The sequence below is a fragment of the Christiangramia sediminis genome, assembly GCF_020552705.1.
Taxonomy (GTDB): Bacteria; Bacteroidota; Bacteroidia; order Flavobacteriales; family Flavobacteriaceae; genus Christiangramia; species Christiangramia sediminis.
Map to the genome: position 1 here is coordinate 461096 of NZ_JAJBZG010000001.1, position 57671 is coordinate 518766.

The 57671-nt window shown below is 36.5% G+C and carries 54 protein-coding genes (1 of these 54 cut by a window edge); 28 read left to right on the top strand and 26 right to left on the bottom strand.

From position 1 onward, the window contains the following. Positions 1-228: 228 nt before the first annotated feature. Positions 229-2760: a DNA gyrase subunit A gene (gyrA, locus tag LGQ90_RS02230; RefSeq protein ID WP_229337681.1), complete on the top strand. Its 2532-nt coding sequence runs from the start codon at positions 229-231 to the stop codon at positions 2758-2760. Between the two features lie 18 nt (positions 2761-2778). Beyond that, positions 2779-4011: a tetratricopeptide repeat protein gene (locus LGQ90_RS02235; protein ID WP_229337683.1), complete on the top strand. Its 1233-nt coding sequence runs from the start codon at positions 2779-2781 to the stop codon at positions 4009-4011. 65 nt (positions 4012-4076) lie between these two features. On the opposite strand, the gene LGQ90_RS02240 is transcribed toward LGQ90_RS02235, so the two are convergent. Together LGQ90_RS02240 and LGQ90_RS02245 are read right to left on the bottom strand one after the other, a co-directional pair. Beyond that, positions 4077-4829 (bottom strand): C40 family peptidase, encoded by a 753-nt coding sequence (locus LGQ90_RS02240; protein ID WP_229337685.1) that lies wholly within the window; start codon positions 4827-4829, stop codon positions 4077-4079. Between the two features lie 20 nt (positions 4830-4849). Next, positions 4850-6031, bottom strand: coding sequence for an acetyl-CoA C-acyltransferase (locus LGQ90_RS02245; protein WP_229337687.1), 1182 nt, complete (start codon positions 6029-6031; stop codon positions 4850-4852). A gap of 113 nt (positions 6032-6144) precedes the next feature. On the opposite strand from LGQ90_RS02245, the gene LGQ90_RS02250 reads away from it, so the two are divergent. Beyond that, a complete protein-coding gene (locus tag LGQ90_RS02250) occupies positions 6145-8190 on the top strand; it encodes an HD family phosphohydrolase (protein WP_229337688.1) in 2046 nt (681 codons plus the stop codon). A gap of 2 nt (positions 8191-8192) precedes the next feature. Here LGQ90_RS02250 and LGQ90_RS02255 read toward each other — a convergent pair whose 3' ends face one another. Next, positions 8193-8645, bottom strand: coding sequence for a transcription elongation factor (locus LGQ90_RS02255; RefSeq protein ID WP_229337690.1), 453 nt, complete (start codon positions 8643-8645; stop codon positions 8193-8195). Positions 8646-8827: 182 nt separating this feature from the next. On the opposite strand from LGQ90_RS02255, the gene LGQ90_RS02260 reads away from it, so the two are divergent. Beyond that, a complete protein-coding gene (locus LGQ90_RS02260; RefSeq protein WP_229337692.1) occupies positions 8828-9499 on the top strand; it encodes a SatD family protein in 672 nt (223 codons plus the stop codon). Then, the gene (locus tag LGQ90_RS02265) at positions 9489-10220 is read left to right on the top strand and encodes a DUF3307 domain-containing protein (RefSeq protein WP_229337694.1); all 732 of its coding nucleotides are present in this window, start codon (positions 9489-9491) and stop codon (positions 10218-10220) included. Before LGQ90_RS02260 ends, LGQ90_RS02265 begins: the two co-directional genes overlap by 11 nt. Here the strand turns inward: LGQ90_RS02265 and LGQ90_RS02270 are convergent. Further along, positions 10197-10604 (bottom strand): glyoxalase, encoded by a 408-nt coding sequence (locus tag LGQ90_RS02270; RefSeq protein WP_229337696.1) that lies wholly within the window; start codon positions 10602-10604, stop codon positions 10197-10199. The genes LGQ90_RS02265 and LGQ90_RS02270 overlap by 24 nt on opposite strands. 167 nt (positions 10605-10771) lie before the next feature. On the opposite strand from LGQ90_RS02270, the gene LGQ90_RS02275 reads away from it, so the two are divergent. From LGQ90_RS02275 to LGQ90_RS02290, 4 genes are all read left to right on the top strand, one after another. Next, a complete protein-coding gene (locus tag LGQ90_RS02275) occupies positions 10772-12124 on the top strand; it encodes an NAD-dependent succinate-semialdehyde dehydrogenase (protein WP_229337698.1) in 1353 nt (450 codons plus the stop codon). Between the two features lie 6 nt (positions 12125-12130). After that, positions 12131-13003, top strand: coding sequence for a DUF72 domain-containing protein (locus LGQ90_RS02280; RefSeq protein ID WP_229337700.1), 873 nt, complete (start codon positions 12131-12133; stop codon positions 13001-13003). A gap of 1 nt (position 13004) precedes the next feature. Next, complete coding sequence (locus tag LGQ90_RS02285; RefSeq protein ID WP_229337702.1) at positions 13005-13421, top strand: NUDIX domain-containing protein; 417 nt, start codon at positions 13005-13007, stop codon at positions 13419-13421. Positions 13422-13536: 115 nt separating this feature from the next. Further along, positions 13537-13923, top strand: a complete 387-nt coding sequence (locus LGQ90_RS02290) for an acyl-CoA thioesterase (RefSeq protein WP_229337704.1) — start codon at positions 13537-13539, stop codon at positions 13921-13923. 2 nt (positions 13924-13925) lie between these two features. Here LGQ90_RS02290 and LGQ90_RS02295 read toward each other — a convergent pair whose 3' ends face one another. The 4 genes from LGQ90_RS02295 to LGQ90_RS02310 all read right to left on the bottom strand — a co-directional run bounded on the left by LGQ90_RS02295 (position 13926) and on the right by LGQ90_RS02310 (position 17601). Further along, positions 13926-14846: a mechanosensitive ion channel family protein gene (locus LGQ90_RS02295; protein WP_229337706.1), complete on the bottom strand. Its 921-nt coding sequence runs from the start codon at positions 14844-14846 to the stop codon at positions 13926-13928. A 62-nt stretch (positions 14847-14908) separates the two neighbouring features. Further along, entirely contained in the window at positions 14909-16012 is a 1104-nt protein-coding gene (locus LGQ90_RS02300; RefSeq protein WP_229337708.1) for an endonuclease/exonuclease/phosphatase family protein, read from the bottom strand. Positions 16013-16026: 14 nt separating this feature from the next. Continuing rightward, the gene (locus LGQ90_RS02305) at positions 16027-17313 is read right to left on the bottom strand and encodes a mechanosensitive ion channel family protein (protein ID WP_229337710.1); all 1287 of its coding nucleotides are present in this window, start codon (positions 17311-17313) and stop codon (positions 16027-16029) included. A 3-nt stretch (positions 17314-17316) separates the two neighbouring features. Further along, positions 17317-17601 (bottom strand): DUF3817 domain-containing protein, encoded by a 285-nt coding sequence (locus tag LGQ90_RS02310; protein WP_229337712.1) that lies wholly within the window; start codon positions 17599-17601, stop codon positions 17317-17319. Positions 17602-17743: 142 nt separating this feature from the next. Between LGQ90_RS02310 and galE the strand changes: the two genes are divergently transcribed. Continuing rightward, positions 17744-18787, top strand: coding sequence for a UDP-glucose 4-epimerase GalE (galE, locus tag LGQ90_RS02315; RefSeq protein WP_229337714.1), 1044 nt, complete (start codon positions 17744-17746; stop codon positions 18785-18787). Between the two features lie 64 nt (positions 18788-18851). Here the strand turns inward: galE and LGQ90_RS02320 are convergent, their stop codons facing one another. The 3 genes from LGQ90_RS02320 to LGQ90_RS02330 form a co-directional block, all read right to left on the bottom strand. After that, positions 18852-19010, bottom strand: coding sequence for a YqaE/Pmp3 family membrane protein (locus LGQ90_RS02320; protein WP_011709407.1), 159 nt, complete (start codon positions 19008-19010; stop codon positions 18852-18854). A gap of 130 nt (positions 19011-19140) precedes the next feature. Next, positions 19141-19758: a YqaA family protein gene (locus tag LGQ90_RS02325; RefSeq protein WP_229337716.1), complete on the bottom strand. Its 618-nt coding sequence runs from the start codon at positions 19756-19758 to the stop codon at positions 19141-19143. 59 nt (positions 19759-19817) lie between these two features. Further along, positions 19818-20210 (bottom strand): hypothetical protein, encoded by a 393-nt coding sequence (locus tag LGQ90_RS02330; protein ID WP_229337719.1) that lies wholly within the window; start codon positions 20208-20210, stop codon positions 19818-19820. A gap of 217 nt (positions 20211-20427) precedes the next feature. Between LGQ90_RS02330 and LGQ90_RS02335 the strand changes: the two genes are divergently transcribed. Together LGQ90_RS02335 and LGQ90_RS02340 are read left to right on the top strand one after the other, a co-directional pair. Further along, entirely contained in the window at positions 20428-21138 is a 711-nt protein-coding gene (locus LGQ90_RS02335; protein ID WP_229337721.1) for an SDR family oxidoreductase, read from the top strand. 158 nt (positions 21139-21296) lie between these two features. Further along, complete coding sequence (locus tag LGQ90_RS02340; protein WP_229337722.1) at positions 21297-22046, top strand: SDR family oxidoreductase; 750 nt, start codon at positions 21297-21299, stop codon at positions 22044-22046. A gap of 52 nt (positions 22047-22098) precedes the next feature. Here LGQ90_RS02340 and LGQ90_RS02345 read toward each other — a convergent pair whose 3' ends face one another. Next, entirely contained in the window at positions 22099-23088 is a 990-nt protein-coding gene (locus LGQ90_RS02345; RefSeq protein ID WP_229337724.1) for an NADP-dependent oxidoreductase, read from the bottom strand. A 193-nt stretch (positions 23089-23281) separates the two neighbouring features. Here LGQ90_RS02345 and LGQ90_RS02350 point away from each other — a divergent pair, with 193 nt between their 5' ends. The 5 genes from LGQ90_RS02350 to cysM all read left to right on the top strand — a co-directional run bounded on the left by LGQ90_RS02350 (position 23282) and on the right by cysM (position 29879). After that, the gene (locus tag LGQ90_RS02350) at positions 23282-25489 is read left to right on the top strand and encodes an FUSC family protein (RefSeq protein ID WP_229337726.1); all 2208 of its coding nucleotides are present in this window, start codon (positions 23282-23284) and stop codon (positions 25487-25489) included. Then, positions 25482-25994, top strand: a complete 513-nt coding sequence (locus tag LGQ90_RS02355; RefSeq protein WP_229337728.1) for a DUF6155 family protein — start codon at positions 25482-25484, stop codon at positions 25992-25994. The genes LGQ90_RS02350 and LGQ90_RS02355 overlap by 8 nt, the downstream gene beginning before the upstream one ends. Then, complete coding sequence (locus tag LGQ90_RS02360; RefSeq protein WP_229337730.1) at positions 25994-27874, top strand: T9SS type B sorting domain-containing protein; 1881 nt, start codon at positions 25994-25996, stop codon at positions 27872-27874. The genes LGQ90_RS02355 and LGQ90_RS02360 overlap by 1 nt, the downstream gene beginning before the upstream one ends. Positions 27875-28203: 329 nt before the next feature. Then, entirely contained in the window at positions 28204-28995 is a 792-nt protein-coding gene (gene epsC, locus LGQ90_RS02365; RefSeq protein WP_229337732.1) for a serine O-acetyltransferase EpsC, read from the top strand. After that, complete coding sequence (gene cysM, locus LGQ90_RS02370; protein ID WP_229337734.1) at positions 28992-29879, top strand: cysteine synthase CysM; 888 nt, start codon at positions 28992-28994, stop codon at positions 29877-29879. Before epsC ends, cysM begins: the two co-directional genes overlap by 4 nt. 126 nt (positions 29880-30005) lie before the next feature. On the opposite strand, the gene LGQ90_RS02375 is transcribed toward cysM, so the two are convergent. Both LGQ90_RS02375 and LGQ90_RS02380 read right to left on the bottom strand, forming a co-directional pair. Continuing rightward, a complete protein-coding gene (locus LGQ90_RS02375; protein ID WP_229337736.1) occupies positions 30006-30560 on the bottom strand; it encodes a hypothetical protein in 555 nt (184 codons plus the stop codon). A 96-nt stretch (positions 30561-30656) separates the two neighbouring features. Then, positions 30657-31373: a Crp/Fnr family transcriptional regulator gene (locus tag LGQ90_RS02380; protein ID WP_229337738.1), complete on the bottom strand. Its 717-nt coding sequence runs from the start codon at positions 31371-31373 to the stop codon at positions 30657-30659. Positions 31374-31583: 210 nt separating this feature from the next. On the opposite strand from LGQ90_RS02380, the gene LGQ90_RS02385 reads away from it, so the two are divergent. Continuing rightward, on the top strand, positions 31584-33098 hold the full coding sequence (locus LGQ90_RS02385; protein WP_229337740.1) for a DEAD/DEAH box helicase: 1515 nt from the start codon (positions 31584-31586) through the stop codon (positions 33096-33098). Here the strand turns inward: LGQ90_RS02385 and LGQ90_RS02390 are convergent. Further along, the gene (locus LGQ90_RS02390) at positions 33095-35395 is read right to left on the bottom strand and encodes a penicillin-binding protein 1A (protein WP_229337742.1); all 2301 of its coding nucleotides are present in this window, start codon (positions 35393-35395) and stop codon (positions 33095-33097) included. The genes LGQ90_RS02385 and LGQ90_RS02390 overlap by 4 nt on opposite strands. Positions 35396-35710: 315 nt before the next feature. Continuing rightward, positions 35711-35845 carry a hypothetical protein gene (locus tag LGQ90_RS15025; RefSeq protein WP_262904321.1) on the bottom strand — a complete coding sequence of 45 codons (135 nt, stop codon included), beginning with the start codon at positions 35843-35845 and terminating at the stop codon, positions 35711-35713. A 648-nt stretch (positions 35846-36493) separates the two neighbouring features. Here LGQ90_RS15025 and LGQ90_RS02395 point away from each other — a divergent pair. Continuing rightward, positions 36494-37342 carry an SdiA-regulated domain-containing protein gene (locus LGQ90_RS02395; protein WP_229337744.1) on the top strand — a complete coding sequence of 283 codons (849 nt, stop codon included), beginning with the start codon at positions 36494-36496 and terminating at the stop codon, positions 37340-37342. On the opposite strand, the gene LGQ90_RS02400 is transcribed toward LGQ90_RS02395, so the two are convergent. Next, a complete protein-coding gene (locus LGQ90_RS02400) occupies positions 37343-38629 on the bottom strand; it encodes a dipeptidase (RefSeq protein ID WP_229337746.1) in 1287 nt (428 codons plus the stop codon). Between the two features lie 116 nt (positions 38630-38745). On the opposite strand from LGQ90_RS02400, the gene LGQ90_RS02405 reads away from it, so the two are divergent. From LGQ90_RS02405 to LGQ90_RS02415, 3 genes are read left to right on the top strand one after another with little or no spacing between them, the layout of a single operon-like run. Beyond that, on the top strand, positions 38746-40200 hold the full coding sequence (locus LGQ90_RS02405; RefSeq protein WP_229337748.1) for a RimK family protein: 1455 nt from the start codon (positions 38746-38748) through the stop codon (positions 40198-40200). Then, positions 40200-41420, top strand: a complete 1221-nt coding sequence (locus LGQ90_RS02410) for a glutamate-cysteine ligase family protein (RefSeq protein ID WP_229337750.1) — start codon at positions 40200-40202, stop codon at positions 41418-41420. The genes LGQ90_RS02405 and LGQ90_RS02410 overlap by 1 nt, the downstream gene beginning before the upstream one ends. Beyond that, positions 41417-42115 (top strand): N-formylglutamate amidohydrolase, encoded by a 699-nt coding sequence (locus LGQ90_RS02415; protein WP_229337752.1) that lies wholly within the window; start codon positions 41417-41419, stop codon positions 42113-42115. Before LGQ90_RS02410 ends, LGQ90_RS02415 begins: the two co-directional genes overlap by 4 nt. Positions 42116-42145: 30 nt before the next feature. On the opposite strand, the gene LGQ90_RS02420 is transcribed toward LGQ90_RS02415, so the two are convergent. Beyond that, entirely contained in the window at positions 42146-42556 is a 411-nt protein-coding gene (locus LGQ90_RS02420; protein WP_229337754.1) for an OsmC family protein, read from the bottom strand. Between the two features lie 152 nt (positions 42557-42708). Continuing rightward, entirely contained in the window at positions 42709-43140 is a 432-nt protein-coding gene (locus LGQ90_RS02425) for an FKBP-type peptidyl-prolyl cis-trans isomerase (protein ID WP_229337756.1), read from the bottom strand. A 197-nt stretch (positions 43141-43337) separates the two neighbouring features. Between LGQ90_RS02425 and LGQ90_RS02430 the strand changes: the two genes are divergently transcribed. Genes LGQ90_RS02430 through LGQ90_RS02440 form a run of 3 tightly spaced genes read left to right on the top strand, consistent with a single transcriptional unit; the run spans position 43338 to position 46380 of the window. Then, positions 43338-44801: a Gfo/Idh/MocA family protein gene (locus LGQ90_RS02430; protein WP_229337758.1), complete on the top strand. Its 1464-nt coding sequence runs from the start codon at positions 43338-43340 to the stop codon at positions 44799-44801. A 6-nt stretch (positions 44802-44807) separates the two neighbouring features. Further along, positions 44808-45260 carry a 3D domain-containing protein gene (locus tag LGQ90_RS02435; protein ID WP_229337760.1) on the top strand — a complete coding sequence of 151 codons (453 nt, stop codon included), beginning with the start codon at positions 44808-44810 and terminating at the stop codon, positions 45258-45260. Between the two features lie 46 nt (positions 45261-45306). Continuing rightward, the gene (locus LGQ90_RS02440) at positions 45307-46380 is read left to right on the top strand and encodes a transporter substrate-binding domain-containing protein (RefSeq protein ID WP_229337762.1); all 1074 of its coding nucleotides are present in this window, start codon (positions 45307-45309) and stop codon (positions 46378-46380) included. Here the strand turns inward: LGQ90_RS02440 and LGQ90_RS15030 are convergent. After that, positions 46377-46511 (bottom strand): hypothetical protein, encoded by a 135-nt coding sequence (locus LGQ90_RS15030; protein ID WP_262904322.1) that lies wholly within the window; start codon positions 46509-46511, stop codon positions 46377-46379. The genes LGQ90_RS02440 and LGQ90_RS15030 overlap by 4 nt on opposite strands. A gap of 139 nt (positions 46512-46650) precedes the next feature. On the opposite strand from LGQ90_RS15030, the gene LGQ90_RS02445 reads away from it, so the two are divergent. After that, positions 46651-46803: a hypothetical protein gene (locus LGQ90_RS02445; RefSeq protein ID WP_229337765.1), complete on the top strand. Its 153-nt coding sequence runs from the start codon at positions 46651-46653 to the stop codon at positions 46801-46803. Position 46804: 1 nt separating this feature from the next. Here the strand turns inward: LGQ90_RS02445 and LGQ90_RS02450 are convergent, their stop codons facing one another. Further along, complete coding sequence (locus tag LGQ90_RS02450; protein ID WP_229337767.1) at positions 46805-47449, bottom strand: hypothetical protein; 645 nt, start codon at positions 47447-47449, stop codon at positions 46805-46807. A 100-nt stretch (positions 47450-47549) separates the two neighbouring features. Between LGQ90_RS02450 and LGQ90_RS02455 the strand changes: the two genes are divergently transcribed. Continuing rightward, positions 47550-48881 carry an aspartate kinase gene (locus tag LGQ90_RS02455; protein WP_229337769.1) on the top strand — a complete coding sequence of 444 codons (1332 nt, stop codon included), beginning with the start codon at positions 47550-47552 and terminating at the stop codon, positions 48879-48881. Between the two features lie 76 nt (positions 48882-48957). Here the strand turns inward: LGQ90_RS02455 and LGQ90_RS02460 are convergent, their stop codons facing one another. Continuing rightward, a complete protein-coding gene (locus LGQ90_RS02460) occupies positions 48958-50190 on the bottom strand; it encodes a glycosyltransferase (RefSeq protein ID WP_229337771.1) in 1233 nt (410 codons plus the stop codon). A gap of 24 nt (positions 50191-50214) precedes the next feature. Beyond that, a complete protein-coding gene (locus tag LGQ90_RS02465) occupies positions 50215-52026 on the bottom strand; it encodes a sodium:proton antiporter (protein ID WP_229337773.1) in 1812 nt (603 codons plus the stop codon). Positions 52027-52159: 133 nt separating this feature from the next. On the opposite strand from LGQ90_RS02465, the gene LGQ90_RS02470 reads away from it, so the two are divergent. Then, positions 52160-52660, top strand: a complete 501-nt coding sequence (locus LGQ90_RS02470) for a GreA/GreB family elongation factor (RefSeq protein ID WP_229337775.1) — start codon at positions 52160-52162, stop codon at positions 52658-52660. Here the strand turns inward: LGQ90_RS02470 and LGQ90_RS02475 are convergent. The 3 genes in view from LGQ90_RS02475 to LGQ90_RS02485 are tightly spaced (at most 17 nt apart) and all read right to left on the bottom strand, a layout consistent with a single transcriptional unit that may run on beyond the window. Then, a complete protein-coding gene (locus tag LGQ90_RS02475; protein WP_229337777.1) occupies positions 52654-55224 on the bottom strand; it encodes a hypothetical protein in 2571 nt (856 codons plus the stop codon). The two genes, LGQ90_RS02470 and LGQ90_RS02475, sit on opposite strands and share 7 nt — an antisense overlap. A 17-nt stretch (positions 55225-55241) precedes the next feature. Further along, complete coding sequence (locus tag LGQ90_RS02480; RefSeq protein ID WP_229337779.1) at positions 55242-55757, bottom strand: DUF4402 domain-containing protein; 516 nt, start codon at positions 55755-55757, stop codon at positions 55242-55244. Positions 55758-55766: 9 nt separating this feature from the next. After that, on the bottom strand, positions 55767-57671 hold the 3' portion of the coding sequence (locus LGQ90_RS02485) for a T9SS type A sorting domain-containing protein (RefSeq protein ID WP_229337781.1). It continues 900 nt past the right edge of the window; 1905 of the gene's 2805 nt are visible here — the last part of the coding sequence; its start codon lies beyond the right edge, outside the window; its stop codon occupies positions 55767-55769.

The window sequence follows — 57671 nt, forward strand, 5'->3', positions numbered from 1 at the left end:
AATTTATTTCACTCGAATTTGGTCAAAAACTGTACCTAATAGGGAGTTAGTAGCTAATTGACAAAATTACTTTCAATTATCAAAGGGTAAAATACTGAACTTATTAACTAAATCACAATAAAAATTTGTTAATAAAAAGAAGGCTATCTTAGGGTTCAATGCCCATTAAAATTGATAAAATATGTAAATTGCCCCTTAGATTTTTTGAGATAAATTAAATTTTAAAATATGGCTGAAGGAGAAAAGCTTATTCCTATCAACATTGAAGATGAAATGAAATCGGCCTACATTGATTATTCGATGTCGGTCATTGTGTCACGTGCCTTACCAGATGTGCGTGATGGATTAAAACCAGTACACAGAAGAGTATTGTACGGTATGTACGAGCTTGGAGTTCTTTCAAACAGAGCCTATAAAAAATCAGCAAGAATTGTAGGTGAGGTATTAGGTAAGTATCACCCTCACGGGGATTCATCTGTTTATGACACTATGGTTAGGATGGCACAGCACTGGAGCATGAGATACATGCTGGTTGATGGCCAGGGTAACTTTGGTTCTGTAGATGGGGATAGTCCTGCAGCAATGCGTTATACTGAAGCACGTATGCGTAAGATCAGTGAGGATATGCTTGCTGATATTGATAAAGAAACTGTAGATACCCAATTAAATTTTGATGACTCTTTAAGTGAGCCTGTGGTAATGCCTACCAGAGTTCCCAATCTTTTAGTAAATGGGGCGAGCGGTATTGCAGTAGGAATGGCTACCAATATGCCTCCTCATAATCTTTCTGAAGTCATCGACGGAACTATTGCTTATATAGATAACCACGATATAGAGATAGATGAGCTTATTCAGCATATCAAAGCGCCTGATTTTCCTACAGGCGGTATCATCTATGGTTATGATGGTGTAAAAGAAGCCTTTAAAACCGGTAGGGGACGAGTCGTGATGAGAGCGAAATCTCATATGGAAGAAATTGGCGGAAGAGAATATCTCGTGGTGACTGAAATTCCATATCAGGTAAATAAGGCTGATATGATCAAGAAAACAGCCGATCTTGTTAATGACCGTAAAATAGAAGGCATTAGTCTTATTAGAGATGAATCTGACCGTAATGGAATGCGGATCGTTTATCAAATCAAAAGAGATGCTATTCCTAATATTGTTTTAAATACACTCTTTAAGCATACAGCGCTTCAGTCTTCTTTTAGTGTAAATAATATTGCACTGGTAAAAGGAAGACCAGAAATGCTTAACCTAAAGGATATTATTCATCATTTTGTTGAGCACAGACACGATGTTGTAGTTCGTAGAACAGAATTTGAATTACGTAAGGCTAAAGAGCGTGCTCATATTCTTGAGGGTTTAATTATCGCTTCAGATAATATTGATGAAGTAATTGCCTTAATTAGATCTTCTTCTAACGCTGATGAGGCCAGAAATAAATTAATAGAGCGTTTTGAGCTTTCAGAAATCCAGGCGAAGGCAATCGTTGAAATGAGGTTGAGACAACTTACCGGACTGGAACAGGATAAGTTGCGAGCTGAATATGATGATATTTTAAAGACTATTGAAGATCTGGAAGATATTCTTGCCCGTAAGGAGCGTAGAATGGAAGTGATCAAAGAGGAGCTTTTTGAAGTTAAAGAAAAGTATGGTGACGAAAGACGTTCTCAGATAGAATATGCGGGAGGAGATCTTAGTATCGAGGATATGATCCCTGATGAAAAAGTTGTTATTACCATATCTCATGCAGGTTATATTAAAAGAACTTCCTTAACGGAATATAAAACACAAAATAGAGGTGGAGTAGGACAGAAAGGTTCAAATACCAGGAATGAAGATTTTCTGGAATATCTTTTTGTTGGAACTAATCACCAGTACATGCTATTCTTTACCCAGAATGGTAAATGTTACTGGATGAGGGTTTATGAAATTCCTGAAGGAAGCAAGGCTTCAAAAGGAAGGGCTATTCAGAATCTTATCAATATCGAGCCTGAAGATAAAGTGAATGCATTTATATGTACCCAGGATCTTAAAGATGAAGAGTATGTAAATGATCACTTTGTGATTATGGCTACTAAAAAAGGTCAGGTTAAGAAGACCAGATTGGAAAAATATTCTCGTCCGCGAACTAATGGGATTAATGCCATTACCATTAAAGAAGGAGATGAATTATTAGAAGCAAAATTGACTACAGGAAATAGCCAGGTAATGCTTGGTCTTAGAAGCGGAAAAGCCATTAGGTTTGAAGAGTCTAAAACCAGACCAATGGGTAGAAATGCCTCCGGAGTAAGAGGAATCACTTTGGCAGATGACAAAGATGAAGTAGTAGGAATGATTGCGGTAAATGATTTTGATTCTGATATTCTTGTCGTTTCTGAAAATGGCTATGGTAAAAGATCCAGTCTGGAAGATTATCGTATTACTAACCGTGGAGGTAAAGGGGTTAAAACGATCTCTGTAACTGAAAAAACAGGACAACTTGTCGCAATTAAGAATGTTTCAGATGCAGATGATCTTATGATCATCAACAAATCTGGCATTGTTATACGTATGGCTGTAGAAGATTTACGCGTAATGGGCCGTGCTACGCAGGGAGTTAGATTAATTAACCTTAAAGGCAATGATGCTATTGCTGCGGTTGCGAAAGTCTTGCATGACGAGGATGATGTTGAAAGTATGGAAGATGCTGAAAAGCCTGTAGGTAGTGAGGATTCGGCGAATGGCACAACTATTGTAGATGATAGTGAAGAATAAATAAAAACCAAAACAACAATGAAAACTAATATTTTGACAGCGGCAGCAGTGTCATTTCTAACCATGACTGCAGTTGCCCAAAAAGATGAAGTAAAAAACGCTGAAGATGCCCTTGATGATGGTAATTATACAGAGGCTAAAGCTCAGCTAAAAATTGCTGAACCAAATCTTGGCGAACTTAATGATAAGTGGCAGGAAAACTTTTATTTATATAAAGGTAAAGCTTATGCTGGAGGAAATCCAACAGCTGAAGATATGAAGACTGCAGCTATGGCATTTCAGAAAGCTGTAGAAATGGGAAATGATGAAGCAGCAGAAGGGCTAGCAGCTTTAAAAAATAATCTTATCCAAAGTGCAATTTCAGATCAAAATAAGGAAGATTTTGCATCAGCTGCAGATAAACTGTACACCAGTTACGAGCTAAGTAAAAAAGATACTATTTATTTGTATTATGCTGCCAATAACCTTGTTCAGGCACAAGACTACGATAAAGCGACAGAGTATCTTGAAATGCTGAACAAACTTGATTATGACGGTTCAGGAAAAGCTTATACCGCAGTTAATATTGAAACTGGAGAAAGAGAGAATTTAGGTTCACAACAACAGATGGATCTTATGATTAAGACGAATCAATATAAAGAACCTCAGGTTGAAAAAATTCCTTCTAAAAAAGGAGAAATAGCTGCTTTAATTGCCAGAATCTACATTAGCCAGAAAAATTACGAAAAGGCTATCGCTGCAATGGATAAGGCTAAAGCTACCAATCCTGATGATTTGGGACTTCTACAAGCTGAAGCTAATATGTATTATCAAATGGGTGAAAAGGATAAGGCCAGAGAAATTCTGGAAGAAGTAGCTTCTAAAGATCCTTCAGATCCAGAAACATTTAATAATATTGGTATTATGTATGCTGAAATAGATGATACTAAGAAAGCCGTAGAATATTATGAAAAGGCACTAGAAGTCGATTCAGAATTCAATGAAGCTCGTGTTAATCTTATTGCAGCTAAACTTGCTAAAGAGAGAGCGCTTATTGATGAGATGAATAATCTGGGAATGAGCAAGAAAGATAATGCTCGTTATGATGAACTCGACGCAGAAAGAAAAGAATTATATAAGGAGGTACTACCTTACCTTGAAAAAGCTATGGAAGTAGATCCAGATAATAAAGATATAGTTAAAACGGCTATGAATCTATACACTAATCTAGGTGAGCAAGAAAAGGCTGAGGAACTAAAGTCTAAGCTATAAAACTTTCACTATAATAGTAAAAAAAACCACCGAATTTCGGTGGTTTTTTTATTTAAAATCAATTACTAAATTATCTTCTTAATAACCCTAAGTTTATGGGTGTGCTTCTTTAATTCAGCATTAAATATCCCGGAGTGGTCTATACGATCTATTCTCACCTTTCCATCTACATGGATAATGTAATTATCCTTCATCATTAACCCCACGTGATTTATTACCCCCTCCTGATCATCAAAAAAAGCAAGATCACCTGGTTCGCTTTCTTCAATAAAACTTAAAGCCTCTCCTTGTTTAGATTGTTCGGCTGCATTTCTATGTATCTTATACCCATTCAATTTATAAACTGTTTGAGTAAAACCACTGCAGTCTATTCCGAATGGACTTCTACCCCCAAGAATGTGAGGAGAATTTAAGTAAAGCGCAGCGGTATTTATAAGGTTTTCTTTTGTTGAAATGGAAGTTTTTGCTCTTTCACCTTCAAACCTATGGCCAAATCTTTCTGTGAAATTCAATACAGATCCCAAAGCAACTGGCATTAACAGACCATTTTCATCGGTAATATATTCAATAAGATCTGAAGATAGCTGAATATCATCCTCATCCAGAGAATAATATTCAGATTCTTCTATTTTTTTATACTGCTTTTTATCTATCCAGGCTTCAAAATCATCAAAAGCGTTTCGGATTCTGCTCCATTGAGCACGTTCTTCCAAAACTTTAAAATGTTCTCCATATAATAACTGAGAGGTCATTTCACTTTCGTGAGATGCAGCCGCCCTAAGCGGTACAATACTTAAATGGCAAATCCCGTATTGCATTAATTACTTATTGTTCAATATTAGGAATTGCGTTCAATTATCATTGCAGAAGCTCCACCACCGCCATTACAAATAGCAGCTGCCCCTATCTTAGCATTGTTTTGATCCAGTACATTTAAAAGGGTAATTAGAATTCTAACCCCACTACATCCAAGGGGATGACCTAAAGAAACGGCTCCGCCATTGACATTTGTATTGGAATCATTCAGGCCTAAAATTTTCATATTGGCAAGACCAACTACTGAAAATGCTTCATTAAATTCAAAGAAATCTACATCATTCAATTCAATTCCGGCTTTTGCGATTGCTTTTGGTAAAGCTTTAGAAGGCGCAGTAGTGAACCATTTAGGTTCTGTAGCAGCATCTGCAAAACTTTTTATAGTAGCCAGAGGTTTTAAACCTAATTCATCAGCTTTCTCCTTACTCATTAGAACTACAGCTCCGGCACCATCATTTATAGTAGATGCATTTGCCGCAGTTACCGTTCCTTCTTTAGAAAATGCAGGTCTAAGAGAAGAAATCTTATCCATTCTCACATTCTTAAACTCTTCATCCTCTTTTACTATTACAGGATCTCCCTTTCTCTGAGGTACTTCTACCGGTACAACTTCATTATCAAATTTTCCTTCTTTCCAGGCTTTTGCTGATCTTTCATATGATTGAACTGCAAATTTATCCTGATCTTCCCTGGAGAAATCATGCTCAGACGCGCAAAGGTCTGCACAAACTCCCATAGCATTATGGTCATATGCATCTACCAGTCCGTCTTTCTGCATTCCGTCTTCAAGGCTAGCCGGGCCAAATTTCTTTCCATTTCTCATATGTATATAATGCGGAATAAGACTCATATTTTCCATTCCTCCGGCAACAACAATAGAAGTGTCTCCTAACATTATTGATTGTGCTCCCTGCATTACGGCTTTCATACCGCTGGCACATACTTTATTTATAGTGGTACATGGAACTGTGTCTGGAATTCCTGCACCTAGAGAAGCCTGTCTTGCGGGAGCCTGACCAACACCAGCCTGAACAACATTACCCATCAAAACTTCTTCTACCAATTCTGGTTTAAGATTGATCTTTTCTAGTGCTCCTTTTATGGCAATAGATCCTAATTTCGTGGCTGGAATGCTTGATAAACTACCAAGAAAACTTCCTATGGGAGTTCTCGCAGCGCTTACTATTACTACTTCTTTATTCATGTTTTAAGTTTAATTAATTCAAGTGTTGCGAAGTTAGTGATTTTATAAGGAATTAAATAACCTAAGCTTATTCAGGCCTATTTTTACTACATTTGAGCATTACCTGAATGTCTATGAGCGATTTCATTAATAAGCTATATAAAAATCAGGCGCTTTTTTATAAAGTTTTCCTGTTTGTGCTTACCTCAGTATTGATCGTTTACCTGCTTCCAAAGGGCGGTAAATTTAAATACGATATCCCCAAGGGTAAGCCCTGGCAATATGAGAATCTCTACGCTCCCTTCGATTTTGCTATTCTGAAGACAGACGAGGAAGTAGCTGCTGAAAAGCAGGATATTACCAAATCGCATATTCCATATTATAATTTTGATACTGAAAAACCTGAAAATATAAAGGAGGATGCCCTGAATGAGGTTAAGAATGTTTTTGCTGATACTACCCTGAATGTATATGAAACTATCATTGATGATTTTGTGGAAAAAACCATTGATGATATTTATGAGTTCGGTTTATTACAGGAAAGTGAACGTTTAGATCCAGATCAGTTCGTTTATTTATTGAAAGGAAATGAAGCTTCTGAAGTTGCTTATAGAAGAATATTAAAACAAAATGAGATCAGGGGATTTTTGAGTGATGAAATCTCAAACGCCGGTTTTACTTCTTTTAAAACGGAGTTACTTGAAGTCTTTTTCAATTCTGTGGAACCAAACGTAACCTTCAATAATCAACTTACCCAGAAGGAATTAGAGAGCAAACTGAACAATATTTCATATACACGTGGGGTAATTGAGCAAGGGAGCAGGATAATTGCTAAAGGCGAAGTAGTTGAAGGTAATAAATACCATATTTTACGATCTCTAAAGGCCGAATATGAATCCCAGGTGTGGAGTAAGACCAATTACAACTGGATCATAGTCGGGTATAGCACTTTAGTAGCTCTAGCTTTATTGATGCTATTGCTGTTCATGAGAAAGTACCGAATGAGCATCTTTGAGAATAATGTGAAAGTAACCTTCATATTTTTCAATATCATTTTTATGGTGATGCTCACCACTCTGGCAGTAAACTTTAATATAGATTATGTCTATGTAGTGCCATTATGTATTCTCCCGCTAACCCTAAAAGCATTTTTTGATGCCCGTTTAGGACTTTTTACGCACGTTATCACAGTACTCCTTTTAGGATTTATTGTACCAAATAGTTATGAATATATGTTTCTGCAGATCATTGCCGGGATCGTGACCATTCTTACGGTAAGTGAACTGTATAAAAGAGCAAATTTATTCATTTCAGTAGGGCAGATCACTTTGGTATACATTATTGCATATTTTGCTTTTACCGTAATCCAGGAAGGTAATATCGATGATATGAAACCTGAAGTATTTCTTACTTTTTTACTGGGTGGTTTGGCGACTTTGTTCGTTCAGCCTTTGATCTATGTTTATGAAAAGATCTTCGGAATGGTAAGCGATATGTCATTACTGGAGCTGTCTGATACCAATTCAAAGCTTTTGAAAGAATTAGCTGAAAAAGCCCCGGGAACTTTTCATCATAGTTTAAATGTAGCAAACCTGGCCGAAGCTGCGGCAAATGAAATTAATGCGAATGCCATGCTGGCCAGGGTAGGAGCCCTGTATCATGATATTGGTAAAATGTATAATTCAACTTATTTTACCGAGAATCAGACTACTTCTGTTAATTCTCATGATGAACTATCTCCAAGGGAAAGTGCTCAAATTATTATTGAACATGTTATTAAAGGGATCGAGATCGCTAAAAAGAACAATCTGCCAGATAGGGTGATAGATTTTATTAGAACGCATCATGGTACCAGTACCGTTTATTATTTCTATATGAAAGAGAAGGAGGCGAATGAAAATACGTCTTCTGAAGACTTCAGATATCCGGGACCTATTCCTTTTAGCAAGGAAACGGCAATTTTAATGATGTGTGATAGTGTAGAGGCGGCCAGTAAAAGTCTTAAAGAACCAACCTCGGTGCTTATAGATAATTTTGTAGAGAAAATAATCGATAAACAAATGGAAGAGGGTCAATTTCTAAATTCTAATATTACCTTTAAAGAAATACAGATGGTAAAGAAAATTCTTAAGCGTAAGCTTAAGAATATCTACCATCTGCGTATTGAATATCCTGAGTAATTCTAGTGTACTTCAAGGATCTTGTGTTCCTTGTCGTTGAAAGCAAAGCTCTCTCCGGCTTTTTTACCTTTCATTTCCTGGTATATTGGAGCATCAGTTGAAATTGCATAGACGGTACTTCCTTCGTCCAAAGTAATTTTACCCAATGCTGCAGATATAAAATAATAATTTTCAGAAGTTTCTACCACACTTCCAAAATCGATTTGTTCTGTGTAATGCTTTCTATCTATCCTGGCGAGCTTCTCTTTCATTTTTCTTGAATTGTCAAGATATTCAGCATACTTCTCAAAGTCTCCTAATAATTGCCCCTTACTATCATCCTCATCATAATCTGTATGAGCATCATTATTTTCCATGGATTCCTTGATCTGGTCCATTTCATTCTGATACTTATCTATCTGCTTATTTACCGTATCCAGACATTTATAATATAATTCCTCTTTATTCGCTACCATTTTTTTAATATTTCCGATTGAAATTTAAAATTAATCAAGCTTTTACTGCTTACCGAAGATTTAGGAAATATTTAATATGTGATTTATTCATTAGCTCTCAGGCTTATAATGAGTATTTATAAGCTTTTAAACTTATATTTATAAAAAATAAGGTTTTAAGCTTATTTTTGTATATTTGAGATATGATAGCAGTACTTTCAGCAGATCTTTTATCTTCTTCCAGTTATCCCAAACAATTAATGGAAAAGGTGATTAGTAGCTTAAACCGGGAGTTTAAAGCATTGGAAAATCTTTCCAAGGAAGATTCAGGATTTAAAATTTTCAGGGGAGACAGCTTTCAGGGAATCGTATACGATCCTTCAAAAGCTTTAAAGGCAGCTTTACAGTTAAAAACTGCCATAAACCGGCTTCATTTGCATGAAAACGGAATTAATAAAGCATTTAAGAAGGAAGCAGATCTTAGACTTGCCATTGGGATTGGTAGTTATGACTTTAAAAGGGATTCTATATTGGAGTCTAACGGACAGGCATTTCAATTCTCTGGAAGAACCCTGGACGATATGAAAAAGGAAAACCGAAAGCTTCAGTTAAAAACACCTTCAGAAAATATTAATGCTGAATTTGATACTTCTTTAATTCTTTTTGATGCAATTGCCGATAAGTGGAGTACGGCTTCCGCAGAAGTTATTTATTATCTTTTAAAAGCCTATAAGGAAACAGAAATAGCTTCGGAACTGGGAATTAGTCAGTCTGCAGTAAATCAGAGAAAAAAAGCTGCCGGCTGGGATGCAATTGATAAATTATTAACCCGTTATGAATCGGTAATAAAGGAACATTTTTCTAATGGAGAATAGTATGCTTATACTTTTACAATTATTATTAGCCCATATAGTTACAGATTTTGTGGTTCAGCCTACTAAATGGGTCGTACACAAAAGAGAGCATAAAACAAAGTCAATCTATCTTTATATACATGCTTTTATTTCCGGTTTTCTTAGTTTGTTATTTCTTGGAAAGCTGGAGTGGTGGTATATAGCGGTTTTTATAAGTATCACACATTTTTTTATAGATCTCTGGAAATTACAGTTTAAAAAAGATGATCTTAAAATGTTTATTTCAGACCAGGTGCTGCATCTTCTTATTATCGTGATCGCCTGGTTATTTCTAACTTCAAATTTTGAAAATATAATCCCATTTATATCCTCAATATTTTCTTCTGAAGCAGTTCTGGGCGTACTTATAGGTTATTTACTAATCATCTTTCCCGCAGGATTTTTAATAGGAAAAGCAACTAAAAGGTGGCAGAATGAAGTGGAAGATGACCTCCGCAAAAATAGTCTGGATGCTGCCGGAAGGTATATCGGAATCTTTGAAAGGGTTTTGGTACTCACTTTTATACTTACCACCAATTTCTCAGCGATTGGTTTTCTAATTGCAGCAAAATCAATTCTCCGGTTCAGTGATAAATCTGAAACCGGCGCAAGAAAGCAGACCGAATACGTGCTCATAGGTACGCTTATGAGTTTTACGATCACGATCCTGATAGGATTTCTAGTACGCCATATTGTTTTCTAGAAGCTGAATATTGCTCTGGATCCTTTCCTTTACAATATTCATCATTCGCTTGTTCAGGGAAGATGAATTCTTGATATAGTTATCATATTCCTCTAAAGTGAACTGACCAATAATGACGCCTTTCAGACTATTCCTGAATTTGATGTCCCGTTGGATGGCATTTTCAATATACTCAAACCTTTTTTCAAGCTTAAGCTCGTAAAACTTGTTCTTGTGTTTGGTAATATAATTCCTGAAAACAGCCAACAATAATTCATCCTGTAATTTGGCCACAGGACGAAGGGTTTCGTTTTGAAACCTTTCATCAGAACTCATGTTATCGGTAATTCTTGCTGATGGGATCTCAGGCCTTAGATCCTTTAGGTTAATATCTCTCGGACTCATGGCAAGTAATGTTTCTTAAATATAATTAATTAAATAGGCGCAATTACAGTGCCGTTCTCAGACTTGTAAACCGTTTATAAACAATAGGAGTTAAATATGTCTTAATCGCCCGGCGAACTTCTCTTCATCTTATTATATTGAAAAGAAAAGCTAAAGATTACCAAAGAATGATAGAATCAAAAAATCCTTATACCGGGGAAGTGATTGAAAAGTTTAAAGAACTTACGAAACCTGAAATAGAAGAAGCACTGGAAAAAGCAAATTCCAGATTTAAAAAATGGAGAAAGACCTCTTTTAAGGAAAGAGCTGATCTAATGATGAAAGCTGCCGCTGAATTGAAAAAGAATAAGCAGGAATATGCGGAAGATATTAGTAGAGAAATGGGGAAACCTATTACTCAGTCCATTGCCGAAATTGAGAAATGTGCCTGGGTTTGTGAATATTATGCGGAAAATGCAGAAAAACACCTTGCTTCTAAAAACATAAAGACAGATGCAGCTAAAAGTTATGTAAGCTATGAACCTATTGGAGTTGTTTTGGCTGTAATGCCCTGGAATTATCCATTCTGGCAGGTCTTTAGGTTTGCCGCTCCGGCATTGATGGCCGGAAATATTGGAATTTTAAAGCATGCGAGTAGTGTAATGCGATCTGCCAATAATATTCAGAAAGTTTTTGAAAGAGCCGGTTTCCCTGATGGCTGTTTTCAAAATCTTGTTTTAGGGAGTAGTAAAATAGAAGATATCATAAGGGACCCAAGGGTCAAGGCTGTAACCTTAACCGGTAGTAAGCCTGCCGGTGCTGCGGTTGCTTCTACTGCCAGTGAAGAAATTAAGAAATCTGTACTGGAATTAGGAGGAAGCAATGCTCTGGTGGTTTTTAAAGACGCAGATATTTCTGAAAGTGTAAAAACCTGTGTGCAGGCCAGGTTTCAAAATACCGGGCAAAGTTGTATTGCTGGTAAAAGACTCATTATACACGAAAATATAATGGATAAGTTTATGGAAGAATTTGTAAAACAGGTGCGAGAATTAAAAAGTGGTGATCCTTTAGATAAAGATACTTTTATTGGAACTATGGCCAGGGAAGACCTGGCGGAAGATCTTGAAAAGCAAATCCAGGATTCTGTAAAAGCCGGAGCTAAAATTATGCTTGGTGGAAAAAGGGATCGTGCTTATTTAGAACCAACAGTTTTAACGGGTGTAACACCTGAAATGAGTATGTTCAAAGAAGAAACTTTTGGACCAGCCATTGGAGTTACCACCTTTAAAAAAGATCAGGAAGCTATTGATCTGGTGAATCTATCAGATTTTGGATTAGGAGTCTCCATATTTACTGAAGATATTGATTTTGCTGAAAAAATTGTTCCGGAATTTGAAGACGGGGCTGTATTTGTGAACGAACTGGTGAAGAGTGATCCAAGGCTTCCTTTTGGTGGAACTAAGATCTCCGGCTATGGGAGGGAATTATCTGAAGATGGAATCCGGGAATTTGTAAATAGAAAGACCGTATATTTTAAATGATAATTAATGAAATTTGGAAAAGTAGAAGATCCCGGGATTATTGATTTCACCCTTCCGCCAACACATGAGCAAACTAAGCAGGTATTAAATTCTCATAAAGCTTCAGAATTCAAGGATGTAAGAATAGGTTGCGCAAAATGGAACCGGGCAGATCTAAAGAATTTTTACCCAAGAGGAACAAAAGATGAGCTGGAATATTATTCAACTCAGTTTAATTCAATTGAGCTGAATGCTTCTTTTTATAGAATGTTTCCAGAAGAACAATTTGCAAAATGGGAAGCAAAAGCCGAGGATGATTTTAAATTTTTCCCCAAAGTTCCTCGAATCATCAGTCACATTAAAAGACTTAATGATACTGAAGTAATAACTGATGACTTCGTGAAAAATATATTGCCCTTAAAGGAAAAAATGGGCATGGTCTTTCTTCAGCTTCGTGATGATTTTGGGCCGAAGAATATGGATCGTGTGGAAAAATTCTTTAAACACTGGCCAAAAGAAGTGCCTTTATCTGCCGAATTTCGTCATGCTGAATGGTACGAAGATGCAGGAGTTGCTGATGAACTAAATGAAATAATGATAGATAACAATATTTCACATGTAATTACCGATGCTGCCGGGAGGAGGGATCTACTTCATATGAGATTAACCACAGATTCCGCATTTATTCGCTATAACGGGGCAAATCATAAAAGTGATTATACCCGTTTAGATGACTGGCTAAAACGAATCGGGGAGTGGCATGAAATGGGATTAAATAATCTCTATTTTTTTGTACATCAAAATATAGAAGAAGCCTCTCCATTATTATCGGCATATTTTATTGAAAAGTTTAATAAGAAGTTTAATACCGGGATAAAGATTCCGGAAACACTAAAATAGAATGGGACAAAAAATATCTGTAACTGTAGACAGCGTTGTTTTCTGTAAAGTAAATGATCAATTCAAAGTTTTACTGGTCCAAAGAAAGAATGATCCTTTTAAAGATCAGTGGGCTTTGCCGGGAGGTTTTGTAGAAGAAGGGGAGAACCTCGAAACTGCTGCTAAAAGGGAATTATTGGAGGAAACCGGAGTAAAGGTGGAATCCATGCAACAGGTGCAGGCATTTGGGGAACCGGGAAGGGACCCAAGGGGACACACCATCTCGATTGCCTTTTTAAGCAGGATCTTCTGTGAAGAACATTTAAAGGCTTCAGACGATGCAAAAGATGCCAGATGGTTTCCAATAGAAAAGCTGCATACAATGAAACTGGCTTTTGATCATGATGAGATCATAAATGTAGCGCAACAGTTTCTATAATAATTTTTCATGATAATTATTAAATTCTCAGATTATTTTTATCATTTTATCGATTACGGAAATCTATTCCGTAGCCTTTATTTACTCGGTTTTTCTCTTTAAATTCGAAATAAAAATGAGATTTCATACACGAAAATGGATCAAACCCGAAGACCTGAATCCTAATGGTACCTTATTTGGAGGGCGATTACTGGAATGGATAGATGAAGAATGTGCTCTTTATAGTATAGTTCAGCTGGAGAATCCCAAGACAGTCACAAAATACATGAGTGAGATAGATTTTAGAAGTTCTGCTCACCAGGGAGATATTATAGAAATAGGAATTGAAGTTCAAAAATTTGGTTCTGCTTCTTTGACTTTAAAATGTGAAGTTCGTAACAAAATGACCAGAGAAACTATTATCACTGTAGATAAAATTGTTATGGTAGCTTTGGATGAAGCTGGTAAACCAAAGCCCCATGGAAAAACGGAAATTGAGTTCGTGAAAGACCGATTGAAGTAACTTTATTTTTTTCCCGATTGAACTTGAGGGTTTGCGGCCAAACGGACAGGAAATTCTTTTTCACCACCATATAATTTAATTTCCTGAATATCTGCAGGCATATAATAGCCATTATCTTCCAAAGCTTCTTTAACCACACGCACAACATTTCCTTTTGTGATCAAGGCTTGCATTCTAAAGTCTGTGGTGTCAACCCAGAAGAATACTTTAAGGTTGACCGTACTCGTAGCTAATTCATCCTCTATAACAAAATTCTGATGTTCCTCATCCTCAATAACCATAGGTTGTTTTCTTAAGGCTTCCATCACGGTTTTTTTAGCTCCGTCAATATTGTCTTCATAAGCAATACCGATAATAAAGTTCCACCGAAAGAAACCATCTTCAGTATAATTGGTAACAGGCTCTGTAAGTACATCGCTATTGGGGATATAAACATCTTTCCCATCAAAGGTTTTCAATTTTGTATATCTAAATTCCAGAGTTTTTACCTTTCCGAAGTTATCTCCTATCTCTACCGTATCATTTACATCGAAGGGTCTATTGAAAGCGAGGATGATCCCGGCAATAAAATTTTCGCCAATATCTTTAAATGCAAAACCTAAGACGACCGCACTGGCTCCCGCTGCTGTTAGAATTCCTGTGGCAATACCACCAAGTCCCATAGCACGCAGAGCGATCATAATGGCGGTAATTATAATTATGAAGCGAATGGCTTTTCCCAGAAAACGACTCATCAAAGGATCCGAGGTCCTGGCGGAAATTCTTCTCTGAAAGAATTTACCCAACCAAATTCCAATAAGTACCCCGAGAATTATGATCAATAATCCCAGTCCTATTCCGGGAAGCTGATCAATAAAATTATCATAGAAATGGATAAAAGATTCTGAGACATTATCAGTTTCTTCAGAGATAGGATTTTGCATTCTGCTGTTTTCCTTAAATTTAAAGATTCAGAAGACAGAATATCCTAATAAAATGTTAGTTTTTACTGATTACTGGAGCCATTTTGTCCTTTTTCAGAATTTTCTTTCTTCTCTTCTGCGATCTGTTTTTTAGCGGCTTTTATTTGCTCTGCAGTTGCCGGTTCGGGTTTTTGTTCCTCGGCAAGTTCTTTTTGCAGATACAATTCTGCGTAGAAAGGAGTATGGTCAGATTTTATATCGCTTCCAATATCAATTTTCTTCACTCTAAATTCTTCAGAAACAAATATATGATCTAAAGACCATCTCATAATGAAGCTCGTAGCATCAAAAGTATTGTAAAAACTTCTTCCTTTTCGAACATCAAGAAGTTCTCCAACGCTCTGGAATAGACTGGTGGTTTGTGACCAGGCAACATCATTAAAATCACCAATTACTATTACGGGAATTTCAGAATCCCTGGCTTCAAGAGCTATTTTCATCATTTCTGCATCCCTGTCTGAAGAAGATGGATTGTGTTGTGGCATTGGTGGAGTAGGGTGTATGGCATGTAACTGAACTCTGTCTCCGGAACGTAGTTCTATTTCAGAATGAATGGATGGTATGCTGTCGTCCACAATATATTTCACTTGGGGATTATGTAGCTTCAGTTTTGAATAGAGGATCATCCCGTAAGTATTATCTAAGGGAACTTCAACTTTATATGGATAATCACCTCCAAGGCCAGATTTAATTGCTTCATTCCACGTATCGTTAGTTTCAGTAAATACGGCAACATCGGGATTTAATTTCTTAATCTCTTCTACCATTAAACCGGTTTCTTTATTCTTCTGAAGTACATTGGAAGTTAGCAGCATAAATCCCGTGTTCTTATTAACTGTTTCCGTGGGTTCTCCAACATCATATGGGGCAAAAGGAGTATATGGGTAGATCTTGGCAAACTGAAAGATGAAACAGGCAATTAGCACGGCCATAAAAGTATAATCACGCCATGATCTTATCTCAAATCTTAAAAAATAAGTAGCGATAGCCGTTAGAGTTAATAAAGTTAACTGTATGTGTGGGTAATCAAACATCCTTATCCACCAGAAGTCTGCAGCAATTAGTGGAATTAATGTAATAACAACTGCCAGGATACCGAAGCCCTGAAGGAAAGGTTTTAATTTCATGTTCATTTAGTTAGTTAGCTTTCTGACTTTTCTCCTAAAAAATTACGAATATCATCTCCCGATGGAGCTTCAAATAATTTAAGATCAAAATAAGGGATAGCAGCAATTAGATGGTCAAAAATATCCGCCGAGATATACTCAAAATTTTCCCAGCGTTTGTCTCTACTAAAACATAGTATTTCCAAAGGAATTCCATTTGGAGTAGGTGCAAGATGCCTCACGATAATATACATTTCTTTATGTATCGCGGAGTGTTCATGTAAGTATGAGTCGGCGTATTTTCTAAAAATACCCAGATTGGTCTGATTGCGACCATTGATAAGTAATGTTTTGTCTATACTATTGGATTCATTGTATTTATCAATTTCAGCCTGTCTGTTCTCCAAATAAGGAGCAATAAGATTAATTTTTTTCAGTTCATTTATCTTTTCTGCAGTAAGAAATTTCACTGAATTCTGCTTAATGAAAACAGAACGCTTTATTCGTCTTCCCGGGGATTCCTGCATCCCTCTCCAGTTCTGGAAAGAGTCTGAGATCAAACTATACGTTGGAATAGTAGTATAGGTGTTATCCCAGTTTTGTACTCTAACCGTCGCAAGATTAATTTCAGTTACGGTACCATCTGCTCCAAATTTTTCAAAAGATATCCAATCGCCAATTCTAACAATATCGTTTACCGAAACTTGTATAGATGCGACGAGTCCTAGAATAGTGTCTTTAAAAATTAAAAGGATTACCGCAGAAGCCGCACCTAAAGAAATGGCAAAACCAACCACAGATTTCCCGGTGATTTCAGAAAATATGAACATCAAACCTACGATCCAGATAAAGATCATGATGATCTGGCTGAAACTTTCAATAGGTTTATCGTTAAATTCTTTTCTAGTTTTAAGGTAGTTTCTGCTAGATCTAAGTACACTTCGGCAAATCCAAATTACCAGAATGATCACATAGATCTTTAAAACAAAATAAAAAGCTTCTAGTACCTGAGGAAAATCAGCAAAAATTAGGGGAAAAGTCTTGTAAACTAGCAATATTGGGATAAAGCGTCCTACATACTTAGGAAAATTACTTTTTATCAGAAAATCATCAATCGTGGTTTTTGTCTTATTGGTGAAAAGTTTAAATCCTTCAATTATGAAGTGTTTTATCACATAATTAATTCCAAGAACTAACAGGGTAAGGATGACCAGATTGATGAATAAATTAAGATATTGTGCGGCCACGGGATTCATTCCGTGGTACAGAAATAACTCTTCAAAAAAGCAGATCAGGTCTATAAGTCCTTGTTCAATATCCATTAACTATAAGTATTTCTTTTCCACATAAAATGGGCCGAAGGGCAGCACAGAGCACCCCAGGATGATTCCCAATTGCTTTAAACTCCAATTCATTGGTCTAAATAACAAAATTCCACCAAGAACATAAGCAATAAAAAGAACCCCATGAGCCATCCCCACCTGTTTTACCATTTCAGGCATTTCAAATAGATACTTTAAGGGCATAGCGATGAACAAAAGCAATAAAAAGGAAATTCCTTCCAAGATGCTTATCCATTTAAAAAATTTAACCTGACTTTCCAAAGACATATACAAAATTTAAACCTGGAGCAAAGATAATTTATAAAATAGACATGGCATGATTAAGACCAAGGAGCTTTATGATGTTTTTAATATAATTAGAGGTTGGCAATCTGTCAATTTTCTTAATTTGCAGCTGTAAAATAAATTTATGAGTACTAAAAGAGTATTGGTCACGGGAGGATTGGGATTTATAGGGTCTCATACCGTGGTAGCACTTCAAAATGAAGGTTTTGAAGTTGTGATTATAGACAATTTATCTAATTCTTCCATAGATGTTTTAGGAGGAATTACACAAATCACGGGGAAGACTCCTGAATTTGAAAATATCGATCTTCGGGAAAAAGCCGCAGTAAAGAACTTTTTTGATAAATATCCAGATATTGAAGATGTAATACATTTCGCAGCATCAAAAGCGGTAGGAGAAAGTGTAACCAATCCCTTATTATATTATGAGAATAACCTTTCTACACTGGTCTATTTACTGCATGAATTGAATAAAAAGGAAAATTCAAAATTCATTTTCAGTTCTTCATGTACCGTATACGGGCAGGCAGATAATCTTCCTATTACCGAAAATGCTCCCGTTAAAAAAGCAGAATCTCCTTATGGGAATACAAAACAGATAGGAGAGGAGATCATCCAGGATACCTGTAAAGTGAATAAAAGTTTCAAGGCGATTTCTTTAAGATATTTCAACCCGGTAGGTGCTCACCCCACAGCCGAAATTGGAGAATTACCTATAGGAACTCCCCAGAATTTAATTCCTTTTATTACCCAAACAGCAATTGGCAAAAGAAAGGAACTATCAGTTTTTGGAGATGATTATCCTACGAAAGATGGAACAGCTGTTAGAGATTATATTCATGTAATGGATCTTGCCGAAGCTCATGTTCACGCTTTAAAAAGATTAATGAACGCGAATGAGAAAGATAATTATGAGGTTTTTAATCTGGGAACCGGTAAGGGTAATTCTGTTTTAGAGGTCATCAATTCCTTTGAAAAGGTTTCAGGAGAAAAGCTACCCTATAAGATCGTTGGACGAAGAGAGGGAGATATCACGGCTGCATATGCCGATACTACTAAAGCAAATAAAGAATTAAAATGGGAAGCAAATAGATCCCTGGATGAAGCTTTAAAAAGTGCCTGGAAATGGCAGTTAGTTGTTAAAAAGGCTGAAGAAGAGGAAAATTAAGAATAGTGATATAATAAAAAAAGACCGGTACAAAGCCGGTCTTTTTTTATTTCAAATTTTAATATTAACGCGTTCCATTTACCAGAAATGCGTGAATAACTCCCGGAATCCAACCTAAGGCAGTTAGTAATAAACTAATTAAAAAAGTCACTCCTAATCCGTGTTTCATAAAAACCGCTAAGGGTGGTAACAGGATGTTCAGTACAATCGTAAGTATCGACATAAATTCTAATTTTATTGGTTAATTATAAAGTTTGCTCGTTCAGCAAAACCTAATTTAATATGAAGATAATACGATATACAGGCATAACCTTAAGCCTTATGAAAAGTTTAGAAGTTTGGTTAGGAAAGAGTTAAACCATTTCAAAAATTACTAAAGCATACAGGTAAAATCTGGCATACCTTAATAAACCAAAAATCAAATAGCTGGAAAAGGGAAATCTAATAATTCCTGCTGCAATACTGGTCATAGCAAATGGAATGGGTAGCAGAGCTCCCACAATTATTAAAAAACCGCCCCATTTTCTGGTATTTTTAATGTGTTTGGCCATTTTTAATTCCATGGCTTTGTGAACTGCCGGAATTTTAGTGATTCCAACACCTATCCAATAAGAAACGATTCCTCCCAGATAGGAAGCTGTCGCAAGTAAGGTTAAAAAAAGTATTGGACTTACCGATTTTCCAGCCCAGGCAATAAATAATTCAGGAGGGACTAATCCCAGGAGTGATTCAGAAAGAAAGAAAATACTTAGTACCTCAAACGGAGCATAGGTCTCTGTTATAGTAACCAACATATCTTCAATATCAAGAAGATAGTGATCTACAGCCCATAATGCTCCCACAAACAATACAATTGGTAAAATGGCTTTTTTTAAACTATTCCATACAAAGGAATAAAAACCCGTATAACTGTAGTATTGATGTAATAAGCGTATTCGCGACTTCTTTTTAGATTTCGCTTTTTCTTTCATCAATTAATATCTTTTTGTAGCAATTTCAGAAGTACTTCAGGAGTATATGTATGGAGAAGTTAGTAATCTTCCCCGGCATGTTCCTTTAGTGCCTTTACATAATCACGAAGTTCCATTTCATTCAGCTTGTTGGAATGTTCGGCCATAAGTGAAAGCATATATTCCAAACTCTCCTGTCCAGTGACATCTTCTGTCTCCACAACTTCAGTTTCCTCTTCCTCTTCATCTAATTCCAAGGGTTCATCATCTGGAATCGCTATTAAAAAGTCATCATGTTCGTTGATGTGTTCGTAGGTTAACCTGGTCACCTTGGCTAGTAGAGGAATATTCTCCTCAACCACTAGTTCTCTTAGCTCTTTAAGATCTTCAACAATTGTATTTGTGATAATTCCGTTGCGCATAAGATCACGCTGAATTTTATTGAGTAACTTCTGTGCTTTTATATTTTCCAAGGTATCTCTATTAGGTTAATCAGTACTGATTTTGTGAAAATTCATTTATTTAATGCTGAATTTTTCTAAGGCACAAAGTTAGTTTTTTTACGATTCTATAAAAGTCTTTTGAAAGGTTTTATAAAGTATTTAACCTTTAAAATTAACACAATCTTAGAGCTTTAAATTTCAGCAGCCTAAGCTTCTTTACTAGCTTTAAAATTCAAAAAAATAAATTATGAGTAAGAATAATAAAACAGCTCTGGTAACCGGAGGAAGTAAAGGTATAGGTTATGGCGTTGCCGAAACATTGTTAAAGATGGGATATAAGGTAGCTATTACAAGTCGTTCCCTTGCGGCTGCGGAAAAAGCTGCCAAAAAATTGTCCAATCATGGGGAAGCTCTTGGTCTGGAAGCCGATGTTCGAAGTTTTGATAGTCAGAAAAAAGCCGTAGCACAACTTATGGATAAATGGGGGCAACTTGATGTACTGGTTGCTAATGCGGGAATAGGAAATTTTGGTTCGGTGGAAGACCTGACCGTAGAGGAATGGAAAGATACCATTGATACTAATTTAACGGGAGTATTCTTCAGCATTAAAGCTTGTGTTGATGCCCTGAAAAAATCGGAAGGTTATATTATTACCATTTCCAGTCTTGCAGGTACTAATTTCTTTGCGGGTGGAGCTGCGTATAACGCCAGTAAATTCGGGGTAACAGGATTCACTCAAGCAGTAATGTTAGATCTAAGAGATAAAGGAGTAAAAGTTAGCACGATCATGCCGGGCTCTGTTGCTACCTATTTTAATGATAATGAACCTTCTGAAGATGATGCCTGGAAGATACAAATAGAAGATATTGGTGAATTGGTGGGAGATCTTTTAAAAATGAATCCGCGAACTTTACCTAGTAAAATTGAGGTAAGGCCTTCCAGACCTCCCCAGAAGTAATTTTATTTAAATAAGCTTTAAGTCGTCCATGACCTGGACGGCTTTTTTATTTTAACAAGACTTATGAAATAGGGTTAAATTCATTACAAAGCCCGTAAATACTGAGGTTTTAGGTCTTCTATCCATTAAATTTGCAATAAATAAAAAAATAAATTGCAATGAGTATTAAAGGAAAAACTGTAATTATCACCGGAGCATCGAGTGGAATTGGAGAAGCGACCGCGATGAAACTGGCTAAAGAAGGTGCGAATGTAGTATTAACAGCCAGACGAGAGGAGAAACTAAAAGATCTTAAAGGAAAGATAGATAAACTAAATGCTGGTAAAGCATTGGTAGTTCCCGGAGATGTTACTAAAAAAGAAGATTTTAAAAACCTTATAGAAAAAACCAAAAAGGAATTTAATTCTGTTGATGGTCTTATAAATAACGCAGGACTCATGCCATTGTCTTATGTAAAGAATCTACATACAGAGGAGTGGGATAAGATGATAGATGTAAATATTAAAGGGGTAATGAATGGCGTTGCTGCAGTATTGCCTACAATGATGGAGCAGAAGAGTGGTAATATTATTAATATTTCTTCGAGTGCAGCAAATAAAATGTATCCTGGAGGGGCAGTATATTGTGCTACAAAATCGGCCGTTAAAATGTTTTCAGAAGGACTAAGACAGGAATTGGCTCCAAATTTCAATATTAATGTCACTTCTATAGAACCGGGTTTTGTTGATACAGAACTAACAGATACCATTACAGATGATGAGATCAAAGAAGATCTACTCTCTAATTTTCAGGAAATGACACCGCTACAGGCTGAAGATATTGCCGAGGCTATTTTTTATTCAATGTCACAGCCGAAAAGAGCTAATATAAATGATGTATATATCATGCCCACAGAGCAGCAACAATAATACATTATTTCAATAAAAATAAAAGCCCGGATGATTCCGGGCTTTTTTTATTTTATGCTTTGACCAGCATTTTACCCATATTCTTTCCCTCAAAAATATCGATGAATGCCTGGGGAGTTTTTTCAAATCCTTCTACGATAGTTTCATCGTAATGAAGTTGGCCAGATTTTAGCCAACCTGCGAGATCAGTGATAGCCCGCTCATAATCTGAAACATGATCACGCACTAGAAATCCCTGCATTAAAGCAGATTTTTTTATAAGGATTCCCTCCGGTCTGGGGCCGGTAGGAACTTCAGTTTCATTGTAGATAGAGATCGCCCCACAATTGATTATTCTTGCCGCTTTATTTATATTCTGTAAAGCAGCGTCTAAAATTTCACCTCCAACATTATCAAAATAAACATCCACACCGTCCGGGCAGGCATCCTTGATTGCTTTATTTATATCCCCGGTGGTCTTATAATTGATCCCGGCGTCAACTCCATATTTCTGTTTAATATGCTTTATTTTTTCATCGCTTCCGGCTATTCCAATAACGCGACATCCTTTTATCTTTCCAATTTGGCTAACCACGCTACCCACAGCTCCGGCAGCTCCTGAAACAAGCAGGGTTTCTCCTTTTTTTAGATTTCCTATTTTATCCAGGGCCAGATATGCTGTAAGTCCTGTTAACCCAAGGACTCCAAGATATGCTGAAAGTGGCGCCATATCGGCATCTATCTTCCGCAGATCTTTTCCTGTATGGGATTGTTGTTTTTTCCAATCCAACATTCCCACAACATGATCTCCTTTTTTAAAACCCTCTATCTTTGAATCTATTACTTCTGAAACGATCATAGATTCTAAGGGTTTTCCAACTTCAAAAGGCGCGATATACGATTTTTCATCCCGCATTCGTCCTCGCAAATAGGGATCTACAGAAATATATTTAGTTTCCAGAAGAATTCCTTCTTTTTTAGGAGTATCAATTTCCTGAGTTTCAAAATCTTTTAAAGAAGGTTTTCCTTGGGGTCTTGATTTTAATATTATTTGTTTATTCATTTCAATCTATTTTTACTCAAATTAGTTTGAAATCTAAAAATCGACAAATAACAGAAGCCAATTTCTCCTTAAATATTGAAATTTACAGGAAAGCTATTATATATATTGAGGTTAAAGCTTTAATTTCAAAGCTTGAAATTAAGTTGAATTGACTATCCCTTTTACAAAATACCAGAATGATTTAATTAAGTTTTTGAGAAGCACCGATTTCTCAAAAGCCATCGTACTAACAATTTCAATTGTAATTCCTATTCTCATATTTTCCAATATTGGAAATCTTGAGATAGGCGTGAGTATTGCGATGGGATGTCTCTTGTCTTCGCCGAGTGATGTGCCTGGAAGCTTTAAACATAAGGTATATGGAGTTCTGGCGGCAAGTATTCTGGGAGCCTCTTCCTTTTTAATAGCAGGTTATTCGGCCACATTTGTCTGGCCTGTTATTCCTATGCTACTTATCATGATATTTTCTATTTCATATCTATCTGTATATGGATTTAGAGCATCTTTAGTCACTTTTGCAGGTTTACTGGCAGTTGTATTGAGTTTCGCCAATTTATCTTCAGGTATAGAAATTTGGGAAAAATCACTGCTTATTCTGGCAGGAGGGATGTGGTACCTACTCATTAGTATAGGCTGGTATTTTATTAAGCCTGAAAGAGCTACTGAGCAGCTTCTAGCTGAAACAATGGAAATCACTGCCGATTATTTGAGATTGAGAATCAAAATTTTACGGACTGAACATACAGACCAGGAACTTCAGAAGGAACTCTTTCAACTACAAACTGAATTGAACGAGCATCATGAGAGTCTTAGGGAAATATTGATTCGTTCCCGAAAGACTTCGGGGAGTTCTGGATATTCACGTAAGAGGCTACTTATTTTTATTGATCTGGTGGATATGTTGGAGCTTGCGATGGCCCATCCAATAGACTATGAAAGGATGCGTCTATCTTTCAGAAATGATGAGGCTACTCTGAAAATCTTTGGAGACTTTACCTTGCATTTGGCAGATCAGCTTGAAAATATCGCTCTTGCAGTTCATAAAAACACCAAATTACCGGAAAACAAAATTCCAAGTGAACTTGAAAATATAAAAACAGCCCTGCATCAGTTCAGAAGTAAAATTAACATCGGCGAACAAAGGGAAGCGATGCTTTTACTAAGAAACCTGTTTGATTACCAATCTAAGCAGGCTCAAAAGATCAATAATATAGACCGGATTCTGAGGAATCTTGAAGACAAAAAGAAATTCTTTCTGAAAGATAAGGAAGTCAAAAAATTTCTCACTCCTCAGGATTACAGTTTTAAAACATTACTCACAAACCTCAATTTTAGTTCTGCTATTTTCAGGCATTCATTAAGGTTGGCGCTGGTAGTACTATTGGGTTATTTGATAGGAGATTATTTTTCTGTCCAGAATTCATATTGGATCTTATTAACTATTGTGGTGATCATGCGACCCAATTACGGTCTTACTAAAGTTCGTACCCGTAAAAGAATTGTAGGAACTTTAATTGGAGGTGCCATCGCCATTGGAATTGTTTTTATTACTCAAAACACTATCGTATATGCTGTTTTGGGAATTCTATCTTTAACGCTGGCTTTCTCTTTAATTCAGCGTAATTATACCACCGCGGCGATCTTTATTACCTTAAGTATTATTTTTATCTATGCCCTGCTTCAGCCGGAGGTGCTTAATGTTATTCAGTTTAGAATAGTAGATACTTTGATTGGAGCAGGACTTGCAGCCTTTGGGAATCTAATTTTATGGCCCAAATGGGAAGCTCAAAATGTTAATAATGTAATAGCCACTTCAATTAAAGCTAACCTTGATTATTTTGATCAAATAGATGACTATTATCACAAAAAAGAGCAACTTCCTTTATCTTATAAACTAGCCAGAAAAAAAGCTTTTATTGAAATGGGAAATTTAAGTGGAGCTTTTCAAAGAATGACCCAGGAACCTAAATCCAAGCAAAAAGATCTTTCCGTTATATATGAAATAGTGGGTTTAAACCATACATTTTTAACAGCCTCAGCCTCTTTAGGAACTTACATAAGAACTCATCCCACTACCAGCGCATCTTCAGATTTTGATATTTATACCAGGGCGATTTCATTCAACCTTACTAACAGTGTGAATATTCTGGAAAATAGAAAACGACTTGAAAAAGGTATTAATGAGACTACTAAAGCAGGGAAGTCACTCCATAAAAAGTTTGATAACCTGGCCCGGGAGCGGGATATAGAAATTAAGGCAGGAAAGGAACAGATAGACGAACCCATGAGGTTTAAACTTCAGGAAGCTCAGCTGGTTACAGGACAATTAGAATGGTTGCTGGATATATCAGAGAAACTACAGGAGAATGTAGAAAGATTAAATATAAAAGAGCATGAGTAAAAGAGCCTTTAAAAAATATATAAAATCGCTGGAGAAAGAGGATCTTGAAGAGCAAATCCTAGATCTTTATAATCGGTTTGATGATGTAAAGGTTTTTTACAATTTTGTATTCAATCCCAATGAAGAAAAACTGGTTAAAGAAGCAAAATTTAAAATCTCTAAGGAATATTTCCCTCCAAATAATCGAAGACCAAAAAAGCGCAGATCTGTAGCACATAAATTAATAAAACACTTTTTAAAATTGGAAATGGAGCCACATTCCCTTGCAGATGTGATGTTCTATAATATTGAGATCGCCCAGACCTTTTCTAATGATAAAGAAAATCTTACGGAAGCTTTTGAAAAAAGTATGCTAAAATCTTACGAGCAGGCTGCTGAATATATTATTAGTAACGGAATTTCTGCTGATTTTGGATCCAGGGTCAATAAAATAGCCGAGGAAGCAGAAGCACAGAAATGGACAAATGCTTATCAGTTCGACCGGGTAAGAGATAGATTTCTTTAATGAAAAGACATATAACAGCCTTATTTTTTTTATTATTCCTATGTTTAGAGGGTAATGCGCAGCTTGGTTTTTGTACTGGAAGTAAGGGAGACCCCATATTCCAGGAAGATTTTGGCTCTGGAAATTCTTCAGGAAATGAACTTGGAGCCGGGGTCACAAGTTACAGGTTTGTGCGGCAGGACCCGCAGGATGGGGAATATACCATTTCGGCCGATATTGGGAATACCATCACTTCATGGCATAATTATATCCCACAAACTACAATTTCAGGAGGAAAGGCTTTAATTGTAAATGCTGATTTTAACCCCGGGAAGTTCTATGAAAAGAAGATATCAGGTCTTTGTGAGAACACCACTTATGAATTTTCAGCCTTCCTGATGAACGTTTACAATAAGGCCAGCAATGTGTGTGCTAATGATGAAATTCCAAATAATGTGAAATTTGAGATATGGGATGAAACAAATTCCTTTGTTTTGAAGTCCGGGGATACCGGTGATATATTTGCTACCAATTCTCCAATATGGGAACAATATGCACTAACCTTTCAATCTGAACCGGGGCAGGAGGCCGTGATTCTAAAAATGTATAATAATGGGGAAGGAGGTTGCGGAAATGACCTGGCAATTGATGATATAATTTTCAGTTCATGCGGGGATCTTACTGAAATTACGACTCAGGAAGGAAATTCCGTTCCTATTGAAATTTGCGAAGAGAACAGCCCGTTCACAATCACGATTAAAGCCAGTCCCGATAATTCAGTTTATGAGGAACATTATTATCAATGGCAGGAAAGTTCTAATTCTGAAGACTGGCAGGACATAACAGGTGCTAATACCCAGGTTTATGAGACAGGACCGATAAATAACACCACTTATTTCAGAGTGAAAGTAGCTGAAGATATAATTAATCTTTCGAGTAATGAATGTAGTTCCGCTTCAGAAGCTTTTAAAATTAAAATCATTCAAAAACCATTGGCTCCAGTTAGTTCAGGAGATATTAATGTTTGCGGAAATGATGACATCCCGGCCTTACAAGTAAATACAGATGAAGGTATGCTGGTGAATTGGTATGATGCTGAAATAGGAGGGAATCTTTTAGCTGAAAATACCAATTCTTATATACCTGAAACCGAAGGAACTTATTATGCTGAGGCGGTTAATGCAGATTATGACTGTGCAGGAAGTTTACGCACTGCAGTGACACTTGCAATTAATTCGGTTCCTGAAGAAGAAGATGAGGAATTGCAAATTTGTCCGGGATCAGATCTGCAAATTTCAGCCGGAGTTAGTGGTTTTAGGTATGTATGGAATACAGGGGAGACTTCAGAAGCTATTAGGGTAGATACTTCCGGAATTTTTTCTGTAGAAATTATAACGGACACAGGATGTTCAGTAACTAAAACTATCAATATAAAACCGGTGGATAATGCACAAATTTCAGAGGTTAAGTCTGAAGGTGAGACTGTGACCATTATTCCTGAATATGAGGGCCAATTTTTATATTCCCTTGATGGTCAAAACTTTCAGGGATCAAATGTTTTTAGATCTTTACCGGGAGGAGTGTATACCGCTTATATAAAAGACCTTCAGGAATGCAATCTTGATTTTAAGGAGTTTCCGCATATTGTAATACCGGCATTTATTTCCCCGAATAACGATGGAATTAATGATCGTTTTGAGTTGAAAGGGATCGAGTATTTTGACTCTTCAGAAATACAGATTTTTGACCGATATGGAAAACTGCTCAAAATAGATTCAGGAAAAGATTTTATCTGGAATGGCCAATTTGAAGGAGTAAATCTCCCTGCAGATGATTACTGGTATCGTATTGAAATTTCAGGATTTAAAGATTTAACCGGACATTTTTCTTTAATGAGATAAGCTAATTGAATTCTAAATATAAAGCCACCCTTTAGAGGTGGCCTGCTAAACAATTAAATTCACTAAAAATTACTTTTTAGGTTTTCCTTGTTCTTTCGATTTAGGAGCCTGCTTTGGCGGACTCTTCTTATCATTTTTTGGTTTTTTTTCTTGTGCCATTATATTATAATTATAACTCTAATTTACTTCAGGAATTCACAGGTTGTTTTCTCGTTAGTAAATTTTTAACTATAAAATTTCAGTTTAAAATAAGTTATAAAATGCTTCTAATAATAAGCTTTCTGAGTTCGCTGTAATTAAGTAAATTTGAGATAGACTAAGCTGCAGCTATGAAATTAGATAAAATAATAAAGGAAATTGAAGATCAAAAAAAACTGCCAAACCTCAATTTCAGCATAAAGGAAAAAACAGAAGCATTTACAAAAAAACTTTTCTACACCCTTTTTGATAAACAAACACCTGTAAAAGATAATTTAATGGAATTGGGGATGGATTTTGAAGTTCTGGCAAAACTGGTTTGCTGGGAACCCGGTTCTCCCTGTCAGGATATTTGGAGTGAGTATCTAAATAAACTTCCTGGAATTCTGAAGAAATTGAACCTTGATGCTGAAGCTATCTTTAAAAATGATCCTGCGGCGAATTCTGTAGAGGAAGTATATCTCTCCTATCCCGGCTTTTTTGCTATCGCCACTTATAGACTAAGTCATGAGTTTTATAAATTTGGCCTCCCTCTGGTGCCAAGATTAATGACAGAATGCGCCCATAGTATTACCGGGACAGATATCAACCCCGGGGCGAAAATTGGAAATTCCTTTTTTATTGATCACGCTACTGGTGTGGTGATCGGGGAAACGGCGATTATTGAAGATAATGTAAAGCTTTATCAAGGGGTGACACTGGGAGCGCTCACCGTGAACAAGACCCTGAAAAATATTAAACGTCATCCTACCATTAAAAAGAATGTGACCATTTATGCGAATGCCACTATTCTAGGAGGAGAAACTGTAATTGGTGAAAATAGCGTTATTGGAGGGAATGTCTGGCTTACTAAATCGGTGCCGAAAAATTCAATGGTTTCTCACACCCCTCAAATTAATATTAAAAATAATTCAGATAAATGAACGATTCAATCATAGATCTTGTAGGGAATACCCCGCTAGTAAAAGCCAAACGACTACTGAATAAACCCGGAGTTGATTTGTATTTTAAACTGGAAGGTCAAAATCCGGGTGGGAGTGTAAAAGATCGGGCGGCATATAACATGATCAAAAGTGCGATGGACCGCGGCGAGATAGATAAGAATACAAAACTTATTGAGGCAACCAGTGGAAATACAGGAATAGCACTGGCCATGATCGCCGGGATCTTCGGATTGGACATAGAACTTATTATGCCTGAAAACTCGACTATAGAACGAGTTCAAACCATGAGGGCCTATGGAGCAAAAGTAATACTAACAAATGCGGAGGACGGAATTGAAGGATCCAGGGATTATGCGGAAGATAAAATGAGATCTGGAGATTATTTTATGCTGAATCAATTTGGGAATGATGATAACTGGAAAGCTCATTATAATACCACCGGACCAGAAATTTGGAGGGATACAGATCATAAAGTCACTCATTTCGTGTCCTCTATGGGAACTACAGGCACTATTATGGGGACAAGTACTTACTTAAAAGAAAAGAACCATGATATCCAGATAATAGGAGTACAGCCTACAGACGATTCCAGGATCCCGGGGATTAGAAAATGGCCGGAAGCATATCTTCCTAAGATTTTCAATCCGAAAAAAGTGGATAGAGTTTTAGAGGTAAGTGAGAAGGAGGCGATACTAATGAGCCGTAGACTGGCAGAAGAAGAAGGAATTTTCGCGGGGATGAGTAGTGGTGGAGCAACTGCAGCAGCATTAAGACTTTGTGATGAACTTGAGAGTGGCCTCGTGGTTAGTATTGTTTGCGATAGGGGAGACAGGTATCTTTCTTCCGATCTCTTTGAAAAATAATGGCTGTATAAAATTTAGCGGAAACTCTGTATTGATCTGAGTGATCAATTTTTATTAACTACTATTTCAAATTTAACTATCTACTGAGACTAGACAGCCGCTAAATTTTATACAGCCTTTGATGATTTATTTATCAATTGATGCCACCCCGCTTACCGATGCGCCTGGGACAATTTTCATTTTTGTTTTTTCTTTTCCTTTTTGAAGCTTAACATTATATTTTTGTTTATCAATATGATCTCCAAGTCCTGAAGCGATATATTTATTAGAAGTGATGGTCCATCCTATATATTGGGAATAAACCTGATTCCTTATAGCATAGGGTAAAGCAATATCTTTAAATTGTTGGTAGTTCTTTACCATTTCGCCATCCTCATTAAAGATCGCAGTCATATAACCTTTAGAGCTTTTAGCTGTTACGATAAGATTTCCGGAAATATCATTCTGAGCTTCAATATATCTGAGAACATCAAAGTTTTTTTTCATAAAACCTATCGCGTCTGACTGAAATTGGGTTGTGAATTTTTCCTTTACTCTAACGATTCCATTTTCATAGTCTTCAAAAACAATTTCTGCGGTTGGATCAAAATTCAACCTGGTTTCTTCCAGTTGAATTACATTTTGGGAATAGGAGAAAAGTACCCATCCAAATACTAAAATTAGTGTGCTAATTTTTTTCATAATTTAAATTTTAACTGATGAATAATATGATATTAATGAACAGCTAAAGTAATTGTTAAAAAACTGGTTGTGAATGACTTAAGTAGCACAGAAAGGTTAAATTCTATTCTTAACTTGTTTCTCCAACTCCTTAAGAAGCAAAGAAGTGTCTTTAATTTCTACCTGGTTTCTTTGTAAAGAAATAGATCCATTTTTTTTTAATTCCTGAAGATGGCGGTTCACCACAGCCCTGGTAGATCCAATTAGAAAAGCCAATTCTTTATTTGGGAGATCATTGATAAGCTGCAATTGATTTGATTTTTTGTCAATATTGTCAAGTAATAATTTTAAAAGACGTGTGGAAATATTAGCAAAGATCAATTGAGATACATTTTCTTCCAGTGTCCTCATAATTTTTCCAGAATAGGATAAAAAATTTTTATAGTAAATAGGATTATTATTTAACCAGGCCCGCAATTTATCCATGGGAATCGCCAATACTTTAATATTGTCCAGGCATTCGTAGTAAACCTTGTGTTTAATACCATCCAGAAGACATAGAAGATCAAAGACATCTCCTTTTTTGAGTAAGAAAAGAGTGTGCTCTTTCTGGCTAATCTCATCAACATTATACATTTTTATTCTGCCGGAAGCAATAATATAGAAGTGGAAAAGAAACTTTTGATGATTTATAATGCAGGTCTCTTTACTCCATTTTTCTTCATGAAAATGGGCTAGTAAATCCAGCCACTCTTCTTTTTTAAGGTTTGAGAATAAATCGCAAGATGATAAGGTGGATGAATATTTGGAATATAAATGTTCTGCTGAAGTCAATTCACCGGATTTTAGTTAGTTAATTTCCGGGGGAATTTTACAGACTCATTTGTGGTCTTAATTTAAAAAAAATCTTCCTCAAACGAGGAACCTAATTTACAATTTATTTAAATGATAGTGTGTTTTTTTAATGACTCATAAACTGTAATAAATTTTTGAGTAATGCTTAAAATGGCTTATTTTTGCAAAATTGCTTACTTAAAAAAATCTATGGCGTCAGAAACATTTGGTATTGAAAGGAAGAAAGTAGACAAGGAATTATACGACTATCAACAAAAAGATATTGATAAAATTTTTGGGGTAATAGAAGAACATCCTGAAAACTACAACCTTCTTTATCAACTACCTACCGGTGGAGGAAAAACGGTGATCTTCTCTCAAATGACGAGAGAGTATATTCAAAGAACCAATAAGAAAGTCCTTATTCTTACCCATAGGATCGAGCTTTGTAAGCAAACCTCTAAAATGCTTTCTGGTTTTGGTGTTCGCAATAAAATAATTAATAGTAAAGTAAAAGAATTACCAGATCAGGATGATTATATGTGTTTTGTGGCCATGGTTGAAACACTAAATAACCGCCTTAATGATGAGAAACTTGAAATTGAGGATATAGGCCTTGTAATTATTGATGAAGCCCATTACAACTCTTTCAGAAAATTGTTTAAATTTTTTGAGAAGTGTTTTATTCTTGGAGTTACGGCCACCCCATTAAGTTCTAATATTAAACTTCCTATGAAGGATAATTACCGGGAACTTATTGTAGGCGATTCAATTTCTTCTCTTATTGAAAAAGGCTTCTTAGCGAAGGTCAATATTTTCAGCTATAATGTTGGGTTAACAAATCTAAAGGTGGGAATGAACGGTGATTATACCGTAAAATCTTCAGAAGAGCTTTATTCAAATTATAGTATGCAGGAAAAACTTCTTACTGCCTATTATGAAAGATCTAAAGGAAAGAAGACGCTGATTTTCAATAATGGGATCAACACTTCTGTAGAAGTCTATTATACTTTTAAAAATGCTGGTTTACCCATAAGACATCTTGATAATACGACCAGCAAACAGGACCGTAAAGATATTTTAAAATGGTTTAAACATACCCCGGACGCTATAGTTACTTCAGTGAGTATATTAACTACCGGGTTTGACGAACCAACTGTAGAGACGATCATTTTAAATCGTGCTACCAAATCCCTTACGCTTTACTTTCAAATGATTGGTCGTGGATCCCGTGTTCTTAAGAATAAAGACGAATTTAATGTGATAGATCTTGGTAATAATATGGCCAGGTTTGGACATTGGAGTACGCCGGTAGACTGGAAACAGATCTTCAGGTCTCCAGATTTCTATTTTGAGAATTTATTGAGTGACGAGGATATTGAAAGAGATTTTCAATATCAAATGCCTCCTGAAATACGAGAGCAATTTTCTAAAACAGAAGATGTTACTTTTAACATTGAAGAAGCTTATGATAAGGTGATCCAGAAGGGACTTAAATCTAAAGCGGTATTGGAATGGTCTATGGAGCAGCATGTGAAGATGTGCGTGGAGAACAGTGAAGACGTTTTTGATGCGAGAATCCTGGCTAAGGAACTTAAAGATGATATTTCTTCCCGTATAAAACAGTATTCTTATTGCATTAGTAAAAGCACCAAAAATTACCGTGACTGGCTGGAAGAGGACTATTCCCGTAAATTAAGGATGGAGATAAATAAGGAATTTTAATTATCCTTCCCACCACCGAAAAGACGCTTAAAGAAACCTTTCTTTTTCTTTTTGTCCTTTTCATTTTCAGGATCTTTTCTTTTCTCCTTACCCGAGAATAATCTTTCAAAAAAGTTATCGCGTTCCTGTGGCGGACATTCCATCAATTCAGCCAACTCAGGAGATAATGGTGCAAACCTGGCTCTGGTGATATTATTGAATTCTGAAGAGGCATTCATTTTCTGCATTAGTTTGGCGAAAACAGGTAGGGCAGAATTCGCTCCCTGCCCAATGCCTGTATTTCTAAAGCCAATTCTATGATCGTCAGCGCCTACCCAGGTAACGCTCACCAGCTCTGGTGTAATTCCAACAAACCATCCGTCTTTATTATCCTGCGTGGTTCCGGTTTTCCCCGCAATATCATTCTGTAGTCCGTATTTATATCTTAATCTGCTCGCGGTACCTTCATTAACCGTAGCCTGCATCATGTTAAGCATGATCTTTCTTGTGTCTTCGGAAAAAGCTTTGGTCTCTGAAATCTCAGGTTTAAACTCTGCAAGTAAATTGCCATTTCCATCCTCGATCCTGGTGATATAATAAGGTTTTGAATAGTGCCCCTTATTTACAAAACTTGTGTAAGCTGAAGTAAGTTCTTTTAGATTAAGGGAGGCGGTACCCAGGGCGATAGAAGGAACCTGCGGAAGATCAGACTCAATCCCCATTTTTCGTGCCTGGTTGATCACATTCCCAATTCCTGTTTCCATGAGGACTTTCACGGCAATAGTATTCATAGACCTGCTAAGCGCCGTTTTCAAGTTGTAATTCATGTTTGGATCATCCCCTTCAGAAGATGAATTGGAAGGAGTCCAGCCATCTTCATAGGTAACTTCCCGAACAGAAAAATAAGAACAGGGATCCATTCCGCTTTCCAGTGCAGCGGTATAAACAAATGGCTTAAAAGTAGATCCGACCTGTCTCTTACTTTGGGCAACATGATCATATTTAAAAAATCTGAAATCTATACCTCCAACCCAGGCCTGTACCGCACCATTGTCTGGACTTACCGCCAGGAATCCGGAGTTCAGGAATTTGAGATAATGCGAAATACTATCTATAGTACTTACATTTTGAGTTTTCATTCCATCGTACTCAAAAAGTTCTGTGGGATGTTTTTGTTCTAGTTTCGTCAGGATCTCAGTTTCACTTAATCCTTCTTTTTGAAGACTTTGATATCTTTGAGATTTCTTTATCGCTTCATTTAAAATATTTTTATTCCTTTTCCAGGGAGCATAGTCCCCGTAAGATATCTCATGCTGTTGTTGCAATTCAGACATATGCTCTGTCATGGCCTCTTCAGCCAATTGCTGCATTGCATAATTCAGGGTAGTATGTACTATAAGCCCGTCACGATAGATATTATATTTTTGTCCATCCTTATTTTTGAGAGTGTCCAGGATCTTGCTTACATCCTGTCTTATCTGTTCCCTAAAATATGGTGCAAGCCCTTTATTATTGCTGTAACTTTTATAATCCAAGATCAAGGGCTGCATTTTAGCGTTTTCAGCTTCATCCATGGTTAGATAATCATACTTGGCCATTTGCATAAGTACAACGTCACGCCTTAACCTGCTGCGTTCCGGAAAGATCCTTGGATTATAATAATGACTTGCTTTTAGCATTCCTACTAAAACCGCCGATTCCTCCAGGCTCAAGTCTGAAGTATGTTTATTGAAGAATTTTAAAGAAGCACTCTCAATGCCATAGGTATTGTCACTAAACGGAACTGTATTGAAATATAGCTGAATGATCTCATCTTTAGAATAGATGTTTTCTAGTCTCTTGGCAATGACCGCTTCCTGCATTTTATTGATCACAATGCCGAACATCCCAAAGTCACGACGACCATAAATATTCTTGGCTAATTGCAGGGTGATGGTACTTCCTCCACCGGCAGAATCATCCTGAAGCAAAATAGATTTAAAAAATACCCTGAGTAAACTTCTGTTATCTATCCCGTCATGTTCATAAAATCTTACGTCTTCGGTAGCAATAAGCGCTTCAATAAGATAGGAGGGGAGTTGTTCAAAACCTATAGGTTGTCTGTCGAAAATATAAAATTTCCCAATAAGATCACCGTTTGAGGCAAGAACCTGAGTGGCTTTATTTTGTTTAAGTTCGGTAAGCTCCTTAGTAGTGGGAATCTTCCCCCACATACCAAAGTAGATACTACCGAAGAATAAAAAGAATAAGGCAATTAAACTGGTTATAATGATTAATGCCCATTTAAGTTTGGGGTGTCTTTTTATTGTCGCTAACATTTGTTGAAGGTAAATTTTGCAAATAAACAAATGTTTGCTGCAGAAGCATAAATTTTAAGCTAATTTTAATGTTTAAACCAAAAATTATAGCCGGTAAACGTGAATTTACCGGCTAGGTTGAAAAGCTTTTCATACGAGATTTTTTGAATGTTCTACACGAAGCGTCTTCTGTTGTACCAGCAAGTTCGCCCGCTTAAGTTTTTAGCATTCAGGAATGGTTTTCTATGGGTTAGATTAGATTCGTTTCCCACACCAAAGTCCTGAATTAAATTAGATAGAGCTGTCCTGATATATAATTTTTTGATTGATGAATGTCTAAGCGTAGGTCCTCCGACTATATTCACTGATATGTCTTGTGGTTTCCTTTAAGTTCAAAAATGGTCTTCGATGAGTAAGACCTCCTTCTTTACTGCTTCCAAAATCCTGGATGATGCTGTCTAATGATTTCATGGTTGATGAATTTTTGATGATTTAATTTAATTATGAAAATCTTTTCCTTTTTGAGAAACCTGATCTCTCTGCGATCGCTTCTGTACTCATGAATGATTTTCTGCTCTTGGTGTTGCTTACTAAAGTTGTCATAATTGATGATTTTAATGATTGATGAATTTTTGATGATTTGGATTGATTATGAAAATCTTTTTCTTTTTAAGAATCCTGATCTTTCTGCGATGGCTTCTGTACTCATAAATGATTTTCTACTCTTGGTGTTGCTTACTAAAGTTGTCATAATTGATGATTTTAATGATTGATGAATTTTTGTTTAGAATGCTAAAGCGAATCTTTTTCTACTTAAAAAACTTCTTTCGGAATTCGCTTCAGTGTTCATAAAAGATTTTCTGTTTTTTGTTTTACTGCTAAAAGTTCTCATGACTGATGATTTTAATGATTGTTTGTATTTAATAGACGACCATTAAATAAAAGCGTTACAGTACTATGTAATAAAAGGTAGTGATTTAACATATTTTTAACTTTTATCTTATTTTCAGTAGGTTGCATCTAGCCGGATGGAAGGAGTGTATAAAGCCTTCAAAGTATTGTTAATCTTTTTGAGACCCGTATGCATTCATGTATTTTTATTTTACTAAATATTTTTTCATGAAGAAATGGGCAATTGGTATCATCGCATTAACTCTAGTTCTTGCAGGAGTGATCTATACTATTTATCAATTAAATGATTATGATTACGATGATGCTACCAAATCTTATGAAATTGTAAATAAATGGGAATTGCCTGAAGAGCTTGAAGAAATTTCAGGAATACATTGGATGGGAGATGAAAAGATAGCCTGTATTCAGGACGAAGACGGGATCATATTCATTTACGATCTTTCGGTTTCAAAAATAATACAGGAGTACAAATTCGCAGGTTCCGGAGATTATGAAGCTTTAACTTCCTTGAATGGTGAATTTTGGGTGGCTGAAAGCAATGGAGAGCTATTCAATATAAAAAATTTGGAGGCTCAAGAGAATGCAGAATCAATTCAATTAGAATTTGAATACCGCAATAATATTGAAGGTCTGGCTGCCAATAAAGATGGAGATCTATGGCTGGCGGTTAAAGAAAAGAATCTGGATAATAGCGGGGGTTATCGTGGTATTTACTCCTTTAATCCAAAAACCAATAAACTCAATCCAGCCCCGGTTCTGAAAATCCAATTTGACGATCCAATTTTTGATGTCTTAAAAACCAACAATCCCAGGATATTAATTAGACCTTCAGATCTCAGTTTTTCTCCATTGAATAATGACGTATATGTTCTGGATGCAGAATTTCAGAAGTTACTTATTATTGATCGCAGTGGTAAAATAAAAAAGATGCATTTGTTGGATCCAGAAGAATTTGAACAACCGGAAGGCATTTGTTTTACTCCCTCCGGCCGAATGTTTATATCTAACGAATCTATTTCTGGTGCAGCCAGCATTCTGGAAGTAAAATTAGATTGATCAGGATTTTTGCAGATTATCTGCTACTGCCTGTACTTCATCCATTACCCTAAGCAAATTCTCACCCCATAGCTTTTTGATTTCCTCATCGGTATAGCCTCGTTTTACAAGTTCAATAGTGACATTCAGGGTTTCTGAAGCATCATTCCATCCTTCAATGCCACCGCCTCCATCAAAATCTGAACTAATTCCTATGTGATCTATTCCTATTTTTTCCACCAGGTAATCTACATGATCCACAAAATCTGAGACATTTACCGGAACTCCACTTTCTTTAAGTTTATCTATCTCAGATTTAGCGGAAGATCTTACTTTATTAAAATCTGCATAATATTTTGTCCGCTCTTGTTCAGGTAAATTTCTAACTGTATCTCTTGGTAAGATAATTATACCCATCTCTGCTGCTTTCTTTTCATAGACTTCCTTACTAGCATCATTAAAAGCATTATGCTTTTCTGTATTCAGGTAAGAACTGAAAGCAACTGTTTGTACCACCCCGCCATGCTCCTTGAACAGATCGAGTAATTCGTCATCAAGATTCCGGCTATGATCACATAATGCACGGGCAGAAGAATGAGAAGCTATGAGCGGAGCTTTAGAGATTTCAAACATTTGTTTAATTGCCTCTTTGCTCGGGTGAGAAACATCGATCATCATTCCCTGCCTGTTCATTTCTCTCACGGCTTCTTTCCCTAATTCACTCAAACCATTATAGAGCCATTCATCGTTTTCTTCGCCTGTATTGGAATCACTAAATTGACTATGTCCATTATGGGAAAGGGACATATATCTGGCACCCCGATCATAGAACTCTTTTATTCTGCTAAGGTCTGTACCTACGGGATAAGCATTTTCCACGCCTATCATGGCAACTTTTTTACCTTGATTCACTAAATTTCTTACTTCTTCAGAATTTGTTGCCAAACCGATCTTCTCTGGTGCGATCTCTTCTGTAAGACGGTGAATGGCCTCAAATTTATTTATAGCATTTTCATAAGCAGCTTTATAGCCATCTGCATTCAGCTCTTCCTGTCCCGTATATACAATGAGCCAGGTCACATCCATCCCGCCTTTTTCCATTTTGGGCAGGTTTACCTGAGTATCCAGGTTCATGCTGTAATTTTTATCCTCGCTAAAATTATTTACATTGATATCGTTATGAGTATCTATGGTAATCGCTTCCTGGTGGATGATTTTTGCCCTTTTGAGAATATCTTTATCAGTTGTTTGCGCATTTACGCTTAAAAGACTTGAAAAAAGTATAAGTCCGGTTAATTTTAGTTGCATATATTGAGGTTTGTAAAAATTTAAAGCCTGAATTTAAGAATTATTATTAAGCTATACTTAAAATCCAAAATCAGATTAATTTTTAATATACATTTGATCATACATTTTTATTTTTAATGCATAAATATATTGTTGTAAATCACCCGGAGACCTGGACGATCTCTTCTGAAAATTTGAAGATAATATCTTCCAAAGATTATCTTACCAATCCTGAATATTCCAGGCTGAAAAAGGCCAGGATCTTTAACCTTTGTAAGGATTACTCTTATCAGTCTAAAGGATATTATGTTTCCCTTTTAGCGGAAGCACGGGGGCATTTAGCAATACCAACCGTAAAGAACCTGGTAGATCTTGGCGAACCCAAGCTTGTAAAGATCGTTTCTGAAGAATTTGATGATCTCATTCAACAATCACTAAAGAATATCAAATCCCAGGAATTCACCCTAAGTATTTATTTCGGGCAGAACGTAGCCGCAAAGTATAAAGAATTAAGCGCCATGTTCTTCAGGCATTTTCAAATTCCTTTTTTGAGGGTAAAATTCAACTTTACTACCCGGTGGAATATTAAAAGTATCAAGGCTATTTCAGAATCAGAAGTACCAGAAGAGCATAAAGAAAGCATGTTGTTCTTCGCAGAGCAATATTTTGCTAAGAAGCGCTATGATACCCCAAAAGCCAATGTTTCAGAATACGACCTGGCCATTTTGGTTCAGCCAAATGATGTTGCTCCACCAAGTAACGCCAAGGCCTTAAAGAAGTTTATGGAAATTGGGGAAAAACTTGGTTTTTATACTGAGATTATTGGTCCAAGAGATCTTTCTCGATTATCAGCTTTTGACGCATTGTTCATCCGGCAAAGTACCGAAGTAAATAATGAAGCCTATGCTTTTTCAAGAAAAGCACAGCAGGAAGATATAGCGCTGGTAGATTATCCTGATGCGATCTTAAAATGTTGCAATAAAGTTTATATGGCTGAAGCTTTGGAGAATTCCAAAATTCCTGCACCTAAAACCGTGATTGTACATAAGGACAATGTTAAATCTGTTCTTGAAATAACTAAACTGCCGGTAGTTCTAAAATCTCCGGACTCCACCTTTTCTTTTGGTGTTAAAAAAGCCACTACAGAAAAGGAATATTTTGAATTGGTTTCCACTATGCTCAAAAAATCAGAGCTGGTTATCGCCCAGGAATTTTCATATTCAGATTACGATTGGAGAATTGGAGTATTAGATGGTAAGGCTTTTTATGCCTGCCGTTATTATATGGCGAAAGGTCACTGGCAAATTTATAACTGGGATGCTAAGATTAAGGATGATCAGGATGGAAATGCAGATTGTTTACCCATTGAAGATGTACCGGAAAATATCCTGAAAAATGCTCTAAAGGCAGCAAAATTGATGGGTAAAGGCCTTTATGGTATAGATATAAAAGAAGTGAACGGCAAAGCTTTGGTCATAGAGATCAATGACAATCCTAATATTGACGCCGGAGTAGAGGATGCCTATTATGGAGATAAGGTCTATATAGATATTCTTACGGCTTTGAAAAACCGACTTGAAAATAAAATATAATGGCATATCATCTTTTTGAGGTATTTGGAATTGAACTGGAGTACATGCTGGTTAAAAGATCTGATCTTAAAATAGATCCCACAGTAGATCAACTTTTCATTGAAAAGAACGGTTCTATAACTTCAGATATCGAAAATGGTAAAATTGAATGGAGCAACGAACTCGTGGCGCATGTAGTGGAGCTGAAAACAAACGGACCTACAGATGATCTTCCCGGGCTAGATAATTTATTCGCAGAAAACATTCAGGAGATAAATCGGCTACTGCAGAAATTGGGCAGCAATCTTTTACCTTCGGCTTCTCATCCTTTGATGAATCCTCACACCGAAACCCATTTGTGGGAACATGATCATAATGAGATCTATTCGCTGTACAATAAGATATTTGATTGTAAAGGTCATGGCTGGAGCAATGTGCAAAGCATGCATATTAACCTGCCGTTTTTTGATGATTCAGAATTTGAAAAATTACACGCGGCGGTTAGGATCTTACTTCCTATAATTCCGGGGCTTTCAGCGAGTTCTCCCGTACTGGATGGAAAATTTACGGGTTTTAAGGATACCCGAATGGAATATTATAAGACCAACCAGAAAGAAATTCCGCATATGATGGGAAAAGTGATCCCGGAACAGGTCTTTAATAAAGCAGATTATCATAAAGTGATCTTTGAGCCTATTAACAATGCAATTAAAGCTTTTGATACTGAAAATATCCTTGACCATCATTTCCTAAATTCACGCGGGGCAATTTCCCGGTTTGACCGTAACGCGATCGAGATAAGAGTGATAGATATTCAGGAAAATCCTTCAGCAGATATTGCTATTGCAGCATTTATTATTGAAGTCCTGAAATTGCTGGTGAGCGAAGAACTGATCTCTTTAGAAGATCAGAAAACATGGCATGAAGATGATCTCTTCTTAATTTTTGATGATGTTATCAAGAATGCTGAAACTACACTTATTACTGATAAAAAATACCTGGCGATATTTGATCTTCAGCAAGACGCAGATGTGAAAAGGATCTGGAAAAAGCTTTATGAAAGAGTAGGAGAAAAATTAAGCGAAAATCATCAAAAGCATATTGAATTCATTCTTCAAAACGGAAGTCTTTCTACAAGAATTCTTAAAGCGTTGCGTAATGACTTTTCAGAAGAAAATATCCAAAAGGTTTATTTCCGGCTTGCCGAGTGTCTTGAAAATAACAGAATGTTCAGGCCATGAAACTTGTGCTAACCTGCGAGCATGCTTTTCCATATATTCCAGAGAAATATCAAAAGCTTTTTTATGATGAACCGGAAATTCTAAAAACACATGAAGCTTATGATCCCGGTTCTTTTGATCTTTTTAAGGCTTTAAAAAGCCTGGCAAATTTCAGCAAATATCAAAGTATTGGCCGGTTATTGATAGAAACCAACAGATCTGAACATCATCCCCTGCTTTTTTCGAGATATTCCCGCGAGATCTCCAATCAGGATAAAAAAAGCATTCTACAAACTTTTTATACTTCATATAGGGATGAAGTTAAAAGTAAAATTCAGGAATATATCAACGAAGGGAATACTGTGATTCATTTATCTGTACACAGTTTCACACCTGTTCTAAATAGCAAGGAACGAAATTGTGATATTGGTCTGTTATATGATCCTTTTCGAGCTGTAGAAAAAGAATTCTGTAAGAACTGGAAAACTGAAATCTTAAAGCAGAATCCGGAATTAAAGATTCGCTTCAATTATCCTTATTTAGGGAAAGCAGATGGATTTACAACTTCTCTTCGGAAAGTTTTTCCAAAAAATTATCTGGGAATAGAACTGGAGGTGAATCAGAAGTGGGCGAGTGACGACCTTATGAATAAGGATTTAAAGAAGAATATTTTTGAGTCCCTTCAGGATATTATATCAAAAAAGCCCCAGAATTGAGGCTTTTTTTATTTTATGAATTTTTTAATTCTATTTTAAATCATATTCCAGCGTAATTTCAGCTTTCAGCAATTTAGATAAGGGACAACTTTCCTTTGCTTTATTGGCAATCTTATCAAATTTGTCTTTATCAATTCCAGGCACCTCGGCATTAAGAATTAGATGAGATTTTTTGATCTCTCCATCTTCAAAAGTGATCTCTGAGATGGTTTCGATTTTATCTGGTTCAAATCCGTCTTCAGTTAAAAAAGCTGAAAGCTGCATGCTAAAGCATCCTGCGTGGGCTGCTCCAACGAGTTCTTCAGGATTTGTCCCTTTTCCATTTTCAAAACGGGTTTTAAAGGAATACTGAGCATCTTTTAAAACACCGCTTTCCAGACTTACGGTTCCTTTTCCTTCTTTCAATGAGCCTTTCCATACGGCCGATCCTTTTCTTATCATAATATAATTTTTTAGTGATTTCTCTCTAAATTAAGGCGCAAAGCCTGAACTGGAAAAGAATTATAATAACCTTAACCAAAAGTGATACGAGCACAAACAAAAAAGCCCGAAAGATGAACTTTCAGGCTTTTTGATATTATAAATAGTGGTAATTACTTGATCTCAACAACTTCAAGATCAAAAACAAGGTCTTTACCAGCCAATGGGTGGTTAGCATCAACTACAATGCTTTCATCTTTAATTTCTGTTACTACCAGGTTGATCTCACGACCATCTGGACCTTTAGATACTAGAGGCATTCCAACTTCCGGCTTTAATTCTTCAGGTAATTGATTTTTTTCAACTTCCTGAATTAATTCAGCTTTAGGCTCCCCGTAAGCTTCCTCTTTAGGTATATTGATCGTCTTTTTTTCGTTCACTTCCATGCCGATAAGACCTTCTTCAAAACCTGGGATAAGCTGACCCTGTCCTAGAGTGAACTCTATAGGCTCTCCGCGCTCTACTGAACTATCGAAAACCTGACCGTCTTCTAACTTCCCTGTGTAATGTACCTTAACGGCGTCATTTTGCTTTACTTGACTCATAAAAAGTATTTTTTCAATTTTAAATGTGGCTGTAACTAATTTTCAGCCATTTAATGCCAACTTGTGCAAGTACCCTGCCGAATGACAAATAACACGACAGATTAACCGATGATGACGCATTTTGTCATATTTTCATTAAATTAGGTGACGATTCTTATTAATATAACCTCAAAACTACCAAACTAATTAGCTTAGATATGAGTAAAATAAAGAAAACCAGCAGTTTAGATTCCCGTAGGGATTTTATGAAGAAATCAGCAATCGCCGCAAGCGGATTTATGATCGTTCCCCGTCATGTATTAGGCGGCCCCGGTTTTATTGCACCAAGTGACAAGCTATTAATTGCAGGAATTGGAGTAGGAGGCAAAGGAGAATCAGATCTTACTAGCTTTTATGAAAGCGGAAAAGCAGAGATTGCATTTTTATGTGATGTAGATGACAGAAGGGCTGCTGCTTCAAGAAAAAGATTCCCGAAAGCTAAGTATTATAAGGATTACAGGGAATTATTTGATAAGGAATCAAAGAATTTTGATGCCGTGAGTGTTTCTACACCAGATCATAATCATGCTGTTCAAACGATGGCTGCTATGGAACGTGGTAAACATGTGTATGTTCAAAAGCCTTTGACCCATGATATTTATGAAGCCCGTGCTTTAACTGAAGCTGCCAGAAAATATAAAGTGGTAACCCAAATGGGAAATCAGGGAGCTTCTGGAGACGGAGTGCGAAAAATGAAAGAATGGTACGATTCGGGATTGATAGGTGAAGTTGAAGAAGTTTATGTGTGGACCAACAGGCCTGTATGGCCGCAGGGAATTCCGTGGCCAAAATCATCTTCGCCGGTTCCATCTGAACTTGATTGGAAACTCTGGCTTGGTACAGCACCTTATAAAGAATATGTAGATGGATTGGTACCATTTAACTGGCGAGGCTGGTGGGATTATGGAACCGGGGCACTGGGAGATATGGGATGCCACCTTATTGAACCACCGTTTAGTGTATTAGGCCTTAAATATCCAAAAGATGTTGAATGTAGTGTTGGTAGTGTATATGTAGATGAATTCCAAAGAGGATATTTCCCTGAAAGTTGTCCGCCTTCAAGCCACGTGATTATGAGTTTTGACGGAAAAGAAGCAAGTTCTAAAGATATCACCCTGCACTGGATGGATGGTGGAATAAAACCAATGCGACCTGAAGAATTAGGTCCTGAAGAAACCTTTGGAGATGGGGGTAATGGAGCCCTTATCATTGGATCTAAAGGAAAGATGATGTGTGGTACTTACGGATTGAATCCACGCTTACTTCCTACTTCAAAAACCGATGAAGTAAATGTTCCTCAAAAATATGAAAGAGTGCCTGGGGGAATGGATGGTCATTACGCACAGTGGGTTGAAGCTTCGCTCGCAGGTTATGGCAATAAAGAAGTAAGCTCTCCATTTGATATTGCAGGACCTCTCACAGAATCCCTTCTTATTGCAAATCTGGCGATTAGAGGTTATGATATTCAGGAGACCAGGAAAAATTCAGATGGTGAAGACCGTATCTATTATCCGGGAAGAGATATTAAAATGATCTGGGATGCAGAGAATATGAAGGTTACTAACTTTGATGCAGTCAATCAGTTCGTGAAGCGGGAATATCCGGAAGGTTTTACTTTATAGAGCTGAATGTGTGATAAGAAAAACTTTTTTCTGAACTTAAATCAGTACTTATATCGTGCTATAGTATTATTAATATTATGGACATTAGCCTACTCTTGTAAAAGTAAAAAAGAAGAAGATGTAGATTGGATTACGGTTTGTGTGACAGCTACCGCCTATAATTCTTTAGGATATCAAACCGAAGGTCAACCCAATATAACAGCCTGGGGGGATACCTTGAAACCTGGAATGAACGCAATTGCCGTTTCCAGGGATCTTATAGAATTAGGATTGGATCATAACTCAAAAGTTAAGATTGAAGGTTTTGATAGTATTTTCTTGGTAAAAGATAAAATGCATTATCGCTGGAGAAATAAAATCGATATTTATATGGGGGAGAATGTAGAGAAAGCAAGGAAATTTGGCAGGAAAAAGCTTAATATCTCCTATATATTTCACAAGGACTCTATTTCAAATTAAGTAGTGTAATATCTTTATCCTATATTCGAAATTTAAAAAATTATTGATGTCTTTTTTTCGAAGTACCTTCTTATTGATTTTTATATTATTCATTCCTTTTCAAGGATCTTCACAAAAAACCGATTCTCTTAAGATTCAGAAAAAATTAATAATAGGAATTACCGAAACTCCTCCTTTTGTCGAAATAAATCCTCAGGGATACTCCGGTTTAAGCATTTCTTCCTGGAAAATGGTGAATGAGCAACTGCAGATGGAGTATGAGTTCAGAGAATATGATGATCTTGGAAGTCTGCTGGATGGAATTGAAAATGGAGAAGTAGACCTTAGCGTTAATCCAATTACGGTTACAGATAATCGTATGAAGCGCATGAATTTTTCCCAGCCTTACTTTATCTCTCATACCAGTGTGGCAAAAAAGAAAGAATCTAACATTTTAAAACATCTCAAGAATTTTTTTAGCTGGGATTTCTTTTCTGTCATAGCCCTTTTATTATTAGTCATATTTATATTTGGAAGTTTGGTTTGGTTTTTCGAGCGAAAGAAAAACCCTGAAGAATTTGGAGGTAGTTTTAAGGGAGTTATGCAGGGATTCTGGTGGAGTGCGGTTACCATGACTACCGTGGGTTATGGAGATAAATCACCCAGAACCACCGGGGGTAGAATAGTGGGACTTATCTGGATGTTTATGGCGGTTATCATCATATCAAGTTTTACAGCGGGAATAGCTTCTTCCTTAACTGTAAAAAGTATCAATGAAGAAATAACCAACATTCAGGATCTGGAAAGATTCAAGGTAACCACGGTGAGCAGTTCAAGTTCACAGGAACTTCTGAATCTTTATAATATTGAAAGTGATCTGGTAAACAGCGGCTCAGAAGGTCTGCAGGCTATTCTTGATGAGAAATCTACTCTTTTTGTATATGATGAACCTATTCTTAAATATGAGATAGAACGAAGAGATCTAGCCGACGATCTTGAAATTCTGGGTCAAAGCCTGAAAAAAGATTATTATAGCTATGCATTCCCGAAAGATTCAGAGCTTTTAGAAATAGTGAATCCGGTGCTAGTAAGAACACTTAAAAGCATGGAATGGGCTTCATTGGTTAAAGATTATAATTAACTACCTAGTCCTAAATATCCTAATAAGATCCAAAGGATAATAAATACCACGATTATTCCAATGCAGCCACAGCCACCACCCAGTTTTTTAGCTCCCCAGCCTGCCAGGAGAGCCCTTAAGATATTCTTCATAATTGATTGATTTTACTTATTAAATTTATAATCAACCGGAATGAAAATAATCTATATTATGAAATATTTAATTAATATTATTTTAAGTGTTTGATTTTTAGTATATTGAACTCCGTTTTTGAAAACTACTAACCAATCAATGTTTACTCAAGATAAATCAAATAGAAATTCTGATCTGGAATTTTTCCGGGCTGCAAGGAAAAATATAAATAAGATAATTTATATTGCAATTGCCATCATTATTGTTTTAGCAGTAGTAGCAATGACCGGTGTCTATTATGAATACTGGTAGATTATTGCTTAATTTCATTCATGAGTAAAAAGGCTTTATTCACATATTCCTTTTCAAGAAACAGAGCAAAATAGTTTGATGTGGAGATCATTTCAAAAATTGGAATTCCTTCATACGCCAGCAATTTAAAAATATAAAAATACAAACCTACACTCTGCGAACTGTTCTTGGGCAGTTCAATCGTTATTGAAGAAAGTTCTTCTTTAATTGAAACTCTCACTTCACTTCTAAAACATTTTTCGACCAGATCTGTCAGCGAAGAAGATACCAGAATATTGCTTTCCTGATAGTTACTGGAATAATTGAGATATACTCCGGTTTGATCTTTTACGGCTTCCATTAATTTAATCTTATTGGCGATAATAGTCTTGGAATTAAGGAAAGTATATTCTGTGATCCCCGAACGTACAATAATGTCTCCCAGTTCACGCAGACTCTGCATATTTACCTTGGTCCTGGTGGGGGCATAACGTCTTAGAGCCATAATGATACTTCCCTGTTTAACCGGTTTTCTCATTTCCTTTTCCACCTGAGTTTGAATATCAGCGGCTAAACCGCTAAAGTTTACGATATCTCTCGCAATCGCATCATCCAGAAATGGTTGATGCCTAATTATATCATGTACACAGGTAGTGATGGTCTTCATTGTTAATTATTGAACATTTTGTACAAATGTATATAAAATGAAATATAATTTTTGTGTCACTTTATTTTAATAATACCTATGCAGCCTGAATTTACTGGATATGAAAGTTTTAAAATTTGGTGGTACATCGGTTGGCTCTACTGCCAGCATTCGAAATGTAAAGAATATTATTTCCAATCTTCCCGGGAATAAATTACTGGTATTATCGGCCATGTCTGGAGTCACCAATCATTTGGTGGAGATTTCAGATATGGTTAAAAGTGGAAGAATCTCTAAAATTTCTGAAAAAATAGAGTTTTTAAAAATTAAGCATTTCGAGCTAATAGACGAATTGATCTCCGATGAAATTTTCAATCAATCTGTAAAAGCTGAAATTCTTGCTCAACTGGAAGAACTTTTGCTGGTTTCTAACAGTGAATGGAACATGGAAACAGATGCGAAGATTACCACAACGGGAGAAAGGCTTTTGACTTTTATTTTCAGTTCTTATCTAAAAACTGAATCTTTAGATAATACATTGCTGGATGCCCGAAAATTTATGCATATAAGTAATCTGGAAAACCCTGACACAGGCCTGGTTGGAGAATTACTGAACGATATTCTAAAATCTTCTGAAGAGAGTGACATTTTAATTACTCAGGGTTTTGTGAGAATGGATTCACAAGATAAAGTGAGCACTTTAAAAAGAGGAGGCAGCGATTATACTGCCACTATTTTGGGAGCGGCGATAAGAGCTACTGAAATCCAGATCTGGACAGATATAAGCGGCCTGCACAATAATGATCCCAGGTTTGTTGAAAATACACAGCCGGTGTCGCAGTTGAGTTTTGAAGAAGCTGCCGAACTCGCATATTTTGGAGCTAAAATTCTACATCCTCAAACAATATCTCCGGTTATAGGAAAAAATATACCTGTTTATTTAAAAAATACATTCACCCCGGAAGCCACCGGTACCTGCATTAGTGCGTTAGCAGAAAGAAAGGGACTAAAAGCAATATCAGCGAAAGACGAGATTACGGCCATCAAGATCAAGTCCAACCGAATGCTGATGGCGCATGGTTTTCTAAAAAAGATATTTGAAGTTTTTGACAAATATGAAACTTCGATTGATATGATCACCACGTCAGAAATCGCAATTTCATTGACGATAGATAATACTTCGAATCTTGATATAATTCTGGATGAGCTTGATAAATATGGAGAGATTAGCGTGGATGCTAACCATAGTATTATATGTGTGGTGGGCGAAGGGCTTATAGAAGATAGAGGCACTTCCAGACTTTTTGAGATCTTACAGGATGTCCCCGTTAGAATGATCTCTTATGGAGGTAGTAATAATAATATTTCACTGCTGGTTGATACCAGAAATAAAATTGAGGTTTTGCAAAAGCTTAATGAAAAACTATTTGTGAAACAACTAAACTCTGTTTAACGGTTTTGTTTGAGTTTGTTAAACTGTTTTTTTGTGTAGTGAAAACCGCCGGGATGTATTTACAGCCGGCGGTTTTTTAATTTCGGCGTTTATTTTTTTCTTCAATGAATTTAGACATGAAATAGGTGCTTTTGTGTAAATGGTGTTTCAGCATCTTGCCTGTAAAATTTAATGATCGGTGAGTCTGGAGGTCATTAAAGAGTTTAGCTAACTCTTGTCTGAAATGGCCTAAATATTCTGTTTTAAGGAAACGTTTATTAATAATTTCAAATCCCAATCCTTGTTTTTCTTTCCACAGGTCTTTTTCTGAATACAGCTCAACTGCTCTGATAATAAATTCTTTATCTGAATTAGTTATAAAACCATTCCACTTCATTTTGCCATTAATCCCTTCTGCTCCTAAAGGAGTGGTAACAGAAGGTGTCCCATTTTGCATAGCTTCTACCAGTTTACCTTTTAATCCTGCGCCAAACTGAATAGGAGCGAGGCAAAGCCTCCCATTTTTCATCACTTCTACTGAACTATCTGCCCAGCCATTCACCATAAAATTCTCTTTTGGATTATGCAGATTTAAAACTTTTTGTGAGGGATAGGCACCATAGATCTGCATGCTGGCTTCAGGAAGTTTTTTCCTTATTTCCGGCCATATTTTTTCCTTTAAATAAAGTACCGCATTCCAGTTAGGTTCATGTAAAAAATTCCCAATGCTGATAAAATCTTTTCGTTCTTCAAATTCAGGAAGACGGTGTTGGTTTTCTTCCGTGATTTTTTCCAATAAAAATGGCAGGTAAAAGAGAATATTATCAGGAACCTGAAATTGGGATTTTAGTAATTCTATTTCAATTTCTGAAATCATCAAACTAAGATCACATCTGTATATCGCGGCGATCTCTCTTTTAGCAATTTCTGAATCGAGATAAGATACATCAGACTTTTCTTTATATGCTTGTTGACGTGCTTTACGCAGGAAATGAAGATCTTCTGTATCAAGAATTTTTATAGTTTCAGGACAAATATCATCAACTCTCCATCCAAATTGTTCTTCCATCATAAAGCGATCAAAGAGCACCACATCTGGTTTTAATCTTTCAAGGAAAACATCAAATTCAGGATCATTTAATTTTATTTTTTCAGTTTCAATTTCTAAAGCATTTAGATCTACTTTGTTATCGGTATCACGGGCCGTAGTAGCGAAAGTGATCTCATACTTCTCATTTTGAAAGAACTCCAGTAATTGCATCATTCGGGTGCCTGCAGCCGAGGATTTTGGTTCCGGCCAGACATGTCCGATAACAAGCAATTTTGGCATATAATTTTTTTCAAAAATAAGACTTTATAATTGTCCTGAAAGAAGAATGGTCGCCGTGATCCAAAGCGCAATTGAAACTACACCTCCTATTAATAGAAAATGTTTGAATTTATAGATTCCCATTCCGTAGATAATGGTATTTGTCTGATAACCTACCGGAGTAAATAAACTGAAATTTGCGGCAAATAATACCGCCAGAATAAAGGGTTTGGGATCTAGTTTTAAAGAAGTGGCAATAGTGATGGCAATAGGAGCAATAATGATCGCCGTGGCATTATTTGAAATAAATCCGCTTAAGAACATGGTCACAAAGAATAGCAGCCCAATAACCACAAAATTCGCCTTCTCATCAAACAATTTCAGGAGATTATCTGAAATCCATTGATCGGCACCGGTGTTGCTCATGGCTACACCTAGCGGGATCATTCCGGCAAGTAGAAAGATGATCTGCCAGTTTACCTGTGAATATATTTTCCCGAGATCTATACATTTTAAAAAGATCAACAGAAAACAACCAATAAGCGCACTTTTTAAAATTGGGAAAATTGAGAATGCAGATAGGCCAATTACCAGTAAAAGTATCCCAAAAGTCAAATTTCGTTTCCATTTGGTAGTAACCTTGATATCCTGATGTTCCTGCAGAATACTGATATTGTCCATTTTACTGAGATGTTCCAGATCATTCTCTGTTACTTCAACTAACAAACGGTCACCGACTCTCAATTCTATATCATCAGATTTCTTGTCAAAAATTCTTCTCCCAGGATTTCTGAAATTTCTTCTTTTTCTAATCGCCAGGGGTACCGCGCCGTGAAGATCATACCAACCTACAGTTTTAATACTCTTTCCTATTAATGGGGAATTAGGGAGCATCAGTAATTCCACCACCTGAATATTCTCTTCAAGACTTTCTTCAGTTTCCTCTTCTTGATCTCCTGGTTTTAAATCTGATTTTTTAATAATGATAAGATCTCCCGATTCCTTCAGTTTGATGAGCTGCTCAATATTACAGCGTAATAATAATTGATCTCCTTCCTTTAGCGTGGTATATTTTCCCGGGTGTTCATTGATCACTGCGGCACGTTTCATTCGGATCACCTCGATGCCTTCATTTTCACTTCCAAATACTTCCCCTATATTTTTTCCAATAAGTTCAGAATCCTTAGCTACGATTCCCCGGGTTATAAATTCGTCCAGATCATACACATTTGATATACTGCTTTTTTTATTCTTCGGAAGAAAGTGGGCCATCAAACTCACAATGATCACGGTGATGATTAGAAATATCCCTCCATACCAGGAAAATTCAAAAAAACTGAACTTTTCCACACCTCTCTTTACTGCCACGGCATTCACGATAAGGTTAGTGGAAGTTCCCATAAGTGTAAAACTCCCTCCAATAATCCCGGCAAATGAAATAGGCAGTAGTAATTTAGAACTGGGAATATCATATTTCAGGCTTAATTCGTCTATGATTTTCACAAAAACCAGTACAACTGCTGTAGTGTTTATAAATGCGGAAATACCCCCGGCAATAAACATAAACACAGGAATCATTAAAAACAGGGGTAAACCACGTAATTTTTTTAATCCGTTGGCAAGCCAGTCTATCACGCCATTACTTTCCAGCCCAATGGCAATGATCATAAGAGCTAATACGGTGATGGTTGCGGGGCTTGAAAATCCTGAAATAGCTTCCTCGGGACTAATAAGATTGGTAATTAAAAGGCTTACCATTATGAAGAAAGCGATTTTGTCTACTGGAAATACTTCCAATGCAAAAAGGAATATCACAATGAGAATGATGGTAAACAAAATGATAATCTCCAGAGTCATGCTTTTATTTATTCAATAAAAGTAGTTTTAAGTTCGTATTCCTGTTTTACTTTCTGAAATATTTATGATTCCTGCTTTGGTAGAAAGAACTCATATTGATATTATTTCCTAGATTACATAGAAAAACAAAAGTATGAGTAGAGGATTTGTAAAAGAAGAAGATCAGGAAGAACCGGTTTTAATACCTCCCAGAGCAGCAATCCCCGAAGGAGCGACCAATTATGTGACACCAAACGGGCTTGCAGAACTTAAACAGGAATTAAAAGATCTTGAATATGAAAGAGCACACGTAGAAGCTGAAAATGATACCGAGAAAAGAAGAGCCCAAAGCCTGATTGACGGAAAAATAAATCTCCTCTCGGAACGGCTGCAAACTGCCAGGCTCCTCGATCTTAAAGATCAACCTGATGATGAAATAAGGTTTGGGGCGAAAGTCAAACTTAGAAATAAAACCTCCGGACAGCTACAGGAGTTTCAAATAGTTGGAGTAGATGAAGCCGATATCAAGAAGAAAAAGATCGCTTTCGTAGCTCCTATTGCTAGAGCTATTACCGGGAAAAAAGTAGGGGAAGAAGTAGATTTTAAACTTGGGGAGGAAATCAGGAAATTGGAAATATTAGATATTAGTTATTGACCTTTTTGAATGGTGAATTCCAATGTATCTACAATATCCCCATATTCATCTATCTCAATTTCAAATTGAATAGCTTCACTTGCGTCATAATCAAGTTTCTGCATTTGTACCGGATCAATTTCAGCGGTATAGATACCAGGCTTAAGACCCAGGTAAGTAAAATAACCGTCTCCTTCAGTTAGAATTGATTTTACAAGATCTCTGTTCTCGTCCAGGATATTTACCGTGATCCTGCCCTGACCGCGAAGCTTGTTTTCCTCTTTGAAATAGACCATTCCGGCCACTTCTCCTAGAACTTCTACCGGCACTTCAATTTCCTGAAACTGATTAGGTATTGTATGCACTTTTATTTTTTCGTTCTTGACTTTCCAGGCAATATTATCAAGACTGTTTGGGTCTACTTCCAGCAAAATATCTATATATGGCTGTAGTTCGGTAATTCTCAGTACCGTTTCATCTTCATTATAAGAAAGCCTGCCTGCAGTGTTCTTAATTTCCATTCCACGTACCGCCGGTTCCATTGGATCTCGTTTCCCGTTGGTATTATAATCAAGAAATGGAATAATACTAAGAGCGGCCCTGGACATCGCGGTACGATTGTTTGCCATTATATAACCCGTATTATCATCTAATAATAAACTTCCACGAGCCGATTGGACAAAAGAATTATTTCTATTACCGAGTCTGGAGGTTACCGAGGTTTGTGCAAAGTTGAAGGCATATCTTAAACCGACTTCAAAAATATGCGCATTTCTAAGTAAATTATTCTCATAGGCCACATTTAAAAAGCCTTTGTCAAAAACCGGACGTTCTATTTCAAGTATGATATTGTTGAATTGATTTCGACTGAAATCGTATTGTACCTGTGGTGAGAAAAGGAATTTATTTGGAAGCCGATAATTTTGGGAAAGGGAGGTATATATGGTAGGATTTTTTACCCGATCGTTGTAGATACCATACGTAGTAAGGTTAGTACTAACGCCCATAATTGCCCCGGAAAGTAATAATTGCGCCGTAGTAAACTCGGTAGTAGGCATGATGATCTGGTTCACACTAAATCTGCTGAAAATCGAAAAGTTCTTAGATCTAATTGGCGCCGAGAAACTTATTTTCCTTTCTTCAAGATAATTAAAATTGATGGCGGTTTGGTCTTCATCGTATTTAATATAATTAAGATCTACCTGAACGTTTCCGGGAGTTCTATAACTTAGAAGTCCTTCGCCTTTTACGCCATGCATGTATTCTCCTGTAAATAGAAAATTTGAAGCAAATCTTATAGAAGAATTCACAAAGGGCATTACTTCCCTATCCAGCACCCCGGTAAAATATTCTGCACCCCCACCAATAGTGATAGAATTGCTAAGTCCGTAATTGAAATTAACCCGGGAAAATCTATCCAGATCCTCGTTTTCAACAATTCCGGCACTTATGGTGTATTCCAATTCATTTTTCGGTACAAAGTTATATGGGATATTTATAATGCGTTCTTCAATGCGCTCCTGACCGTAAGGGCCATAAAATTTTAATCGTACGGCGGTATTTCCATACATGAGCGGAACTTCAAAAGTATAGAAACCTGAAGCATCTGCCTGGGTAAATTCTACCAGAATATTGTTTACGTAAAGTTCAACTGTCCATCTGGGATCGGTATAATCGTTCAACAGGTAAGTCCCAAACGAACGTCTATTTTGAAACGGACTATTGCTTATCTGCACCCCACTTACGGGAGCGAATAGGGAAGAGGTAGCACGGGTAAATATCCTACCGGCAGTTACCTGTTTAAATAATTTGCTTTCATTATTAATATATCGCCACTGGTAGAATTGATTTCGGGAATTAAAAGGAACCCTTGTGGAATAATTAAGCATCAAATTGGTTTCACCACCAAGGAACATCGTTCCCAAACCAAGACTTAACCTATTATCGTTCTCAAAATTGCTTTGTTGTGTGGTGACCACGCCCCAATCTAAAGCTCCACCTTTAAAAAATGGATAACGCCTGGCCATCGTCGTATCTGGTTCTATAATACCTTTTACACGATTTAAATTCTCCCTAACTTTCTTTAGACGCATTTCTTTTATAACGGGCAGGTCTTTTTTAGTCTTCATAGTTACCGAAAGACTTCTGAAAGAAAAATTGGTATTTAAACCGAAAATTTCTCCGAAAAGATTCGATTTCAAATAAAGATTAAGCGGAGTTTTGATGAAATTCTCCTCGCTAAGCTGATATTCCTGATCTTTATAAAGAATTTTATTCTCTGATGAATTTATAACATACGAAGAATCGGGATGTATGATAAAACCTTCAATTCCATTTGAAGTTTCTTCATTTTTGATTTTCAGAAAATCGAATAAATCTTTTACAGGAATATAAGCATCCTGGTTTTTGATGGCGATAGGAATTTCGATAGTACCCAGATCAGGTACATTCATTTCTACGCTCAATTCATCATAGGCAGGATAATCTTCCTGAGCTATTCCCGAATAAGAAAAAGACAGTAAAATAAATACCGAAAATAGTTTTTTATAAAACTCAATAGAAAAAGCACAGAACAGTGTTTGCATTAAGCGAAGCCTTCTTACTATTGGTGAATAAAATTAAGGGTAAAAGTCCCATTATACCTACCTGGAAGATTTCCGGAATTGTCTGCAGGAATGGTTAAAGTGCCACCTACAAAAACTTCATTAGGAGTTTGTGCATTTGGAGACTGGGTTACAAAAGTGCGTTGACCGGTACTAAAGCTATCTATGCTAAGATAAATAATCCCGCCATTGCCATTTGTTAATTCAGTATCACCCATTTGTTGTATTTGGATTATAGTACCGGGATTGGCATAAACATCAAAAAGCGCAGCTGAAATTGGTTCACCAAAATTAAGTTCAAAAATATCCCCGTTCACCGTTCGCTGGTCATCATAACTCACACTAACATTTCCACCGGCATCTCCGACTGTGAAGGCACCAAAATTCAGGTTCCTGGAGGTTCTTACTTCCACTTCTATTGGGATAGGCGGATTTTCCTGTGCGCTAATTTCTATTACTGAAAACATCAATAGCAGGAGCCAGGAATGTTTTTTATAAAAGCGGAAATTATGCATGGTTTATTCTTATTTTTTGATGATTACTTTTTTCGCATATTGACCTTTACCCAGCTGAAGGTTAATAATATAAACTCCGTCACTGGTTATTCTATCAAAGATCACTTCATCCTGGCTTCCACCCGGTTTAGTCTGAAGTAATTGACCGGTCATCGTACTTGCCCGTAAAATGCCTTGTTGATTATTTTCTAAATTCAGTTTCACAATCACATCTCCATTTCTTACACCTACATGAAATAGTTCATTAAAAGCTACGGCAGGGTTAGCCACTTTTTCTTCAGAAAACATTAATTCAAACCTGGAATTATGCGTTCCTGCTTCAATATTAAAAGTATACTCAGGTTTTTTGCGCAGGTTTTGACCAATACCTTTGTTATGATCTATTAAATAGATGTTGAGATTTGGACTTATATTTTCTAGTGAAGCCAGGTTGATCTTCATTACTCCACTTTTCTCGGCTTTAATTCCTAACGGAATTTTTTTATAGTCGGCATTATCGGGATAAGAAATTGCATTAATGGCCAATTCCTTTTGATCTTCGGTAATATTATAAAAACTAGGTACCGCAGGATCAGTATTCATCAATTTATGCGCATCCATTTCTTTTTCAAAATTTGGAGTTGCAAAAGAAGAAAAATAGATGACCATAGGATCTTTAAGTTCAGCCTTATTAAATGCAGCTTCCAATCGAATTAAAGCTTTTTGATGGGTAAGCTGAGTTCTTAGGAATTCCTGTTCAAAATCGGTTACACGTACCCTGTTATCCATTCCAAAACTGCCAGTTTCTTTATTTTGAGTATCAGAATCACTTACCTTAATGAAGAAGCCCTGCATGGAAGGAATAATGTTGGAAGAGCGGCCATCGGCCTGCGGATTTCCGGTAGAAATATCGTTTACATACGCGGTATACTTACCGGTGTATTGGCTATTTTCACTGGCAGTAAAAAAGTAAATCCCATCATCAATATTATTTCGGGTCCATCCCTGAGCAGCATTCCAATTAATAGGGGAGGGATAGGGATTTCCCACCAGGTGAAAGCCTTTGGTATATTCAAGATGATTATTTTCTAACTGACGGGCAGGAATGTTTCCATTATTTACTTCACCAATTAATTCTATTGTTTGTGATCCTGAAGAAGCACCAAAATTAAGCGCGTAACCTTCAGCAGTATTTAAACTATTTTCGGTTTCGATATAAGGTTCCCAACCTGTAGCATCTCGAACGATATCGTTTATAGAAACATTTCGATTTTCATCATACCTATAGAAATGTGGAAAAGCAGTAACCGGATCCTGAAAATCCATATATGGCGCAAAATCACCAACTACAGAATTTTGAAACGGAGAACTAAAATATTTATAGCCAAAAGCTTTATCAAGATACCGCTGCATATTCACCAGACCGATTACTTCACCATTTCCACTGCCATCTATCAGCGCGGTTTGATTTTCATCTGAAATTAAAGTGAGATCATTCCCGGTATCAAAATTTCCTGCCTGAACTTTAAGTGTACCGGTAATTTCAATAGTTGTTTCTGATATTACTCCAGAAATATTATTTATTTGTAAATTTTGAATTCTATTATTTTCAAATGCTGAATTTGGAATAATTTGAGCTGAAGTTCCTTCAAAAGAAACGCTTCCTGTTTCGGTATTTAGAACTCCGGCATTGGTTAGACTCCCGGCAATGCGTAACCAGTTCCCATCTACTTTAATTGAAGCATAATCTTCGATAACAAGATCTTTGCTAAACGCATTAGTTCCAGATGAAATTACTGGATAATTATTTGAAGTCAAGCTATCTGGAATTGTAACACTAGTTTCAAAGGTTGGGATATAATTACAGCTCCAATTGGCATTATTATTCCAGTTTGTATCATCGTTTCCAGTCCAGATTCCAGCCTTTTGAACATT

What these genes read in the sequence shown, in the direction of transcription:
- gyrA (WP_229337681.1), top strand. Translation starts at nt 229, where the DNA reads ATGGCTGAAGGAGAAAAGCTTATTCCTATCAACATTGAAGATGAAATG.
- LGQ90_RS02235 (WP_229337683.1), top strand. Translation starts at nt 2,779, where the DNA reads ATGAAAACTAATATTTTGACAGCGGCAGCAGTGTCATTTCTAACCATG.
- LGQ90_RS02240 (WP_229337685.1), bottom strand. Translation starts at nt 4,829, where the DNA reads ATGCAATACGGGATTTGCCATTTAAGTATTGTACCGCTTAGGGCGGCT.
- LGQ90_RS02245 (WP_229337687.1), bottom strand. Translation starts at nt 6,031, where the DNA reads ATGAATAAAGAAGTAGTAATAGTAAGCGCTGCGAGAACTCCCATAGGA.
- LGQ90_RS02250 (WP_229337688.1), top strand. Translation starts at nt 6,145, where the DNA reads ATGAGCGATTTCATTAATAAGCTATATAAAAATCAGGCGCTTTTTTAT.
- LGQ90_RS02255 (WP_229337690.1), bottom strand. Translation starts at nt 8,645, where the DNA reads ATGGTAGCGAATAAAGAGGAATTATATTATAAATGTCTGGATACGGTA.
- LGQ90_RS02260 (WP_229337692.1), top strand. Translation starts at nt 8,828, where the DNA reads ATGATAGCAGTACTTTCAGCAGATCTTTTATCTTCTTCCAGTTATCCC.
- LGQ90_RS02265 (WP_229337694.1), top strand. Translation starts at nt 9,489, where the DNA reads ATGGAGAATAGTATGCTTATACTTTTACAATTATTATTAGCCCATATA.
- LGQ90_RS02270 (WP_229337696.1), bottom strand. Translation starts at nt 10,604, where the DNA reads ATGAGTCCGAGAGATATTAACCTAAAGGATCTAAGGCCTGAGATCCCA.
- LGQ90_RS02275 (WP_229337698.1), top strand. Translation starts at nt 10,772, where the DNA reads ATGATAGAATCAAAAAATCCTTATACCGGGGAAGTGATTGAAAAGTTT.
- LGQ90_RS02280 (WP_229337700.1), top strand. Translation starts at nt 12,131, where the DNA reads ATGAAATTTGGAAAAGTAGAAGATCCCGGGATTATTGATTTCACCCTT.
- LGQ90_RS02285 (WP_229337702.1), top strand. Translation starts at nt 13,005, where the DNA reads ATGGGACAAAAAATATCTGTAACTGTAGACAGCGTTGTTTTCTGTAAA.
- LGQ90_RS02290 (WP_229337704.1), top strand. Translation starts at nt 13,537, where the DNA reads ATGAGATTTCATACACGAAAATGGATCAAACCCGAAGACCTGAATCCT.
- LGQ90_RS02295 (WP_229337706.1), bottom strand. Translation starts at nt 14,846, where the DNA reads ATGCAAAATCCTATCTCTGAAGAAACTGATAATGTCTCAGAATCTTTT.
- LGQ90_RS02300 (WP_229337708.1), bottom strand. Translation starts at nt 16,012, where the DNA reads ATGAAATTAAAACCTTTCCTTCAGGGCTTCGGTATCCTGGCAGTTGTT.
- LGQ90_RS02305 (WP_229337710.1), bottom strand. Translation starts at nt 17,313, where the DNA reads ATGGATATTGAACAAGGACTTATAGACCTGATCTGCTTTTTTGAAGAG.
- LGQ90_RS02310 (WP_229337712.1), bottom strand. Translation starts at nt 17,601, where the DNA reads ATGTCTTTGGAAAGTCAGGTTAAATTTTTTAAATGGATAAGCATCTTG.
- galE (WP_229337714.1), top strand. Translation starts at nt 17,744, where the DNA reads ATGAGTACTAAAAGAGTATTGGTCACGGGAGGATTGGGATTTATAGGG.
- LGQ90_RS02320 (WP_011709407.1), bottom strand. Translation starts at nt 19,010, where the DNA reads ATGTCGATACTTACGATTGTACTGAACATCCTGTTACCACCCTTAGCG.
- LGQ90_RS02325 (WP_229337716.1), bottom strand. Translation starts at nt 19,758, where the DNA reads ATGAAAGAAAAAGCGAAATCTAAAAAGAAGTCGCGAATACGCTTATTA.
- LGQ90_RS02335 (WP_229337721.1), top strand. Translation starts at nt 20,428, where the DNA reads ATGAGTAAGAATAATAAAACAGCTCTGGTAACCGGAGGAAGTAAAGGT.
- LGQ90_RS02340 (WP_229337722.1), top strand. Translation starts at nt 21,297, where the DNA reads ATGAGTATTAAAGGAAAAACTGTAATTATCACCGGAGCATCGAGTGGA.
- LGQ90_RS02345 (WP_229337724.1), bottom strand. Translation starts at nt 23,088, where the DNA reads ATGAATAAACAAATAATATTAAAATCAAGACCCCAAGGAAAACCTTCT.
- LGQ90_RS02355 (WP_229337728.1), top strand. Translation starts at nt 25,482, where the DNA reads ATGAGTAAAAGAGCCTTTAAAAAATATATAAAATCGCTGGAGAAAGAG.
- LGQ90_RS02360 (WP_229337730.1), top strand. Translation starts at nt 25,994, where the DNA reads ATGAAAAGACATATAACAGCCTTATTTTTTTTATTATTCCTATGTTTA.
- epsC (WP_229337732.1), top strand. Translation starts at nt 28,204, where the DNA reads ATGAAATTAGATAAAATAATAAAGGAAATTGAAGATCAAAAAAAACTG.
- cysM (WP_229337734.1), top strand. Translation starts at nt 28,992, where the DNA reads ATGAACGATTCAATCATAGATCTTGTAGGGAATACCCCGCTAGTAAAA.
- LGQ90_RS02375 (WP_229337736.1), bottom strand. Translation starts at nt 30,560, where the DNA reads ATGAAAAAAATTAGCACACTAATTTTAGTATTTGGATGGGTACTTTTC.
- LGQ90_RS02385 (WP_229337740.1), top strand. Translation starts at nt 31,584, where the DNA reads ATGGCGTCAGAAACATTTGGTATTGAAAGGAAGAAAGTAGACAAGGAA.
- LGQ90_RS02390 (WP_229337742.1), bottom strand. Translation starts at nt 35,395, where the DNA reads ATGTTAGCGACAATAAAAAGACACCCCAAACTTAAATGGGCATTAATC.
- LGQ90_RS15025 (WP_262904321.1), bottom strand. Translation starts at nt 35,845, where the DNA reads ATGAAATCATTAGACAGCATCATCCAGGATTTTGGAAGCAGTAAAGAA.
- LGQ90_RS02395 (WP_229337744.1), top strand. Translation starts at nt 36,494, where the DNA reads ATGAAGAAATGGGCAATTGGTATCATCGCATTAACTCTAGTTCTTGCA.
- LGQ90_RS02400 (WP_229337746.1), bottom strand. Translation starts at nt 38,629, where the DNA reads ATGCAACTAAAATTAACCGGACTTATACTTTTTTCAAGTCTTTTAAGC.
- LGQ90_RS02405 (WP_229337748.1), top strand. Translation starts at nt 38,746, where the DNA reads ATGCATAAATATATTGTTGTAAATCACCCGGAGACCTGGACGATCTCT.
- LGQ90_RS02410 (WP_229337750.1), top strand. Translation starts at nt 40,200, where the DNA reads ATGGCATATCATCTTTTTGAGGTATTTGGAATTGAACTGGAGTACATG.
- LGQ90_RS02415 (WP_229337752.1), top strand. Translation starts at nt 41,417, where the DNA reads ATGAAACTTGTGCTAACCTGCGAGCATGCTTTTCCATATATTCCAGAG.
- LGQ90_RS02420 (WP_229337754.1), bottom strand. Translation starts at nt 42,556, where the DNA reads ATGATAAGAAAAGGATCGGCCGTATGGAAAGGCTCATTGAAAGAAGGA.
- LGQ90_RS02425 (WP_229337756.1), bottom strand. Translation starts at nt 43,140, where the DNA reads ATGAGTCAAGTAAAGCAAAATGACGCCGTTAAGGTACATTACACAGGG.
- LGQ90_RS02430 (WP_229337758.1), top strand. Translation starts at nt 43,338, where the DNA reads ATGAGTAAAATAAAGAAAACCAGCAGTTTAGATTCCCGTAGGGATTTT.
- LGQ90_RS02435 (WP_229337760.1), top strand. Translation starts at nt 44,808, where the DNA reads ATGTGTGATAAGAAAAACTTTTTTCTGAACTTAAATCAGTACTTATAT.
- LGQ90_RS02440 (WP_229337762.1), top strand. Translation starts at nt 45,307, where the DNA reads ATGTCTTTTTTTCGAAGTACCTTCTTATTGATTTTTATATTATTCATT.
- LGQ90_RS15030 (WP_262904322.1), bottom strand. Translation starts at nt 46,511, where the DNA reads ATGAAGAATATCTTAAGGGCTCTCCTGGCAGGCTGGGGAGCTAAAAAA.
- LGQ90_RS02445 (WP_229337765.1), top strand. Translation starts at nt 46,651, where the DNA reads ATGTTTACTCAAGATAAATCAAATAGAAATTCTGATCTGGAATTTTTC.
- LGQ90_RS02450 (WP_229337767.1), bottom strand. Translation starts at nt 47,449, where the DNA reads ATGAAGACCATCACTACCTGTGTACATGATATAATTAGGCATCAACCA.
- LGQ90_RS02455 (WP_229337769.1), top strand. Translation starts at nt 47,550, where the DNA reads ATGAAAGTTTTAAAATTTGGTGGTACATCGGTTGGCTCTACTGCCAGC.
- LGQ90_RS02460 (WP_229337771.1), bottom strand. Translation starts at nt 50,190, where the DNA reads ATGCCAAAATTGCTTGTTATCGGACATGTCTGGCCGGAACCAAAATCC.
- LGQ90_RS02465 (WP_229337773.1), bottom strand. Translation starts at nt 52,026, where the DNA reads ATGACTCTGGAGATTATCATTTTGTTTACCATCATTCTCATTGTGATA.
- LGQ90_RS02470 (WP_229337775.1), top strand. Translation starts at nt 52,160, where the DNA reads ATGAGTAGAGGATTTGTAAAAGAAGAAGATCAGGAAGAACCGGTTTTA.
- LGQ90_RS02475 (WP_229337777.1), bottom strand. Translation starts at nt 55,224, where the DNA reads ATGCAAACACTGTTCTGTGCTTTTTCTATTGAGTTTTATAAAAAACTA.
- LGQ90_RS02480 (WP_229337779.1), bottom strand. Translation starts at nt 55,757, where the DNA reads ATGCATAATTTCCGCTTTTATAAAAAACATTCCTGGCTCCTGCTATTG.